General features: G+C 29.5%; 52 protein-coding genes (2 of these 52 cut by a window edge). 9 read left to right on the forward strand and 43 right to left on the reverse strand.

Features of this window, described 5'->3' with window-relative positions; all coding sequences use genetic code 11:
* The 17 genes in view from ABDX67_RS01345 to ABDX67_RS01425 are tightly spaced (at most 48 nt apart) and all read right to left on the reverse strand, a layout consistent with a single transcriptional unit that may run on beyond the window.
* Nucleotides 1-1,188, reverse strand: partial view of an O-antigen ligase family protein gene (locus tag ABDX67_RS01345; RefSeq protein ID WP_347172980.1) — the 5' portion only. The gene continues 162 nt to the left of window position 1, outside the view; the window shows 1,188 of its 1,350 coding nt (coding positions 1-1,188); the start codon lies at nucleotides 1,186-1,188; its stop codon lies beyond the left edge, outside the window.
* Nucleotides 1,163-2,248, reverse strand: coding sequence for a glycosyltransferase family 4 protein (locus ABDX67_RS01350; protein ID WP_347172982.1), 1,086 nt, complete (start codon nucleotides 2,246-2,248; stop codon nucleotides 1,163-1,165). Before ABDX67_RS01350 ends, ABDX67_RS01345 begins: the two co-directional genes overlap by 26 nt.
* Complete coding sequence (locus tag ABDX67_RS01355) at nucleotides 2,245-3,480, reverse strand: O-antigen ligase family protein (protein WP_347172984.1); 1,236 nt, start codon at nucleotides 3,478-3,480, stop codon at nucleotides 2,245-2,247. Before ABDX67_RS01355 ends, ABDX67_RS01350 begins: the two co-directional genes overlap by 4 nt.
* Before the next feature lie 6 nt (nucleotides 3,481-3,486).
* Entirely contained in the window at nucleotides 3,487-4,266 is a 780-nt protein-coding gene (locus ABDX67_RS01360) for a glycosyltransferase family 2 protein (RefSeq protein ID WP_347172986.1), read from the reverse strand.
* A gap of 1 nt (nucleotide 4,267) precedes the next feature.
* Nucleotides 4,268-4,981: an FkbM family methyltransferase gene (locus tag ABDX67_RS01365; protein ID WP_347172987.1), complete on the reverse strand. Its 714-nt coding sequence runs from the start codon at nucleotides 4,979-4,981 to the stop codon at nucleotides 4,268-4,270.
* Nucleotides 4,968-6,269: a lipopolysaccharide biosynthesis protein gene (locus ABDX67_RS01370; RefSeq protein ID WP_347172989.1), complete on the reverse strand. Its 1,302-nt coding sequence runs from the start codon at nucleotides 6,267-6,269 to the stop codon at nucleotides 4,968-4,970. The genes ABDX67_RS01365 and ABDX67_RS01370 overlap by 14 nt, the downstream gene beginning before the upstream one ends.
* Nucleotides 6,262-7,317, reverse strand: coding sequence for a GDP-L-fucose synthase family protein (locus tag ABDX67_RS01375; protein WP_347172990.1), 1,056 nt, complete (start codon nucleotides 7,315-7,317; stop codon nucleotides 6,262-6,264). Before ABDX67_RS01375 ends, ABDX67_RS01370 begins: the two co-directional genes overlap by 8 nt.
* The gene (gene gmd, locus ABDX67_RS01380; RefSeq protein ID WP_347172991.1) at nucleotides 7,310-8,425 is read right to left on the reverse strand and encodes a GDP-mannose 4,6-dehydratase; all 1,116 of its coding nucleotides are present in this window, start codon (nucleotides 8,423-8,425) and stop codon (nucleotides 7,310-7,312) included. The genes ABDX67_RS01375 and gmd overlap by 8 nt, the downstream gene beginning before the upstream one ends.
* Nucleotides 8,426-8,428: 3 nt before the next feature.
* Nucleotides 8,429-8,974 carry a dTDP-4-dehydrorhamnose 3,5-epimerase gene (gene rfbC / locus ABDX67_RS01385; RefSeq protein ID WP_347172992.1) on the reverse strand — a complete coding sequence of 182 codons (546 nt, stop codon included), beginning with the start codon at nucleotides 8,972-8,974 and terminating at the stop codon, nucleotides 8,429-8,431.
* Nucleotides 8,974-9,828: a glucose-1-phosphate thymidylyltransferase RfbA gene (gene rfbA, locus ABDX67_RS01390; protein WP_347172994.1), complete on the reverse strand. Its 855-nt coding sequence runs from the start codon at nucleotides 9,826-9,828 to the stop codon at nucleotides 8,974-8,976. The genes rfbC and rfbA overlap by 1 nt, the downstream gene beginning before the upstream one ends.
* Nucleotides 9,828-10,838: a dTDP-glucose 4,6-dehydratase gene (gene rfbB / locus ABDX67_RS01395; RefSeq protein ID WP_347172995.1), complete on the reverse strand. Its 1,011-nt coding sequence runs from the start codon at nucleotides 10,836-10,838 to the stop codon at nucleotides 9,828-9,830. Before rfbB ends, rfbA begins: the two co-directional genes overlap by 1 nt.
* 3 nt (nucleotides 10,839-10,841) lie before the next feature.
* Nucleotides 10,842-11,876, reverse strand: coding sequence for a hypothetical protein (locus tag ABDX67_RS01400; protein ID WP_347172996.1), 1,035 nt, complete (start codon nucleotides 11,874-11,876; stop codon nucleotides 10,842-10,844).
* 27 nt (nucleotides 11,877-11,903) lie between these two features.
* Nucleotides 11,904-13,568 carry a DUF6909 family protein gene (locus tag ABDX67_RS01405; RefSeq protein ID WP_347172998.1) on the reverse strand — a complete coding sequence of 555 codons (1,665 nt, stop codon included), beginning with the start codon at nucleotides 13,566-13,568 and terminating at the stop codon, nucleotides 11,904-11,906.
* 48 nt (nucleotides 13,569-13,616) lie between these two features.
* Nucleotides 13,617-15,260 carry a S41 family peptidase gene (locus ABDX67_RS01410; RefSeq protein ID WP_347173000.1) on the reverse strand — a complete coding sequence of 548 codons (1,644 nt, stop codon included), beginning with the start codon at nucleotides 15,258-15,260 and terminating at the stop codon, nucleotides 13,617-13,619.
* Between the two features lie 2 nt (nucleotides 15,261-15,262).
* Entirely contained in the window at nucleotides 15,263-15,640 is a 378-nt protein-coding gene (rnpA, locus tag ABDX67_RS01415) for a ribonuclease P protein component (protein WP_347173001.1), read from the reverse strand.
* A 43-nt stretch (nucleotides 15,641-15,683) separates the two neighbouring features.
* A complete protein-coding gene (locus ABDX67_RS01420; RefSeq protein WP_347173003.1) occupies nucleotides 15,684-16,562 on the reverse strand; it encodes a dimethylarginine dimethylaminohydrolase family protein in 879 nt (292 codons plus the stop codon).
* Nucleotides 16,559-17,869: an amino acid permease gene (locus tag ABDX67_RS01425; protein ID WP_347173004.1), complete on the reverse strand. Its 1,311-nt coding sequence runs from the start codon at nucleotides 17,867-17,869 to the stop codon at nucleotides 16,559-16,561. Before ABDX67_RS01425 ends, ABDX67_RS01420 begins: the two co-directional genes overlap by 4 nt.
* Before the next feature lie 56 nt (nucleotides 17,870-17,925).
* Between ABDX67_RS01425 and ABDX67_RS01430 the strand changes: the two genes are divergently transcribed.
* Both ABDX67_RS01430 and ABDX67_RS01435 read left to right on the forward strand, forming a co-directional pair.
* Entirely contained in the window at nucleotides 17,926-19,008 is a 1,083-nt protein-coding gene (locus ABDX67_RS01430) for an SRPBCC family protein (protein ID WP_347173005.1), read from the forward strand.
* 71 nt (nucleotides 19,009-19,079) lie between these two features.
* Nucleotides 19,080-20,258: an acyl-CoA dehydrogenase family protein gene (locus ABDX67_RS01435; protein WP_347173006.1), complete on the forward strand. Its 1,179-nt coding sequence runs from the start codon at nucleotides 19,080-19,082 to the stop codon at nucleotides 20,256-20,258.
* A gap of 117 nt (nucleotides 20,259-20,375) precedes the next feature.
* Here the strand turns inward: ABDX67_RS01435 and ABDX67_RS01440 are convergent, their stop codons facing one another.
* The 14 genes from ABDX67_RS01440 to ABDX67_RS01505 all read right to left on the reverse strand — a co-directional run bounded on the left by ABDX67_RS01440 (nucleotide 20,376) and on the right by ABDX67_RS01505 (nucleotide 38,496).
* Complete coding sequence (locus ABDX67_RS01440; protein ID WP_347173008.1) at nucleotides 20,376-20,672, reverse strand: hypothetical protein; 297 nt, start codon at nucleotides 20,670-20,672, stop codon at nucleotides 20,376-20,378.
* A gap of 168 nt (nucleotides 20,673-20,840) precedes the next feature.
* Nucleotides 20,841-22,361, reverse strand: a complete 1,521-nt coding sequence (locus ABDX67_RS01445; RefSeq protein WP_347173009.1) for an ankyrin repeat domain-containing protein — start codon at nucleotides 22,359-22,361, stop codon at nucleotides 20,841-20,843.
* A 29-nt stretch (nucleotides 22,362-22,390) separates the two neighbouring features.
* Complete coding sequence (locus ABDX67_RS01450; RefSeq protein WP_347173011.1) at nucleotides 22,391-23,716, reverse strand: serine hydrolase domain-containing protein; 1,326 nt, start codon at nucleotides 23,714-23,716, stop codon at nucleotides 22,391-22,393.
* A gap of 102 nt (nucleotides 23,717-23,818) precedes the next feature.
* Nucleotides 23,819-24,430 carry a M23 family metallopeptidase gene (locus tag ABDX67_RS01455; RefSeq protein ID WP_347173012.1) on the reverse strand — a complete coding sequence of 204 codons (612 nt, stop codon included), beginning with the start codon at nucleotides 24,428-24,430 and terminating at the stop codon, nucleotides 23,819-23,821.
* A gap of 91 nt (nucleotides 24,431-24,521) precedes the next feature.
* Nucleotides 24,522-25,574, reverse strand: a complete 1,053-nt coding sequence (locus ABDX67_RS01460; protein ID WP_347173014.1) for a helix-turn-helix domain-containing protein — start codon at nucleotides 25,572-25,574, stop codon at nucleotides 24,522-24,524.
* 55 nt (nucleotides 25,575-25,629) lie between these two features.
* Nucleotides 25,630-26,946 carry a TolC family protein gene (locus ABDX67_RS01465; protein ID WP_347173016.1) on the reverse strand — a complete coding sequence of 439 codons (1,317 nt, stop codon included), beginning with the start codon at nucleotides 26,944-26,946 and terminating at the stop codon, nucleotides 25,630-25,632.
* Nucleotides 26,936-30,154, reverse strand: coding sequence for an efflux RND transporter permease subunit (locus ABDX67_RS01470; protein WP_347173017.1), 3,219 nt, complete (start codon nucleotides 30,152-30,154; stop codon nucleotides 26,936-26,938). Before ABDX67_RS01470 ends, ABDX67_RS01465 begins: the two co-directional genes overlap by 11 nt.
* A gap of 3 nt (nucleotides 30,155-30,157) precedes the next feature.
* Nucleotides 30,158-31,270 (reverse strand): efflux RND transporter periplasmic adaptor subunit, encoded by a 1,113-nt coding sequence (locus tag ABDX67_RS01475; protein ID WP_347173018.1) that lies wholly within the window; start codon nucleotides 31,268-31,270, stop codon nucleotides 30,158-30,160.
* 176 nt (nucleotides 31,271-31,446) lie between these two features.
* Complete coding sequence (locus ABDX67_RS01480; RefSeq protein ID WP_347173019.1) at nucleotides 31,447-31,656, reverse strand: YgaP family membrane protein; 210 nt, start codon at nucleotides 31,654-31,656, stop codon at nucleotides 31,447-31,449.
* 18 nt (nucleotides 31,657-31,674) lie between these two features.
* Nucleotides 31,675-31,980, reverse strand: a complete 306-nt coding sequence (locus ABDX67_RS01485) for a hypothetical protein (protein WP_347173021.1) — start codon at nucleotides 31,978-31,980, stop codon at nucleotides 31,675-31,677.
* A gap of 54 nt (nucleotides 31,981-32,034) precedes the next feature.
* Nucleotides 32,035-35,229 carry an efflux RND transporter permease subunit gene (locus ABDX67_RS01490; RefSeq protein ID WP_347173022.1) on the reverse strand — a complete coding sequence of 1,065 codons (3,195 nt, stop codon included), beginning with the start codon at nucleotides 35,227-35,229 and terminating at the stop codon, nucleotides 32,035-32,037.
* A 130-nt stretch (nucleotides 35,230-35,359) separates the two neighbouring features.
* Nucleotides 35,360-36,439: an efflux RND transporter periplasmic adaptor subunit gene (locus ABDX67_RS01495; protein ID WP_347173023.1), complete on the reverse strand. Its 1,080-nt coding sequence runs from the start codon at nucleotides 36,437-36,439 to the stop codon at nucleotides 35,360-35,362.
* A 51-nt stretch (nucleotides 36,440-36,490) separates the two neighbouring features.
* Nucleotides 36,491-37,801, reverse strand: coding sequence for a TolC family protein (locus ABDX67_RS01500; protein WP_347173716.1), 1,311 nt, complete (start codon nucleotides 37,799-37,801; stop codon nucleotides 36,491-36,493).
* 113 nt (nucleotides 37,802-37,914) lie between these two features.
* Nucleotides 37,915-38,496, reverse strand: a complete 582-nt coding sequence (locus ABDX67_RS01505; RefSeq protein ID WP_347173025.1) for a methyltransferase domain-containing protein — start codon at nucleotides 38,494-38,496, stop codon at nucleotides 37,915-37,917.
* A gap of 82 nt (nucleotides 38,497-38,578) precedes the next feature.
* Between ABDX67_RS01505 and ABDX67_RS01510 the strand changes: the two genes are divergently transcribed.
* The gene (locus tag ABDX67_RS01510; RefSeq protein WP_347173026.1) at nucleotides 38,579-39,577 is read left to right on the forward strand and encodes a metal-dependent hydrolase; all 999 of its coding nucleotides are present in this window, start codon (nucleotides 38,579-38,581) and stop codon (nucleotides 39,575-39,577) included.
* A gap of 17 nt (nucleotides 39,578-39,594) precedes the next feature.
* Here the strand turns inward: ABDX67_RS01510 and ABDX67_RS01515 are convergent, their stop codons facing one another.
* The 4 genes from ABDX67_RS01515 to ABDX67_RS01530 all read right to left on the reverse strand — a co-directional run bounded on the left by ABDX67_RS01515 (nucleotide 39,595) and on the right by ABDX67_RS01530 (nucleotide 41,758).
* On the reverse strand, nucleotides 39,595-39,732 hold the full coding sequence (locus tag ABDX67_RS01515) for a hypothetical protein (RefSeq protein WP_347173027.1): 138 nt from the start codon (nucleotides 39,730-39,732) through the stop codon (nucleotides 39,595-39,597).
* Between the two features lie 68 nt (nucleotides 39,733-39,800).
* Entirely contained in the window at nucleotides 39,801-40,100 is a 300-nt protein-coding gene (gene trxA / locus ABDX67_RS01520; protein WP_347173028.1) for a thioredoxin, read from the reverse strand.
* Between the two features lie 9 nt (nucleotides 40,101-40,109).
* Nucleotides 40,110-41,066: a Tll0287-like domain-containing protein gene (locus ABDX67_RS01525; RefSeq protein WP_347173029.1), complete on the reverse strand. Its 957-nt coding sequence runs from the start codon at nucleotides 41,064-41,066 to the stop codon at nucleotides 40,110-40,112.
* Nucleotides 41,067-41,125: 59 nt separating this feature from the next.
* Nucleotides 41,126-41,758, reverse strand: coding sequence for a Crp/Fnr family transcriptional regulator (locus tag ABDX67_RS01530; protein WP_347173030.1), 633 nt, complete (start codon nucleotides 41,756-41,758; stop codon nucleotides 41,126-41,128).
* Nucleotides 41,759-41,887: 129 nt separating this feature from the next.
* Between ABDX67_RS01530 and ABDX67_RS01535 the strand changes: the two genes are divergently transcribed.
* Genes ABDX67_RS01535 through ABDX67_RS01545 form a run of 3 tightly spaced genes read left to right on the forward strand, consistent with a single transcriptional unit; the run spans nucleotide 41,888 to nucleotide 44,330 of the window.
* The gene (locus ABDX67_RS01535; RefSeq protein WP_347173032.1) at nucleotides 41,888-43,066 is read left to right on the forward strand and encodes a peptidogalycan biosysnthesis protein; all 1,179 of its coding nucleotides are present in this window, start codon (nucleotides 41,888-41,890) and stop codon (nucleotides 43,064-43,066) included.
* Nucleotides 43,067-43,101: 35 nt separating this feature from the next.
* Nucleotides 43,102-43,971, forward strand: coding sequence for an acyl-CoA thioesterase (locus ABDX67_RS01540; RefSeq protein WP_347173033.1), 870 nt, complete (start codon nucleotides 43,102-43,104; stop codon nucleotides 43,969-43,971).
* Nucleotides 43,972-43,973: 2 nt separating this feature from the next.
* On the forward strand, nucleotides 43,974-44,330 hold the full coding sequence (locus ABDX67_RS01545; RefSeq protein ID WP_347173035.1) for an SdpI family protein: 357 nt from the start codon (nucleotides 43,974-43,976) through the stop codon (nucleotides 44,328-44,330).
* Here the strand turns inward: ABDX67_RS01545 and ABDX67_RS01550 are convergent.
* The 3 genes from ABDX67_RS01550 to porZ are packed head-to-tail and all read right to left on the reverse strand — an operon-like array spanning nucleotide 44,320 to nucleotide 49,825.
* On the reverse strand, nucleotides 44,320-46,779 hold the full coding sequence (locus ABDX67_RS01550; RefSeq protein ID WP_347173036.1) for a TonB-dependent receptor: 2,460 nt from the start codon (nucleotides 46,777-46,779) through the stop codon (nucleotides 44,320-44,322). The two genes, ABDX67_RS01545 and ABDX67_RS01550, sit on opposite strands and share 11 nt — an antisense overlap.
* Entirely contained in the window at nucleotides 46,779-47,501 is a 723-nt protein-coding gene (gene recO, locus ABDX67_RS01555; protein ID WP_347173038.1) for a DNA repair protein RecO, read from the reverse strand. The genes ABDX67_RS01550 and recO overlap by 1 nt, the downstream gene beginning before the upstream one ends.
* Nucleotides 47,501-49,825, reverse strand: a complete 2,325-nt coding sequence (gene porZ / locus ABDX67_RS01560) for a type IX secretion system anionic LPS delivery protein PorZ (RefSeq protein ID WP_347173040.1) — start codon at nucleotides 49,823-49,825, stop codon at nucleotides 47,501-47,503. Before porZ ends, recO begins: the two co-directional genes overlap by 1 nt.
* 91 nt (nucleotides 49,826-49,916) lie before the next feature.
* On the opposite strand from porZ, the gene ABDX67_RS01565 reads away from it, so the two are divergent.
* Nucleotides 49,917-50,390 carry a CYTH domain-containing protein gene (locus ABDX67_RS01565; protein ID WP_347173041.1) on the forward strand — a complete coding sequence of 158 codons (474 nt, stop codon included), beginning with the start codon at nucleotides 49,917-49,919 and terminating at the stop codon, nucleotides 50,388-50,390.
* 243 nt (nucleotides 50,391-50,633) lie between these two features.
* Here ABDX67_RS01565 and trhA read toward each other — a convergent pair whose 3' ends face one another.
* Together trhA and ABDX67_RS01575 are read right to left on the reverse strand one after the other, a co-directional pair.
* Nucleotides 50,634-51,272 carry a PAQR family membrane homeostasis protein TrhA gene (trhA, locus tag ABDX67_RS01570; RefSeq protein WP_347173043.1) on the reverse strand — a complete coding sequence of 213 codons (639 nt, stop codon included), beginning with the start codon at nucleotides 51,270-51,272 and terminating at the stop codon, nucleotides 50,634-50,636.
* On the reverse strand, nucleotides 51,272-52,039 hold the full coding sequence (locus ABDX67_RS01575; protein ID WP_347173044.1) for a lysophospholipid acyltransferase family protein: 768 nt from the start codon (nucleotides 52,037-52,039) through the stop codon (nucleotides 51,272-51,274). The genes trhA and ABDX67_RS01575 overlap by 1 nt, the downstream gene beginning before the upstream one ends.
* Nucleotides 52,040-52,133: 94 nt before the next feature.
* Between ABDX67_RS01575 and trpS the strand changes: the two genes are divergently transcribed.
* Nucleotides 52,134-53,102, forward strand: a complete 969-nt coding sequence (trpS, locus tag ABDX67_RS01580; RefSeq protein ID WP_347173045.1) for a tryptophan--tRNA ligase — start codon at nucleotides 52,134-52,136, stop codon at nucleotides 53,100-53,102.
* Nucleotides 53,103-53,135: 33 nt separating this feature from the next.
* On the opposite strand, the gene ABDX67_RS01585 is transcribed toward trpS, so the two are convergent.
* Nucleotides 53,136-54,173, reverse strand: a complete 1,038-nt coding sequence (locus tag ABDX67_RS01585) for an NADP(H)-dependent aldo-keto reductase (protein ID WP_347173047.1) — start codon at nucleotides 54,171-54,173, stop codon at nucleotides 53,136-53,138.
* 72 nt (nucleotides 54,174-54,245) lie between these two features.
* Nucleotides 54,246-55,433, reverse strand: a complete 1,188-nt coding sequence (locus ABDX67_RS01590; RefSeq protein ID WP_347173048.1) for a phosphoglycerate kinase — start codon at nucleotides 55,431-55,433, stop codon at nucleotides 54,246-54,248.
* A gap of 107 nt (nucleotides 55,434-55,540) precedes the next feature.
* On the opposite strand from ABDX67_RS01590, the gene ABDX67_RS01595 reads away from it, so the two are divergent.
* Nucleotides 55,541-56,689, forward strand: a complete 1,149-nt coding sequence (locus ABDX67_RS01595) for a DNA polymerase III subunit (protein ID WP_347173049.1) — start codon at nucleotides 55,541-55,543, stop codon at nucleotides 56,687-56,689.
* Here ABDX67_RS01595 and ABDX67_RS01600 read toward each other — a convergent pair whose 3' ends face one another.
* Nucleotides 56,690-57,671 carry the end of a TonB-dependent receptor gene (locus tag ABDX67_RS01600; RefSeq protein WP_347173051.1) on the reverse strand. 1,625 nt of this gene lie beyond the right edge of the window, so only the last 982 of its 2,607 coding nucleotides appear in the window; the start codon falls outside the window, past its right edge; its stop codon occupies nucleotides 56,690-56,692.

The raw sequence follows: 57,671 nt of genomic DNA on the forward strand, positions 1-57,671 counted from the left end.
CATTACTAAAAAGTATAAAAAAGATAAAAGTCCCATTCCTAATAAAACATGAAGATATTGATTATGTGGGTTTATAGCCTCGAAATATACATAGCCATCTTTATGAATTTTTTCTCCTAATATTTTTTTTATGTTATGGTTTCCAACGCCTAAAAATAGGTTTTCTTTGATTTCATTAACTGTGTATTTGGTAACTAAAAAACGTTGATAAATATTTCTCCATGAGTTTTGAATTAAATCTTCTGTGTCATTTGTTGTAACTGAGACATATACCTTTTTAATAAAAAATAAATCTTGTTTTACCCTAGGTATTGTTTTAAAACTTATTGTAAAAAACATAAAAAACAATACTGATAGAAGGGTAATTTTTTTATAAAAAACTAACGGAATCTTCTTAAATAAAAAAACACCAAAAATCATAAATGTTGCAATAAGCGAGGTTCTTGCGCCATTATAAATTAACACTATTATAAAAATTGATAATAAAAAATAAGTACTAATCTTATTAATAAAATACGCTTCCTTTTCTAACAAAATTAAAACAAAGCTGAAGGCAGCACCTAAAAATAGCCCAAAATAAACATGTGTTAAATCAAGAGGTTCTGCAAAAAAAGTATTGGTTTTAAGTGTTAAGGTGCCCTGAAATAAATTAATAAAAATCAAATATAATGTTGCAACCAAAACACTAATAATAAATGCTTTTAAAGTATTTTCAATGGTAAAGTGAATTTTATTTTTTTTTATTAAGAAAAATAATAAAGGATAAAATAATAAATATAAATAAGTATCAATGGTTTTTAAATACGGTTGAAAAATTAGCTGATTTACTATTATTAAGCAGAAAAAAAAGAATATTAAAAATTCATTCTTTAGAGCGCTAACCTTAAGCTTCTCTTTAGATTTCAACGTATAATAAAAGTAAAAAATTAAATTAAATACTAAAATAAGTGTGTGAATACTTCTAAAAAAAATAAGAGAATATACAAGAAGATAAAAATATGTTTCTAATAAATAATCTATAGTAATCTTGTTTTTTAACACTTGATAAAACTGAAAAAAAGTAACCACAATAAACAACGGAACCACAATTTTAACAGCTGTTGGAAAACCAAATGAAACCAACAAAAAAAGAAGTATAGTAACCTTGTTATAAGGACTATTTTTAAGAATCCTTTTGATTGTAAACATCTATATATAAATTATTTAGTTTTTCTACATAAGTATCAATATGATAATCTTTTGTAAAAGTTTTATAACCATTATCAATAAGCTCTTTTCTTTTTGCTTTATTAATAATTAACAGTTCTATTTTATTTGCAAGAGCATTTTCATTTTTTACCGGAAATAAAAGTCCGTTCTTATCATTCTCAATTAGCTCTGCTGGCCCTTCAATATTTGAAGCAATTACCGCCAATTTAGCTCTAAATGCTTCAATAATTACAATTCCAAAACCCTCAAAAATAGATGGCAGGATAAAAATATCTGATGTGCTATAATAAGCATCCACATTCTTTTGTTCTCCTTTAAAAGTTACAAGATGATCTATTTTTAATTTTCTAGATAATACTTCTAACTCTTTTTTTAAACTTCCATCACCAACAATTGTTAATTCAAACTCTTTTTTAAGTTGTTTATTATTTAAAGTTGCTATTGCTTTTAGTAAGGTTTCTACCGATTTTTGTTTTTCCAAACGACCAACAAAGAGTAATCTTATTGTATCTTTTAATTCGTTTTTTTTCTCTATTACTTTTGGTGAAATTGCGTTTTTTAATATATAAGATCTTTCTTTGGGTACTTTTAACTTATTGATAACGTGATTTTCAACAGCTTTTGAAATTGAAATAACATGAGTGTTTTTTGCTGCACTTAAAAACAAAAATGTATACAGTTTAAAAAAGAAAAAATCTAAATAATTTTTCTTAAAATAAATATTATGCATAGTACAAAATAGTGCTGCTTTTGTTTTTCTTGCGCTCCAAATTCCTAATAAATCTGCATGACCTAAATGCGTATGAATAATATCTGGTTGTACTTGTTCATAAAAACTTTTAAGGTTTCTAGTTATGTGTCTCGAAAAAGGAATTTGTTTTATATGAACCTTTTTATCAAGCTCAGCAACTAAATCATTTTTATCCTTAAAGTACACCAAATAAACATCGTGCTCTTTAACTTGTTTGTTAACAATGTTTTTAAGTAGTTTTTCTGCTCCACCTATTCCAAATGCCGTAATTACATGTATTATTCTCATAACTGTAATTCTTTTTGCTCTTTATAAACTAATTGAATAAAACCAAATAAAATCCATAAAGGCGCATGATAAAAATCAGCAACAATAATAAGATGTAAAAAAGATGTAATTACAGAAAACAACAAAAAGCTTCGTATTGGAGCATTTAATTTTAGCGTTTTTTTAATCATTGTTTCTTGAAAAGATAAGAAAAATAAGAGCGCTAAAATACCCAAATCTGATAATATTGTTAAATAGACACTTAAGTATCCTTCGGCATCTTGATCAACACCAAAACCTGGTCCGTTTCCAAAAATTGGACTTTCAATAAAATTAGACAATGCTCTTTTCCATTGTAATAATCGTTGTCCACTTGATGAATATTCAGCTGTTTCACTAAAGAAAATTTTATCAAAAAATTGTTTTAAAAACTGAGTTGTATTACCAATATCAAATAATAAAATAACTACTGTGGAGATAAGTAATGTTGTAGCAATACCTAAAATTAATAAGAGTTGTTTTTGAGAAATTTTTAATTGCTTTAATCTATTAATCACAAAAATTAAAACTGCAGCTATAATAGGTAATACAATACCTGCATTTGAAAGCATGGCAAAATGTGATGCTATAAAAAGAACAGCTATAAAAATATAATGTTTAGCCTTCTTTTTTACGTAAAGATAATAGAGTGATATACCAAAGTAAATATTATAAAAAACAGACATTGTTCCTGGTTCTTCTGCTACGCCACCAACTCTTTCAAAACCAGACCTAATAAAGTAATCCATATTACTAATAATGCCATCTGCTTCAGAAAAAAGGGTTCTAATACTTACATTAAAGTAATTTTTACCTATAAAATCTGTGATAATAATTATAGAACTTAAACAAAAAGACCAATAAGCAATTCTTGCTATTTGAAGTGATGATATTTTAAGAAGTTGAACCACATATTTTATCATAAAAAAATAAAATAAAATACTATTGGTGTAAGCTAATGAATGGTTTAAACTTCGTTTTTCTCGAAAGCCAAGCATAAAGCTAATCCAAACCAGAACTAAAAAAGCAAGTAAAAACAAATCTTCTTTTACAATCCATTTTGTCTTTATTCTATCAGTTTTAAAAACACTAATTAACAATACAATAAACAATAATTGATTTATTACCACAGGAACTCTTAACCAAGCAGACAGCGCAAAAAAACTAGTAAATGGCGCAAAAAAAACAAAAAGGTAAAAAAGCTTCTTTATCATTTTATATTAACGGTTTTTAAAAAGGAAATCTCTAATAATTACTAAATAATTAAATCCTATTCTTTTTAAATAGTAAAAAAAAGCAAGTGTAACTTTATTTTTTTTTCTAATATGATAATCTTCTTTTGCTGTAATAAACAAATTTTTTGATTGATGTGTTGCTCCAGTATTTCGCATATTTACTAAGACCTCATCGACAAATAAAAATGATGTATTTGCATTAAAAGCTCGATAAATTAAATCGTAATCTGCAGATAATTTATATTGCGTATCAAACAAACCTATTTTGTTATAAACTGTTTTGTGTACAAAAGTAGCTGGATGATTAATTGGCATTGTTTTATGAATGTAAGCGGTAATTTCCTTTTTATTTTGAATGGTTTTTAAAACCTCTTTTTTAGAATTTACTTTATTTTTTTTACCTGATATTATTGTATTTGTATTGTTTTGATTCTTTTCTACTACTGTTGAAATAGCCGTTTTTGTATACCAATCATCGCTATTTAAAATACCTATAATTTCTCCAGAAGCTAACTTTAACCCTTTGTTCATGGCATCATAAATTCCGGCATCTTTTTCTGAAATCCATCGATAAGAAATCTCTTTTTCTTTAAATTGATTTTCGAAACTCTTAATTATTTCTACAGTTTTGTCGGTTGATTTTCCATCAATAATAATGTACTCAAAGTTTGAATAGTTTTGATTTAAAACAGATTCAATTGTGTCTCTGATAGTTTTTTCGCTATTAAAGCAAACAGTAATAATGGAAACTATTGATCTTCTCATGTTAATCTCTAAAAAATAATCCATCTACTTGTAAAAGTTTCCCTGACTCTTCATCATAAAAACCATTTTCTAAACTATGTAAATTAAAACCAAAAGATTTTAACAAGTTAATAATATCTATGTATAACATTTCATCCTTGTAAAGTTCTTGTATTGACATTTCTATTTGAATTCCTTTAATTTTATTTAATGATTCTTTTGCTCCTTCTAACACATTCTTTTCAAAACCTTGCACATCTACTTTTAATAAAACTATATCATTTTCATTTACTAAGCTATTGTAAATTGCATCTAATGACTTTATGGAAACTTTTTCACTTCCTATAATTTTAGATTCTGGGGCGCTTTTTACATGATTTGGTAAAATATCTAGTAGAGAACTACTATAAGTGTTTTTTGATAAATGAATTTCTAAATCTTCATTTTGACTACCCAGTCCATAGTTAAAAGCTTTCCATTTTTTATTTTTAATCGCTTTTTTTTCTAATGTAGAAAAAGTTGAACTCACAGGCTCAAAAGAGATTATTTGCCCTTTAAAACCTAAGTTAAAAGCCTGCAAGGCATATTGTCCACTATTTGCTCCAACATCTAAAATTTTGTTTATTTTATAATAATGAAATAGTTTTTTTCTTCTTCTTAAGTCTAAATCTGGATATATCTTTAAATCTAATTTAACAGGATTGATGAGTTTTCTTATGATGTTAATTAATTTCATTCTTTTTTAAAATTTGAAAGGTTTGTAAAGGTAAAATTAATGATAGACTTAAAATACTAAAAACAGTTCCTAAAATAACACCACTGCTTCCTAAATCAAACGTTTTTACAAAATAAATGGATAACGGAATATTAATAATAGCACCAAAAATATACAACCACAATTGTAATTTCACTTTACCAATACTGTTTAAAAATGTCATATAAATAATTCCGTAAACACGAATCAACACAAAAATCGACATGAATAAAATTAAGGTAGTCGGAATCAATAAGTCTCTTTGAATCCATATTTTAATAAGTGGCTTTGAAATAAAAAACAATCCAGTAATTAAGAAAATTAAAGCTATAAATAACTTATTTAACCGGATAATCGTTTTCTTAATCCACTTAAAATCTTTCTTTTGAAAAGCATCTGTGTATAATGCCCAAAAAGGATCTTGTGCAATTACAGAAATAGTAATTACTACTTGAAAAAGTTTATAAACAACATCATAATTGGTTACCTCACTTGGTCCTAATAATTTACTGATAATTAAATTGTCTGTTGTAAAAATAACAATCATACACAATTGAATTCCAAAGAAAGCCAAACTCAACCCCATTAAATCTTTTACCTTATCTCTATTAAAAGAAGCAATAGAGGGTTGTATTTTTTTGTTTTTTTTAAAAAATAAAATGGTAAAAATAAGTCCAACTAAAATATTCGAAACACCATAAAATACTGCAACAAACAATAGTTTTCTTGGAAAAAAATGTAATAAAAGCATCGTAGAAAGCAATACTACTAACTGATAAATTAACATTGCCAATTCTACTTTTGACGCTTGTTGATTTGCGTAAAAAAAAGATTTATATAAGTTTAAAACAAAGCTTGTGATTACTAAAAATAAGGTTACCAATAATACCGTTTTTAACTCACTTTCTGAAATTGTGGTATTGAATAGTTCTTGTAAATTTATTAAAAAAATACCTCCAATACCGATGCATAAAACCAATACTGAAATTAAAAAAATAGCAATATAAGCGGTAGAAATATACGTTTTAGCCAGTGTGAAATTTTTTAAGCTTAACGCTTCAGAAAGTTTGGTTTTTAACCCATTTCCAATTCCGGCATCCACAAAAAACACAATATTTACCAACGAAAAAATAGTTACCCAAATTCCGTACTGCTCCTTTTCTAAATAGTTTAATAAAAGTGGAATTGTTGTAAAAACAATTGCCATGTTTAAGATTTTATAAAAAACTCCTAAAGAAACATTTTTAAATATGATATTTTTTCTATTCATTTATTTTTTGCAGGTACCAATCATACATTTTTTCAATTCCTTTATCTAACTCAATAGCATGTGTCCAACCTAAATTGTGAATTTTAGAAACATCAGTAACTTTTCGCATGGTTCCGTCTGGTTTTTCTGTATTAAAGATAAATTCGCCTTTAAAACCAACAATGTTTTTAATCTTTTCTGCCAATGCTGCAATCGAAATATCAATACCAGTTCCAATATTTATATGGGTATTTCTGATTTCTTTCTCCTGCGAATGAAAGGTGTTTTTAAAATCGCTACTTTCCATTAAAAAAACACAAGCATCAGCCATATCTTCGCTCCATAAAAACTCTCTTTTTGGTTTTCCAGAACCCCAAATTTCTACACTTTTTGATGTGACTCCATATTTTGATAAAATAGATTTTGCTTCAACTAAAGTATCAACTTGTAAATCTTTTAAAACGCTTTTTTCATCATTATTTTCTAATAATTTTGCCAAATGAATTTTACGAATTAACGCTGGTAACACATGTGATTTTTCTAAGTCAAAATTATCATTTGGCCCATACAAATTGGTTGGCATTACCGATAAAAAATTAGTGTCATATTGTAAATTATAACTTTCACACATCTTAATTCCTGCAATTTTTGCAATGGCATAAGGTTCGTTTGTGTATTCTAATTCGTTGGTTAAAAGTTCCGTTTCTTTGATTGGTTGATTGGCATTTTTTGGATAAATACATGTGCTTCCTAAAAACAATAATTTTTTTATGTTATTCACATAACTTTGATGAATCACATTGTTTTGAATCATCAAATTTTTATAAATAAAATCTGCTCTATATTTATTATTTGCTACAATTCCGCCAACTTTTGCAGCAGCTAAAAACACGTATTCAGGTTTTTCTTTTGCAAAAAAATCAGCCGTTTCTTGCTGATTTGTTAGGTCGAGTTCTTGATGCGTTTTGGTGATGATATTCCTATGTCCTTTTTGCTGTAAATTTTTTACAATAGCGCTACCAACCAAACCTCTATGACCAGCAACATATATTTTTGCGTCTTTATTCATAATTGTTGTTTATATGATGTCCGCCTTTTTTTAAAAACAATTCTTTTTGCATGATTTGTATATCATTTTCCATCATTTCTTTAATCAATTCTTCTAAAGAACATTCTGGTGTCCAACCTAATTTTTCTTTTGCTTTGGTTGCATCACCAATTAACAAATCTACTTCTGTAGGTCTGTAATAATGCGGATCAATAGAAATTACTTCTTTTCCAATGTCTACTTTAAAATCAGGATTTTTACATGCTTTGATAATTCCTTTTTCTTCTTTTCCTTTTCCTACAAATTCTAGCTCAATTCCTACTTCCGAAAAAGCCATTTTAACCATGTCTCTAACCGAGGTTGTTTTTCCTGTGGCAATTACCCAATCTTCTGGTTTATCTGCTTGTAAAATCATCCACATCATCCGTACATAATCTTTTGCGTGACCCCAATCTCTTTTTGCATCTAAATTTCCTAAAAACAATTTGTCTTGTAATCCTAACGCTATTTTAGAAACTGCTCTTGTAATTTTTCTGGTTACAAACGTTTCTCCTCTAACTGGTGATTCATGATTAAATAAAATTCCGTTACACGCAAAAATGTTGTAAGCTTCTCTATAATTTACAGTAATCCAATAGGCATAAATTTTTGCAACTCCATAAGGGCTTCTCGGGTAGAAAGATGTTGTTTCTGTTTGTGGAACTTCTTGTACTTTTCCGTATAATTCTGATGTTGAAGCTTGATAAATTTTAGTCTTTTTTTCTAAGTTTAAAATCCGAATTGCTTCCAACAATCTTAAGGTTCCAAGTCCATCTACATTTGCAGTATATTCTGGTGTATCAAACGAAACATGAACGTGACTCATTGCTGCTAAATTATAAATTTCATCTGGTTGAACTTCTTGAATTATACGAATCAAATTTGTACTATCTGTCATGTCTCCATAATGCAAAAATAAATTTCTTTTTTCTGCATGAGGATCTTGATATAAATGATCTATTCGTTGGGTATTAAAGCTAGATGAACGTCTTTTTATACCATGAACTTCATATCCTTTATCTAATAAAAGTTCTGTTAAATACGAACCATCTTGTCCTGTAATTCCTGTAATTAAAGCAATTTTTTTCACTTGTTAAATTTCTAATTCATTAAACTTTTTTAGCACTTTATCTTTTTCTGAAACCGATATTTCATGTTCTAAAAGCATCCAATCTATATTTAGTGTTTCATCGTTAAATATAATTCCTCCCTCAGATTTTGGTTGATAAAAATTATCACATTTATATACAAAAACGGTATTGTCTTCTAAAACAGAATAGCCGTGCGCAAAACCTCTTGGAACAAATAATTGTTTCTTATTATCTTCTGATAAAACACAAGAAAATACTTCGCCATAAGTTTTAGAACTTGGTCTGATGTCCACAACTACATCCAACACTTTCCCTTTTACAACACGCACCAATTTTGCTTGTGCAAATGCTCCTTTTTGAAAATGTAATCCTCTTAAAACTCCTCGGTTTGAAAACGCTTCGTTATCTTGAACAAACTCAATTTCTTTGCCTGTTAGTTCATTAAACTTTTGTTTATTAAAAGTTTCAAAAAAATAACCTCTTTCGTCTCCAAAAATTGTTGGTTCTATAATAAAACAGTCTTTTAAGTTTGTTTCTGTAACTTGCATTAAATTCCTTCTAAATGTTTACCATAACCGCTTTTTAATAATGGTTCAGCTAATTTGTGTAGCTGTTCTTTAGTGATAAAACCACTTCTATAAGCAGCTTCTTCAATAGCACCAACTTTTAATCCTTGTCTTTCTTCTATTACTTGCACAAATTGAGATGCTTGCATTAAAGAATCAAAAGTTCCAGTATCTAACCAAGCAGTTCCTCTATCTAAAATACTCACATTTAACTTTCCTTTTTCTAAATATGATTTATTTATATCTGTAATTTCTAATTCTCCTCTATGACTTGGTTTAATGTTTTTTGCGATTTCTACAACGTCATTATCGTAAAAATAAATTCCAGGAACTGCATAATTTGATTTTGGTTTTTCTGGTTTTTCTTCAATTGAAATTGCGTTTCCGTTTTCATCAAATTCAACAACACCGTATCTTTCTGGATCATGAACATGATATGCATATACAATTCCACCATCTGGATTGTTGTTGGCTTTTAATAATGTTGCCAATCCTGTTCCGTAAAAAATATTATCTCCTAAAATCAATGCAACTTTATCATCTCCAATAAAATCTGCACCTAAAATAAATGCTTCAGCTAATCCGTTTGGATTCTCTTGAACTGTATATACAAAAGTACATCCGTATTTTTTTCCATCTCCTAACAATCTTTTAAATAGTGGTAAATCTTGAGGTGTAGAAATAATTAAAATCTCATTAATTCCTGCCGACATTAATGTTGATAATGGATAATAAATCATTGGTTTATCAAAAACAGGCATTAATTGCTTGCTAATTGCAAGTGTTATTGGATGCAATCTTGTTCCAGATCCGCCAGCTAAAATAATTCCTTTCATTATTTATTATATTTATTTAAATACCATTCAATGGTTTTTTTTATTCCCGTTTCAAAATTTTCTTCAGCAAGCCAACCCAATTCATTTTCAATTTTTGATGCATCAATTGCATATCTAAAATCGTGTCCTGGTCTGTCTTTTACAAAAGAAATTTGTTCTTTATAGGAAACTTTTTTTGGAGAAATTACATCTAATATTTCACATATTTTATCTGCGATATATAAATTATTTCGTTCGTTTTTTCCACCAATATTATAGGTTTCTCCTGCTTTTCCTTTTTGATATGTCAACTCAATTCCTTTACAGTGATCTAGCACAAACAACCAATCTCTTATGTTTTTTCCATCACCATAAATAGGAATATTTTCTCCAGAAATTGCTTTTCTGATAATTGTTGGGATCAACTTTTCGTCGTGTTGTTTTGGTCCGTAATTATTAGAACAATTTGTTGTAACAACATTCATTCCGTAAGTATGAAAATAACTTCTTACAATAAAATCGGACGCTGCTTTTGATGCGCTGTAAGGGCTATTTGGTGCGTATGGAGTTTCTTCTGTAAACAAACCTGTTGCTCCTAAAGTACCAAAAACTTCGTCTGTAGAAATATGATGAAAACGAGCGTTTTCAAACTCTTTTTTATACAAATTTGGTGCATCCATCCAGTAATCTTTTGCAACATCTAACAAATTAAATGTTCCGTTTATATTCGTCTGAATAAACGCATCTGGATTTTTAATTGAATTATCTACATGAGATTCTGCGGCAAAATGTATTACACCAGAAATAGTATATTTTTTAAATATTTTCTCAATAAAAATTCTATCACAAATATTTCCTTTTTCAAAAATATATCTTGAATGTGTTTTTAACTCTTTTAAGTTTTCTAAATCTCCCGCATACGTTAATGCATCTAAATTTACAACCTTAATATTTTTGTTTTTGTCTAAAAAATAAGGAATAAAATTAGCCCCAATAAAACCAGCTCCGCCTGTTATCAATATCGCTTTCATTAACTATTTTTTATAGTTGTTTAAATAAACATTTAACTGTTTTAATAGTAAAAATAACACCATTAAAACAACTCCTAAAAGTGCTATTTGAACTCCATAATTTTTATCAATCCCTTTTATTTCATAACCAATTGGCTGAAAATTAGAAATAACATTTAAAACTTCAGATTTTTCTGATTTATCTTCACTAATATCTTTTAAATCTTTATTTATTCTTCTATTAGTTTCAAATAATTCTAGTTCTTTGGTTGTGGTTTTTGTACCACCTAAATCGATACTTGTTCCTGTGTTTTCTTTTTTAGATTCTTCTACTAAAACGGTCATATAAACTCTTCTTAAAGAATCTATCTGAGTTAAATTTTGTCTTAAAAGCGAATCTGTTCTGTTAAGGTTTTCGTTTGTTAATCTTTTTACTTTATTGTAGAATTTATTGTTTACAACGGATGAAATAATAACTTCATCTAACTTAGAAAAAACGTTATTTTGTGTTGCAATAACATGAATATTATGAATTCTATAATCGTAATCTGTAAACGTGTTTTTAAACACATCAAACGAATAACTTTTTGCCGTAAGTGTATCAACAGATAAAATTAAATCATCATAAGATGTTAAAAGATCGTTTCCGTTTTTTATAGGATAAATTTCAAATTTTTTAAGTTTTGCTGCTATTTCAGCTGAAAGATTAAACGTTTTTGCTAAAGTAATTGTGTCTTTTTGCTTTACTAAATCGTTGTAATAATTTACATTATTATACAATTGTCTTGTGCTTTTAAAATTGGGCTGAACTTGCATGTCTGCACCAAAAGTTGGTGCTTTTTTTAACTGAAAAAAAGTTCCAATTACTCCACCAATTACTGCTGCTAATACAAGCTTTATTAGATTTGTTTTAACAAATAATAACAATAAAATTACTAGATGATAAATTCCTTTAAAAACTGTTGCAATAAAATTAAATAGATTAGAAAATCCTTTTCCAATAATAATAAATAACGATCCTAACTCTATTTCTTCTTTAGGTTGTGATTCTTTAGCCATTTTTTCTTGTTTAGTTAGTTGTATTTTTTAAAATATTTGTTCTAATATTTTTTGTGTAATTGCATAAGTTGGTGTTACACCAGACATTCCTAATCCGCCAGAAGCCAATGTTGCTCCAGTTTCTAAAGGATTATCAGACGCATAATATGCATAACGTACTTTTACGTTTTCTGATATATTTCCTCTAATTTTAGATGCAGCTTGAATTGCTTTTTGATAATGTGCTCCTTCCATTTCTAGTCCAATTACGTTCCAAGTAGAATCATGGAAGAATTTTAAAATGTCTTTATTTTGAAGCGATGTTCCTAAAACAGAAATCATTGCTCCGTCAAATGAACGCACTCCAAAACCTTCTAAATCTTCTTTAGTTAACTCATTTTTAAACGGATAATTGTCTGCTGTTCCTTCAAAAACGTGTGAAGACGGAATCATAATATCGCCTTTTCCTCCTTCTAAAATTCCTGCTTTTCCCATAATTGAAACAGATTCAACATCTAAATGTATTGTTGTGTTTTCTGTAATATATGGTTTTAACAACTCATCCATGGTTTCATATGCTTGTTCTCCAAAAGCATAATCCATTACAATTAATACAGGTTTTTTATTTTGTGAATTCTGTTTGATATAACTTGTTGTTGCAAAATCGATTTTTTCTGTATCAATTATTTGAACATTTATGTTTGTACCCGAAGTATCTTTTACATAAATCAACCCATTTTTAGAAGCGTAATTTTTAACTTTTACTTGAAATTCTTTACTGTTTTCGTTACTTAATAATCCAAATAGTTTAAAACCAACATTGTTTTTAGCTTCTGTAGGAATTGCACCTTGAGCATAAATCGAGTTCATAACACTGTGCATATTTGCACTAATAATATGAATTGGTCTTTCTAATAAATTATTTTCTTTAAGAATTTTTTTAATGTTATCTGCCCAAATTTCACCATAAATATGTTGTCCTATTTGTTCATTTAAAACCGAACTAAATGTTACAACTCTTTTTTTGTCTTCTACCGTTTCATTAATTGCTAATTGACCTAACCAATATATTAATTGAAAAAACCGATCTGGATTTTTCTCTGTAGAAAATGTGTTGTAAATTTTAGAAACTTCTTCATAAGTTCTTCCTAAAATAGTTCCTAAATGTGCAATGGTAACTTCTCTTTCATCTTTTGTAATTGATTTATCATACAGTACAATTTCTTTCAATGTTTTCCATTCCCTAATACAATCTGAACCTTCGTTTATTAAAACTTTTTCTTTAATCTTGTGAGATTCTATAAACAAAAAAGTTAAATGGGTTAAAATATCATAGATTTCTGATCTACCTCGAGTAATCTCAATATTCATTTGATCCTTGTCTATTCTATAACAATTTCTTCTTCTTTTTGCAGGAATAATTGCTTTAAAGTGCGAGTTTTTATATCCTTCGTCAGCTGTTAAATTGATAAATTGACACTCCTCAATTCCTTCTGGTAAGCGTTCAATAATATATATTAATCCATTTAATTCTACTTTTTCTTCTGCAATAGAACCATAAATTTCTGGTCTTAATTGCAATAACGATTTTCTTAATGTTTCACCAGAAACACCCATCGGTTTGTAAAAACCTCTACTAAATAAATGACGCATAGAAATGTATAATCTTTCTATAGCTCCTGTAGATTCTTGCGCTCTTGTTCTTTCTTTCATTCTAATTTTTTACTTTTTTCGTAATTCAAAGATACTAATTTAAATAGCTTACTTTTCGCCTGATAATATCTGATTATACTTTATTTTGTTCTTTAGTAATTTAACCGCTTCTAAAACCGTTTTATCTGATGCTATCTTACTTTGATAAACACCTTCTTGATAATAATATTGGTCTAAAATAATGTCTTTTAACTCGTTCTTTAAAAACTCTTTATTACTTGCTAAAGCATTTATTTTCTCTGTTTTTAATGTACTTAAGATTTGAGAATATTCTTTGCTTATTTTTTTATTTTGAGTAGCGGTTAACATCTCATATGATTTTTTAAACGAAGCTTCTTCTTTTGTTAAAAACGTGGTGTCTGTTTTTAAAAACGTTTGAAATTGTTTAAAGTTTTTATCTGTAAACTTAAAGTCTTTTGCTGCAGAAATTTTATTGTTTTTATTTCTAAAATTGATTGCAAAATCAAATAATGCTCTAGAACCTAGCAAAATTTTTGTTTCTTCTGATAAGGTTTCATTTTCTGTTGTAATATCTGGTATAATTCCGCCACCATCAAAAACTTTTCTTCCGTTTTCTGTTCTAAATTCATTGATTCCGGCATCAGAAAACTTCGGCACTTTTCCTGTTTTAAAATCTCTGTTTGCATAATCTAATTCTTGAATACATCGTCCGCTTGGCGTATAATATTTAGAAATAGTTACTTTTAATTGCGTTCCGTAACTCAATGTTCTGTAACGTTGCACTAATCCTTTTCCAAACGATCGTTTTCCCATTACAACTGCTCTGTCATAATCTTGCAAAGCGCCCGTTACAATTTCTGATGCTGATGCAGAACTTCCGTTTATTAAAACAACCATCGGAATTTCTAAATCTAACGGATTGTTTCTAGATAAATACGTATTGCTCCATTTTTTTACTTTCGCTTTTGTAGTGGTAATTACTTTTCCTTTTGGTAAAAAAAAGTTAGAAATGTTTACGGCTTCACCAAGCAATCCTCCAGGGTTTGAACGTAAATCTAAAATCAAACTTTTTATGCCTTCTTTTTTTAAACTTTCAAAGGCTTTTTTTATTTCTGAAGCAGCCTTTTCATTAAATCTTGTTAAAACAATATAACCTGTTTCATTGTCTATTTTTTTGTAAAACGGAACCGGATTTATTTCTATTTTTTCTCTTTTTAAATCAAATTTTAGTTTTTTTCCATTTCTTAAAACTTCAATAGAAATTTGACTATCAGGTATTCCAAGTAACAAACTAGAAGTATCTTCTTTTTCTAACTCTGCTAAAACCTGATTATCAATTTTTAAAATTATATCTCCAGATTTTAAACCTGCTTTGTCAGCTGCATATCCTTTATAAACACTAATTATTAAAGGGTTTTTACTCGCATAATGTATTGATGCTCCGATTCCGCCATATTCTCCTTCTCGTCTTATTTTAGCAGCTTCAACATCTTGTTCGTTAAAGTAATTTGTGTACGGATCTAAATCTTTTAACGTGTTTTTTAGAGCGCGAGTTGTTAATTCTGCCGGATTTATTTCATTCACATAATACATATTCAATTCTTTGAATAATGTGGTATAAATTTCTATCTGTTTTGCAACCTCAAAAAATTTTGATTGAAATGAAAACGAAACAAAAACAACTGCAATTAGTAAACCTGCAATCGTTTTATTTTTGATGCTTTTTTTCATCTTTAGTTCTTTTTAATTTGTTCTGTAAACAACTTTAAAAGCTGTTCCATTTTGATATCGATTTCTGCGTATGTGCTTTTTTCTTTACCAATATAAGAAATCATATACACATACGGTTGGTCAATTGTATTGTAAACAAGTTGTTTTTGCTTGCGATAGGTTTCTCTTAACAGTCTTTTTAAGTGATTTCTATCAACCGCTTTTTTAAAGTTTCTCTTAGGAACAGAAACGCCAACTTGAGCCGGATATTTTGAAGTATGTTCTGTTTGAATATAAACAAGCCTTAAAGGAAAACTCTTTACAGATTTTCCTTCTTTATATAATTTTCCAATGAGTGTTTTGCTTTTTAAGCGCTCTTGTTTTCCTAAAGTTTGCTTCATTACTACAAACTTACACAAAAGAGTTGCTTTTTTAAGTAAAAATTTAGACGATTCTTACCAAAGGTCTCGTTAAACACGTTGGTCCGCCGCCGCCTTTTACACTAATTTCGTTTCCTAAATACGTGGTAACTTTACATCCAGCTTTTTCGAGTAAGTTTTTAGTCTTCGGATTTCCATTAACCATTATACAATTTCTTGGCGAAATTGCCAACACATTACATCCCATAGAATCAAATTCTTCTTCCGGAACTTCAATCAATTCAAAACCTCTTTTTAACAATTCGTCTCTAAATCTTATTGGCATTAATGGAGAATATACAACTGCTAAATTTGCATCAATTGGACTTAAAATCGACATTAAATGAAACACGTCTTCTTTGCCTTTGTAATGTGGTAAATCTGCAACAATAACTTGAATTCCGTTTGGTTCTAATAAATTTTTTAGTTGCTTAATTCCTTCATCATTTGTTCTGTAAGTATGTCCAACTGCCAATGTATTTTTATCCAGCCAAGCAATATCGCCACCTTCTAAAGTTCCTGGTGATTTAATTTGCCCTAAAATCGTAATATTTTTTTGTTGATATTCTTGTAATTGAGCTTTTGGTTCATTAATTCTACCCTCTTTTCCCATATTACAAATAATAATTCCAAAATCTGTAGCAATTGATGCATCCCGGCAATAAATAGAATCCATTTTTACATTTTCGTTTGAAGGAAAATGACAAACCTCAACATTATTTTCTTTAAAAATAGCTTCAAATTTATCATATTCTTTCAATGCTAAACTAAAATCTGGTTGCGATAAATAATTCAATTCGTTCCATTGATTTTCTAACAATTCTTCTGATTGAAAAGCATCTTTTGCTGATTTTATATAAACTTTCTCTAATTTTAAATATTCTGAGTGATGTGTTTTGCTCATTTTTCTTTTGTTTTATTCCATTGCATTAGTGCGTAAAATGGTATTCCAAGCAATAATAGTAAAAATCCGTAAAAAACAACATCTGCGCCAGAACCATAAATTGCCCAAACCGAATATGAAAATCCTAATAAGCCGAGTACAAAGGTTTTAATGATGCTATTTAAATGAATTTTCCTTTCGATTAAAATAATAATATATGCTGCTGAAACAAACAAATACGGCACCAAACATGTTAAAACAGTTAGGTTTACCATAAATGTAAATTGATCTACCAAACTTTCGGAAAAGTTCATTAGCATAACAATTGAACTTAAAACACTTCCAATTATTAAACCCAAAACTGGTGCGCCATTTTTGTTTTCTTTTTTAAATATTCTTGGAAACATTTTGTCTTTTGCGGCAGCCATCGGAATTTGAGCAACAATTAAAATCCAACCATTTAATGCGCCAATTCCAGATATTGCTGCTCCGGCTGCAACAAAATAACCAGCATATTCTCCGCCAATTATTTTTCCTGCTTCAGCAAAAGGTGCAGCAGAATCTTTTAAAACATCTGTCGGTAAAATTCCAAATAAAACAATCGTTCCAAAAATATAAATGCATGTGGTAATTATAGTTCCTAACATGGTTGCTTTTGAAACATTTTTCGCTGGATCTTTAACGTTTTCTGCAGGAATACTGGCACATTCAATTCCTAAAAAAGCATATAAGGTTAATGCCGCCACAACAGGGAAAGTGGCAAAATTACTTTCGCCTGTTAAATTAAAATCTGGAAAATTATCTAAGCTAAAAAAGAATCCTCCAATTATAATTATAAAAACCAACGGCAATAATTTTAAAATTGTGGTTACTACTTGAACTTTACCAGAAGTTTTTACACCTTTTGAATTGACCCAAGTAAAAAACCAAATCATGCTTAAACCAATGATAACAGCCAACATAGAATTGGTTTCTAAAATTGGGAAGAAAAAACTCAACGCACCAATAATTGCAATAGCAATTGCTGCGTTGCTTATCCAACAAGAAATCCAATAACCCCAAGCAACTAAAAACCCAATAAAATCTCCAAAACCTTCTTTAGAATACGTGTATGGTCCGCCACTTTTATTGACAATTATTTTGCTAAGATTGCTGAATATTTTTGCTAAAATGATGGCTCCAGTTGCCGTAAATAGCCAACCTAACAAACTAATACCTCCGTATTCTGCAAGTGAAGCTGGTAATAAAAAAATTCCTGCTCCAATCATATTTCCAACTACTAATGAAGTTGTGGTTATTAATCCAATTTTTTTCTGATTAGAACTCATATTTTGTGTATTTTTAGAAGCAATTCTCGAAGATACAATTATTTAATAAACAAAAAATGAAGTTCAACATCGACTCAGATATTAAAAAAGCAGAAACATTACCTGCATCATTTTATAAAGATACTGCTGTTTTTGAAGCGTTAAAAGAACGTGTTTTTTTAAAATCTTGGCAATGGGTTGGAGATGAAAATTTAGTTCCTTTTGCACAATCTGTGCATCCATTTGTGTTATTAGATGGTTATTTAACGGAACCTTTAGTGTTGACAAAAAACAAAAATGAAGAAATAAATTGTTTGACAAATGTCTGTACACACAGAGGAAATTTAGTGGCGTTAAATTCTGGTAAATCAAGAAAATTAACGTGTTTTTATCACGGAAGAAGATTTAATTTAAATGGAGAATTTGAACATATGCCAGAATTTGAACAAACAGAAAATTTTCCTAGACCTTGTGATAATTTGCACAAGTTTCCATTAAAAAAATGGAATCAATTTTTATTTGCTGGTTTAAATCCTGTTTTTGATTTTCAGCAAGTCATTGACATCATGAACAAACGTGTTGGTTTTTTACCTTTAGATGATTTTTCTCTAGATAATTCGCTTTCTAAAGAATATTTAGTTCACGCTAATTGGGCGTTGTATTGCGATAATTATTTAGAAGGTTTTCATGTTCCTTTTGTACATCCAGATTTGAATGATGTGTTAGATTATGGAAGTTATCAAACAGAAATTTATGACTATTGCAATTTGCAAATAGGTTATACAGACGATGCAACCGAAGTTTTTGATTTACCAAAAGATCACATCGATTATGGTAAAAATGTAGCCGCTTATTATTATTGGGTTTTCCCAAATATGATGTTTAATTTTTATCCTTGGGGTTTATCAATAAACATTGTAAAACCGTTAGATTTAAACAGAACAAAAGTCTCTTTTATTTCTTATGTTTTAGATCCATCAAAATTAAATAAGGGCGCAAGTGGAGATATTGATAAAGTACAACGAGAAGATGAATTCGTTGTAGAACATGTTCAAAAAGGGTTAAAATCTTCATTTTATAAAGCAGGTCGATTTTCTCCAACAAGAGAACAAGGTGTTCATCATTTTCATAGATTGTTAGCACAATTTCTAAATGACTAAAAAATTAAGTTAATCCATTTCTATATCAGAAGTAATATTTACTTTTGATACTTCAAATCAATAAAATTATAATGAAACCAGATTTATTTCAAGCTCCAGATTATTATCAATTAGATGATTTATTAACCGAAGAGCACAAATTAGTAAGAGACGCAGCAAGAGAATGGGTAAAAAGAGAAGTTTCTCCAATTATTGAAGATTATGCTCAAAAAGCAGAATTTCCAAAACAAATCATCAATGGTTTGGCAGAAATTGGCGCTTTTGGTCCGTATATTCCTTCAGCATATGGCGGAGCAGGATTGGATCAAATTTCTTACGGATTAATTATGCAAGAAATTGAGCGTGGAGATTCTGGGGTTCGTTCTACCGCATCTGTACAATCATCATTAGTGATGTATCCAATTTGGAAATATGGTAACGAAGAACAGCGTCAAAAATATTTACCAAAATTAGCTTCTGGTGAATGGATTGGTTGTTTTGGATTGACAGAACCAAATCACGGGTCTAATCCAAGCGGAATGGAAACAAAGTTTAAAGATATGGGAGATCATTATCTATTAAACGGAGCAAAAATGTGGATTTCGAATGCGCCTTTTGCACAAGTTGCTGTGGTTTGGGCAAAAAATGAAGAAGGAAGAATTCATGGATTAATTGTTGAGCGCGGAATGGAAGGTTTTTCTACGCCCGAAACACATAATAAATGGTCATTAAGAGCATCATCAACTGGAGAATTAATTTTTGATAATGTAAAAGTTCCGAAAGAAAATTTATTGCCAAATAAATCAGGATTAGGTGCACCGTTAGGTTGTTTAGATTCTGCTCGATACGGAATCGCTTGGGGAGCAATTGGAGCAGCAATGGATTGTTATGATACAGCTTTACGCTATTCTAAAGAACGTATTCAGTTTGGAAAACCAATTGGACAGTTTCAATTACAACAAAAAAAATTAGCCGAAATGATTACAGAAATTACCAAAGCACAATTGTTAACTTGGCGTTTGGGAGTTTTACGTAACGAAGACAAAGCAACTTCTGCACAAATTTCTATGGCAAAACGAAATAATGTAGATATGGCAATAAATATTGCTAGAGAAGCAAGACAAATGTTAGGCGGAATGGGAATTACTGGCGAGTATTCAATTATGCGTCATTCTATGAATTTAGAAAGTGTAATTACCTATGAAGGAACACACGATATTCACTTGCTAATTACTGGTTTAGATATTACTGGATTAAATGCTTTTAAATAAGAGTCTCAGACTCTTTTGTCAGCTTACTCTTGAGTAGAATAATAAATAAAGAAGAGCGGATTTAAATCCGCTCTTCTTTATTTATCTTGTTATAGATTGTTTATTAATTTTTTAAAATTACCTCTCTTTATCTTCTCCGCTTTCAATTATATTTCCCGAATTTATAATTGAAGTAAAAAGGAAAATTTCTGAATTATCTACATTTAGGCATTCAACAAAATGATTAATTAAACTTCTTTGTGTTTTTTTAATGTCTTTTTTCCACTTTGAGGGTAAAAATAAATTAATCATAATTTCGTATTGTTTACCAACTTGCATTTTACTCTGTTGTACCGACAAACAAATTTCTTTTTCATCAACCTGTATGTCATTAGACCAAAGTTTTATTACTTTTTGAAGCTTGGTATAAGACATTTGTTTTTTCTTTATTAAACAGTTTATAATAAGCATAGAAACAAGTTTTTAAGTCTCAAAAAAGTCTTTCCATTACCAATTAAAGTTTTAAATACATGAAGACAAATTTTTTGCAAAAAACACCTTTGTAGATAACAGAAAGATTTAGATAAATACTTAATTAGTATTTTATTCTTTTTTGAGTATAAATTTTAATTTTATTTTTCCAAACCACTCTGGTTTTTTACCATTTGGGTAAGTTTCATCAAACATTACCAACTCTAAAATCTCATTAGAATAATCTAGAGTATAAAATTGTTTTCCATTTTCAAAACCTGGTACTTTGGCAATATCTGCTGTTGTGGTAATAATGTTATCTTTTAAAATATAGTTTCCTGTATTAAAAACTATACTTTTAAATGCATATTCTATTTCCTTTAAATCAGGTTTTGAAAGATTTATAAATGGTTTTCGTTTTTGCATTCTTGGACTATACATAACAGCGTAATTATTTTCTGAAAATAAAAACCTACCGTGGTCTTCATCTTTCGCTACATATGTTGTGTCTGAATATTGATATTGGATTTCTAGAACTTTCCAAGAACCAACTAACTTTCGTTTTTGCTTAACAACATCTATAGAGTCCATAAATTTTATGAGAGTGTCTTTTTTATAATTTTTAGCCATATCATAAGCAGAATATAGGTTGTTTTCTAGTGCTTTTAGATGATGATCTACTCCGTTTTTAATAAGTAATTTAAAAAAATCATCATTATTGTAAAATATTGCCCAATGAATTGCTGCTGCATTATTAATTATGTCTTTGTGATTTATTTTTGCTCCACTATTAATAAGTTTTTTACCTATTGATATGTTTCCTCCAACAGCTGCACCTATTAAAGGAGTTAACTGATATTTTTTATCTGTTTTATTGGCGTCAGCACCAAATTGTAGAAGCAAATTAACAACTTCTATATGACCGAATCTAGAAGCCCAGGTTAGAGGTGTTTGCCCAACTCTATTTGTGTAATTAACATCGGCACCTTTACTAACTAAAAAATCAACCATACTTTTGTTTCCTGTTTGAGACACGAGTTGTAATACAGGAGTTCCTATCTCATCTTTCAAGTTGGGCGAAACACCTTTCTTTAGTAGCTTATTTAGGTCTTTTAAATTTTTTTCCTTTAATGCTTTAATAAATTTTACTTCATTTTTGGAAAGTGTTCTTGCTATTTTTGAGGATCTAAATACATTAGCAACAGAATCTTTGTGCCATAATCTTAATGCAACATCTACAGCTGTTCCATGTTTGCTTTTAAGACTAAGATCCGTGCCTTTTTTGATTAATAAATTCATAATATCAACATAACCATAAAAAGTTGCCCAATTTAAAGCATGATCTTTATTAATATCTAATTGATTTATATTTGCTTTGTTTTCTATTAAGAGTTTACATAAGTCTAAATTTCCTGTAGAAGCTGCGTACATTAAAGGTGTTCCTCTAAGTCCATTTTTTTCTTGTAAGTTAATTTTAGCTCCTTTTTTTAGTAAAGTTTTTACTAATTCTATTTTTTTATTTGAAATAGCTCTTATTAGTGCTGTTTTTCCATTTTCATCAAATACATCTATATTATTAGATGGTTGTTGTGCCAATAAATATCCAGTATTGATAAAGCAAAGAAAAATTAATATATAGTTCGTTAATTTCATTATTTGTTTTTTTATTGATTGCTTTATTTCTAATTCTTCTTAAAAAGACTGTAGTCCTTGCCACCTTGATTTACAACCATCTTTTTATCTTTTAATATAAACGTAAAATAAATTTCTGCTTGTTCAAATCTAAATTTATGTGGTTCATAAGCTTCAACAACAAATTCTGGTTGACCTTCTGCTTTAATAACTAACTCATTGTTTTTTTTAGTAACACTAACCTTAAGTGGAAATTCTGTACCAGAGTAAATACCTAGATAAGCATCTAAATCCTTACTCTTTACTTCAATTGCTTTTTTAAACTCAGGAATTGAAAACTCTTTCTCAAAATACAAACCAGCCGCATTAACAAGTATTTTACTAATTGGGTAAATATTGCCATTTGTAGATAAAGCAATACTAATTTTTTCCTTTGGAAAAAATATAACTACAGATTGAAAAGCATCTATACTGCCTTCGTGTCCGTAAACTACATAATTATGATAAGGAAATTGAAACAACCCCATTCCAATGCCATTAATAATTGTTGTCATTTTTTGCAAAGATGATTTTGAAACCAAACTCTTCTCGAATAAGTGATAATAAAAATTATTTAAATCTGTTGGTGTAGATGCAATAGAACCGGCTCCAAGAGGAATGCTATAATGCGTTTCTTTGTCTGCAATCCATTTTCCTGATAAATTATTATAAGACTGCGCTTCATTTGCTGTTTCTTTAATTAAACTCCCAAAAGAAGTATTCTTTAAATTACATTTTTTTATTATTCTTTTTTCTAATATTGATTTAAAATCTATTCCGTCAATTTTTTCTGAAATTATAGAAAGTAAAATATAATTTGTATTTGAGTATTCTGTTTTTTCATTTGGTTGAAATATATTTTTTTGCTTTTTAATTTTTTCTAATAGCTCTTCTCTTGTGTGAGGTTTATCTCGCCATGTATCAAAATTGTCAATTCTTGTAAAGTTTAACAACCCGCTTCTGTGTTGAAGTAAATTTTCTATTGTAATTATTTTAGCATTAGGTATTTTTGGAAAAAATTTTGAAAGTTTTGTATTTAAAGTTAGTTTTCCTTCATCAACCATTTGCATAATAATAGCAGCAGTAAATGTTTTGGAAATTGAACCAATTCTAAATTTTGTCTTCTTATTATTCTCGCTTTGATGTTTTAAATTACTAAACCCATAAGGTTTTTGATAAATTTCTTTACCATTTTTAAAGACAGAAATGCTTCCCATTCCCTTATCATTAGATTCGATAACATCTAAAAAAACATCCATCTTTTTAGAATCAAATGTTTGGGAACAAAAAGGAAGCATTGGTAATAATAATAAAGACACTAATAGTTTAAGTCTCATAACTTTTAAAAATTTGAATGACACAAAGGTTCTTTTTTTTATCAATAAATTATCTGAAATAACACGGTAAAGTGTTAATAAAAATAATTCTTAACTTTTTATTTAATAAGGTTTTGCTATGTACGTTTTTCCAGATTCTAAACTTTTGGGGTTTGCATCTGTATTCTTAAATGTTACAGGAACAGAACCATACACATACTCAATTCCTGTTGAAGTTGTTACTACAAAATGTAAATGAGGATAACCTGCCAAACCTGTAGCGCCACTCATCCCTAATATTTGTCCTTTATATACACTATCACCAACTTTAACTAAAGCTCCGTTTTTTGTTAAGTGCATATATTGAACAAAAACATCACCGTATTTTACAATAATTAAATTATTTGGAAACTGATAATCAATACCACTTTCTTCTACATAAACAACTTCGCCATTTGTACTTGAGGTAATTATTGAACCTATAGGCATATTAAAATCTATTGCAAACTGATCTGGTTTTCCAGAATGATGATAAGAACCTGTACATGGTCCCAAACCAATTTGATAAGATTTGCCTATTGGATAAGGCAATACATAATTAGAAGTTGACCATTCTGGGAAAGTTGCACTTGAACATTCGTACGTTTCTATTACCTCACTTGTATCGTTGGGTAAATTATCTGTTTTTGAACACGAAACAACTGCGATAACTAAAAGAAAGAATAGTTTTTTCATAAAACACTATTTTAATTTTAGTGCAAATATTTACTATTGTCATAAAAAAAACTACATATTAAAAACCTTTTAAGTAAGTAATAATTATTGCTTACTTTTTATTGTTTTTTCTGTACTGTGAAGGTGTTGTGTTCGTAAACTTTGAAAAGGCCTTATAAAATGTCACTTTATTGTTAAACCCAGAATCTTGTGCAATTGCCTCTATCTTATAATTAACATGTGAAGGTGCAGTTAATAATTTTTTTGAATATTCAACTCTATGTCTATTAACAAAATCGTTAAAGTTTTCTTTTACTAACTCAGACAACGTTTGTGAAATATGTTGAGGTTTTATATCTAGTTTTGAAGATAAAATATCTAAACTCAATTTGTTGTTTAAAAATATTTCTCCTGTTAAGAGTTCATTCTCTATCTGAGAATAAATAATCTTCATACTCTTCTCGTCTAAATAAGATCCTTGGTATTTTTCTTTAATTGTTCTAAAGAATTTTGGATCTACAAATAAAATAACTCCAATAATAAAGACAAAAATGATTGAAATAACATAATACAATGAAAAATCTCTCCAAGAATTAGCAAATAAGATTAATAATGTAATAACAATAGTTGTAATAACATAAATAATTGTGATTCCTCCTAAATAAAACTTCTGATTAATACTAATTTGGCTCTTAGAACTCCATAAAATTTTAAACAACAAAAATGCATATGTAATTTGATGTATTGCTTTATAAAAGTTGATAAATAAAATGCGGTTATAAAAAACTTCAGGGATATTAAAATAAGCAATCCTTTCCTCATCTGGCATTATAATAATGTCAAACATATAAATATTAAGAACCAACAATGGTAAAAAATGCCAAAAATCTTTTAATTCTATTCGTTTTTTATTATCAGTAATAGATTTAAAATGAAACCATAATAGCGGACCATATAAAACACCTATTGAAAAATAAAACCGTCCATGAAATTCAGGATAAAAGTTAAAAATAATAGTTGTTCCGTAAATAAAATTGAGTATCTCATAAGTAAATAACAAAAAATAAAGTGCTAGCGCTTTATTCTTTAGTTTATTCTCTTTAAAAAATAATCCTCCAGAAATAAATAGCGTTAATAATGCTTGGAAAAATAAAAAAAGCTTCACTTAAAATTTGTTTTTATTGATTCAAAAATTATTTTCTATATAATAATAAGGTTTTCTAAATTTCTGTGTTTAGCAAATCTCCTGTTAATTGTAACAATTCTAATTCAATTAGTTTTGCATCGTATTTTGTGTTGTTATAAGACGTTTTACTGTTAATTAAATTAATTTGTGCTTGTCTAAATTCAATCGAAGTAACTTGTCCTAAATTGTAACGTTCTTTTGTTCTATCAAAGTTATTTTGACTCGAAACTACATTTTGTTCTTGCGCTTTTAAAACAAACAATTTGTTGTTATATAAAGACCAAGTATTTTTTAAATTGTTCTCTAAAGTTTCATTTTGTTGTTGCAATAAAATCTGTTGATTTTCTAATGCAATTTTAGAGTTTTCAACTCTTGTTTTTGTGCTTCCTCCGTCAAAAATATTCCAGGTTAGATTTAATCCTGCATTTAATCCGTTAGAATTTGATGCAGCAGAAAAAGAGGTAGATGGATTTTCACTTTTATTCCATCCATAAGAAGTTGATAAACCAACTTTAGGCAAAAAACTTGCTTTGTTTATTTTGATATTAAACTCGCTAATTGCAAGGTTTTTTTCTGTCTTTTTTAATAAAACATTATTTGCTTTTGCTTTGTTTAACAATTCATCAAAATTTAAAATTGGATTAAAAGTAACATCAGTTTCTACATCGTAATTAATTTCTTTTTGTTTACCTAACACAATATTTAAACTTCGTTTTGCATTCAAATATTGTTGCTTAGAATTGATGAGCGCAATGCTATCGTTATTAACATCAACCTCGGCGTTTAACAATTCTAATTTTGTAGATTGCCCAAATTCATGTTTGTATTTTGCTCTTTCTAATCGACGTTTAGAAATGTTTAAAGCTTCTTTTAAATTGTTGTTATTTTCTGACAATCTAGCAATTTGAAAATACAACGTAAATAACTGTAAATACGTGTTTTCTATCGTTTCTTTTGCTTGTAATTCTGATAAATTGTACGTTTCTTTTAATACTTCGTAATTGTATTTTCTTCCTAAACCATCAAAGATTGTATAGTTTACATTTAAAGATGCGTTGTACGATTTAGTAACTGCTCCATCAACCGTTGTAACGGTATTGTCTTGTCTTGTAATTTCTTGATTATCTCTTCTATAATTTGCTCCAGAAGAAGCCGAAACAGTTGGTAAAAATTTAGAGTTTAAAACGTTTTTATTGTTGTTGGCAATTGCAATATTATTGTTGGCAATTTTAATTCCGTAGTTATTTTCTAAAGTTATTTTTAACGCTTCTTTTTTGGTTAAAATCTCTTGTGCTGTTGCTTGAAATGAAAGCGAAACAATTAAAATGATTGTATATATATTATTCTTCATCATGTCCAAATTTAGATTCAATAATAGCTCTTTCTACTTCTTCTTGCGTTACATCTTCTCCTGTATTTAACCACTTAATGCCTACTTTTATCTTATTAGAAACAGACAACAATAATGGTAATAAAACTAGGGTTAAAATAGTTGCAACTGCAATTCCGTAAGAAATTGAAATTGCCATTGGTTTTAAAAATTGCGCTTGTCTACTTTTTTCTAGTAATAACGGAGCTAAACCTGCAACCGTTGTTAAAGAAGTTAATACAATGGCTCTAAAACGAGATTTTCCTGCTTGAATTAACGCTTCATCGTATTTCATTCCTTCTTTTAAATACGTATTAAATTTTCCAATTAAAACCAGTCCGTCGTTAACCATAATACCAATCAAAGCAATAATTCCTAACCAAGATAAAATACCAATGGCAAAATTGTGGAAATAATGTCCCCAAACAACTCCAATCATACTAAAAGGAATTAATAAAATCAATAAAATTGGTTGGCTATACGATCTAAATGTAAACGCAATTACAATATAAATTAAGATTAAAATAATTGGCCCAACAATTTTTACAGAATCTGTTGTCTTTTTTGCTTCTCTATTTTGTCCTTCATACAATGGCGTTACAGTAGTGTATTTAGAAATAATTTCTGGCATAACCCGTGTTTTGATATCTTCTAAAATATCTGTTGCGCTTTCTCCAGGCAATTTTGTATCTGCTGTAATCTGAATTTCTCTTTTTCCACTTAAATGATTGATGGCAATATCTCCTCGTTCTATTTCATACGTTGCAATTTCTGAAAAAGGAACTCTTTCGTTTGTTGGAGTTACAATACGCATATCGTCTAAATTCTTGATAGAAGATCTGTCTTTTTTGTTGTAACGAACCCAAACTTTTATTTCGTCTTGTCCTCTTTGAAAACGTTGTGCTTGAGAACCAAAAAATGCAAAACGCACTTGACTCATAACCGATTGTAGGTTTAATCCTAAAAGATATGCATCGTCTTTTAATTTGATACGAACTTCTTTTATTCCTGCCGGATCATTATCAGAAATATCTTTTAATAATGTATTTTTTTCTAACTCTGCTTTCAGCAATTCTTTTGCTGCTTTTAATTCAGAAATATTGTTTCCAAGTAAAGAAACGGCAATTGGACTTCCTCCAAAATTTCCTCCAGAACCAAAAGTTAGACTTTCTGCGCTGTATATTTTTCCAACTTTTTCTCTTATTGCATTTGTAATTTCTGGTGATGAAAATTCTCTAGATTCACCAGGTAACAAATTTATTGTTAAAGTTGCGTTTGCAGTTCCTGGACCAACTCTTTTAATTACGTTTTCTATAACTCTAATATTGCCGGTTTGTTTTTCTGTAAACTCATCACTTACTAACCAAACCTTATCTTCGATTACAGAAATAATAGAATCTGTAATTTTATCATTTGTTCCTTGTGGCATTTTTAAGGTAACCTGAATTCGATCACTTGCAATAGATGGGAAAAACGAAGTTCTTACTGTTCCACCACCAATAGCTCCAAAACTTAGTGTTAATAATGCAATTGGAATTGCAAATGAAAACATTTTGTTTTTTAAGGAAAAGCGTAAAAAAGGTACAAAGAGTGTATCTCTAACAAAAACTAATAATGCATCTGCTTTTTTATTAATTTTAGTAAAACCTGCTTCAATTTTCTTAAAAAGCTTTTCTAAAAAAGTTTGTTCTTTTAACTCTCCTTGTTCTTCTTTTTTTCTAGAAAGCGCTTTTGAATGTGCAATATGCGCTGGTAATATTATTAAAGCTTCTATTAACGACACACTTAATGTTAGTATCACAACTGTAGAAACTTCTCCAAAAAAACTACCAATTCTACCATCAACAAAAAAGAAGGTAGAAAAAGCAATAATTGTAGTTAAAATTGCTGAAACAATTGGAGGAATAACTTCCATAGTTCCGTCTATTGCAGCATTAATTTTAGATTTTCCTAAATCGTAATAATGATGGTAAATGTTTTCTCCAATTACAATGGCATCGTCCACCAAAATACCAATAACGATAATCATCCCAAAAAGCGATAAAACATTGATGGTAACGCCTAATTGAGCGGCAAAAATAAACATTCCTAAGAAAGAAATTGGCAATCCAAATGCAACCCAAAAAGCCAATCTGGCATTTAAAAATAATGCTAAGAAAAACAGTACAAGCAGTATTCCCATTAGACCATTTTCAAACAATAACTGCGTTCTTTGGTTTAATGTTATAGATGCATCACTAGAAATATTTAGCGTAACATTACTGTTTTCTTGATTAAATTTATAGATGTATTCTTTAATTTTTTCTGCCGAAGAAATTAAATCTTCATTATTTGTATTGCTAACAGTTACATTAATTGCAACGTCTCCGTTATAATAAAGTCTATCTGGATTTTCTGACCAAGAATCTCTTACTTCTGCAACATCTTTTAGTCTGATAATATTACCAGCTGTTGTAGTTCTAACAATTAAATTTTGTAATTCTACACCGTAATAAGATCTATTTCTAGCTCTAATTAAATAATCTTCTTCATCGGTTTTTATGTTTCCTCCTGTAATTAAAAGATTGGTGTTTCTAACAGCCGCTGTTACTTCTGCAATAGATAGTTTATACGCTCTTAAATCGTTTTCTCGAACAGAAATTTCTATTTCTTCATCCGGAAAACCAGATAATGCAACTTGAGAAATTCCTTCAAAACTTCTTAAATCGTTTTCAATTTTTCTTGCATAATCTTTTAAGGATTTTAAAGACAAACCTTCACCACTTATAGAAAAACTTATCGTTGGTCTTGTACTTTCTACTTTTGCAATTACTGGTGGCTCCATTCCAGATGGGAAAGACGGAACTCTATCAACAGCATTTTTAACATCCGATAAAACAATATCAATATTTTTACCTTTTACAACCTCTACATTTACCGAAGCAGAATTTTCTCTAGAAACAGAAGTTACTCTTTCTACACCAACAATTCCTTTTAAATTATCTTCAATTTTTAAAACAACTCCTTCTTCAATTTCTTCTGGAGAAGCTCCTGGATAGGTAAGGTTGATGCTAATTAATTGTGAATCTACTAAAGGAAAGAATGAAGATTTCATTCCTGAAATACCAATAATTCCAAAAGCTACAAATGCAATAATAAAGACATTTACAGCTACAGGGTATTTGATGAAATATGTAATTATTTTTTTCATCCTTTAGTTCTTTTTTTGAATTTTAACAACCATTCCGTCAAAAGCTCCAGGAACAGATTGTGTTAAAACCGAAGTGTTATTTTCTATACCTTTAACAACTACAGTTTCTGCGTTAAAATACACTGGGTTTACTTTTATAAGTTTTAAAATAGTGTCTTTTACAGTATAAACACTATTGTTATTTATCAATAATTTTCTAGAAATTTCAAAAGCTTTTTTTTCTGATTTTGCTACCACATTTGCTTCTAAATACATTCCGTCTTTTAAGTCTTTATGAGCAACTTCTATAAATACTTTAATAGTTTGAGAAGCTAAATCGACTTTACCGTTAACACGAATTACTTTTCCGGTATATGTTTTTGTTCTTTCTAAGTTTGTTAGAGAAACACTATTGCCAATTTTAAGTAAATCTGCAAAACCAGCATTGATAGAAACTTCCATTTCAAAAATGGATGGATCTATAAATTCACCTAATTTTTGACCTGCTCTAACCAACGATCCATCTGTAACAAAAGCTTCTGTTAAAATTCCGTTGTACGGTGCTTTTATTGTGTATTTATTTAATTTAACTTCTGAGTTTTTTACATTAAAATAACTGGTTGTTATTCCTTTACCAGACACAAAATACTTTTCTTTATCAGTAGAAAAATTTGGCAGCTCTGGAGTTGATTTATGAATATCAAAATTATTTAAATAGGTTTGCCATTTATTAAATTCTTTTGGAAAATCCAATCTAATATCTGGCATTATTGCTGTGATAAGATTAATTAAGTTACTTTTTTGAGATTGTAAACTTGCATAAAACTCATCGCTATTTATACTTAAGAGTGTTTCATTTTCAGAAAATTTTACTCCTGCTTTAAATTCTTTTTTTGTTGTGTGTAATACACCTTGAACTTCAGAAAACAATTCAATTTTATGTTTAGCAACTAAATTACCGCTTGCTTTAATTACAATAGGAATTTCTTTATTTGTTACTTTTTCTACAAAAACAGTTTTAACCGTTTTGCTATATTTTGGTTTTGGTTTTTGCTTGGTATCAACCATGTATTTTGCTATAAATAGTGCTGAAACAATTAATAATACACCAAATACTGAAAGTATAATTTTTCTCATGCTAAATAGTTATAAAGTCTGCAAAGTTAATCTAAAATTATTTTTTCCCTTTTTAGATTTCTTTTTACAAAAATACAGTTAGTTGCAACGGCAACTTTTTAGTGTTTAGTTAAAGATTCGTTAAAACAAATAAGCCGCTTTTAGAGCGGCTTACTTTGGTTTTAAAAGGTAATTATTTAATTAACTGAACAACCATCACTTTCTTTTTTGATGCCTAATTTTACAAGAATCGTTTCTAATAAACACCATTTTGTAAAAGCAGATTGAATTAAATTAAATCCAATAAATACGGTGAACCACATCCAATTTTGGTTTACGTATACAGTAAGCACAACGCTTAATAATACCATAACACCAACAATAACTCTAAAATATTTGTTTAACATTTTGTTTAATTTTTACGTTTATATACTTTTTTCGATAGGCACAACAATCGCTTTTATAGGATTGTTGGTTTCTAAATTTATATTGAACTCTTTTATCAATTCAAAAAGTGTATCAATTTTTTCTTCGTTTGTAAATGAAAAAAACATCGTAGATTCATTACTGGATTTTGCGCCAGAAAACCAATTAGAAGCCACTAAAACAGAGGCACTATTTTTATGTCCATCGATATCAGATTCACTAAAATTTTCAATCTCTGCTTTCTTAAAAAGTTGAATCACTTCTTTATGAAATGCTTCTACAACTGTTACAATTACTAATTTCATTTTTTATCGTTTTAATGTTTGTTCGAGGCTTTAAACTGCGTTTAATCAAACAAATTATTTATAATTTTTCTTCTCAATCATATAATACACCAATGGCACAACCAATAAAGTAAGTACTGTAGAAACAATTGTTCCGCCCATTAATGAAATGGCTAATCCTTGAAAAATTGGATCAAATAAAATAACAAATGCTCCAATTACAACAGTTCCTGCTGTTAATAAAATTGGTGTGGTTCTAACAGCACCTGCTTCAATTGCCGCTTGTTTTAACGGAACTCCTTCTGCTGTTCTTAGGTTGATAAAATCAATTAATAAAACTGAGTTTCGAACCATAATTCCGGCTAAAGCAATCATTCCAATAAAAGATGTAGCGGTAAAAAACGCACCCATCAACCAGTGTCCTAAAATAATTCCGATTAACGATAAAGGGATTGCAACCATCATTACAATTGGTGCTTTAAAGTTTTGAAACCAGCCAACAATTAATATATATATCAAAATAATAGCTCCTAAAAAAGCGATTCCTAAATCTCTAAAAACTTCTAAAGTTATTTGCCATTCTCCGTCCCATTTCACGGTGTAATTATCTTCAAAATCTGGCTGACCTAAATACATTTCGTTTAGTTCGTATCCTTTAGGCAACGGAATTTCTTTCAATTTCTTTTCCATTCCTAAAATTGCGTACGCCGGACTTTCTAATTCTCCTGCCATATCTGCCAACACATACACAACTCGTTTTTGATTTTTACGATAAATACTTTTTGCTGTTATGGTTTCTTTAATTTCTACCATATCTGCAATCGGAACCATGGTTCCTAATTTTGATTTAATTTTTAGTTGAGAAATATCACTAATCGTAGATTTTTCTTTTTCATCTAAAGCCAATACCAAACCAACTTGATTTACAGCATTTTCATCATACAACGTAGTAATTGCATTGTTTGATAGTGCCATATTCATTGTATAAGCAATTTGTTGTGGCGCAACTCCATACAACATTGCTTTTTCTTTGTTGATGTTAAATTGATACTCTTTTTGATCAGCTTCTACCATCCAATCTACATCTACAACATCATCTGTATTTCTTAAAATAGTTTGCAATTGATCTGCGATTGCAATTTGTTGATTGTAATCTGGCCCGTACACTTCTGCAACAATGGTTGATAAAACTGGTGGTCCAGGTGGCACTTCAACCAATTTTACATTGGCATTGTATTTTGCTGCTATTTTTTGAATTTCTGGTCGTAATAATTTTGCAATTCCGTGACTTTGAATTGATCGTTCACCTTTATCAATTAAATTTACTTGAATATCTGCTGTATTGCTTCCTCCACGTAAATCATAATGACGTACCAAACCGTTAAAAGTAATTGGTGCAGATGTTCCTATATAATTCTGATAATTTACTATTTCTGGTCTCGTAGCTAAATATTGAGCAATTTCTTGTGTTACAACCGCAGTTCTTTCTAAAGTTGTTCCTTCTGGCATATCTATAACCACTTGAAACTCGTTTTTGTTATCAAAAGGCAACATTTTTACAGCTACAGAATTGGTAAAAAACAGCATCATTGTTCCTAACAATACAACAAAAGTACCTCCTAAAAACAACCATCTTTTTTTGCTGTTTTCTAATAACGGACGTTCAAATTTGTTGTAAACTTTATAAATAAACGTTTCTTCTAAAGGTTTTTCTACCTTTTCAGCGTGTCCTTTCTTGTCTTTTTCTCTTAAGAAAATATATCCTAAATACGGAGTTATCGTTAAGGCAACAAACAATGATAATATCATCGCAATGGATGCTCCAATTGGCATTGGCGCCATATAAGGACCCATTAATCCTGATACAAAAGCCATTGGCAATACAGAAGCAATTACCGTAAATGTTGCTAAAATAGTTGGATTACCAACTTCATTGATTGCATATAAGGCAGCTTGTTTAAACGGCAAGCGTTTCATTTTAAAATGCCTGTGCATATTTTCGGCAATAATAATAGAATCATCAACCACAATTCCTGTTACAAACACCAACGCAAATAATGTAATTCGGTTTAGTGTATAATCTAACATGTAATAACTTAACAATGTTAAAGCAAAGGTAATTGGCACCGATAAAAACACCACCAATCCACCACGCCAACCCATTGCCAACATTACTACTAAAGTTACTGCAATGATAGATCCAATTAAGTGTAATAATAATTCTGAAACTTTGTGCGAAGCTGTTTCTCCATAATTTCTTGTCACTTCTACATGAACATCATCAGGAATTAACGTAGTTTTTAAATGAGCTACTTTATCAATAATAACTTCTGCAATTTTCATTGCATCTGCACCTTTTCTTTTTGCTACAGAAATAGTTACTGCTGGATATTCCGATTTATAATCATTAGCTTTTACACTTCCTTTTCCAAATCCTAAACTCACGTAATTTTGCGGAATTTCGGGTCCGTCAAAAATCTTAGCAATTTGTTTTAAATAAATAGGTCTGTTTTGTAGCACACCAACCACCAAATTTTCTACATCTTTTGCTGTTTGTAAAAATTTGCCGGTATTCACTAAAAATTCTGTATCGTTTTTATCAAAACTTCCTGAGCTTATTTCAGTATTATTGGCTTTGATCATTTCAGAAACTGATAAAAAATCTAGGCCACTTTCTGCCATTTTATCTTTGTCTAAAACAACGCGTAATTGTCTGTTTCTTCCTCCAATTTTATGCGTAATAGAAACATCGTTTACTTTTTTAATTTCGTTTTCTAATTCTTCTGCAATTTGGCTTAGCTGATAATCATCATAATTCTCGCTCCATAAAGTTAAACCTAACATCGGTACATCGTCAATAGCACGTGTTTTTACCAAAGGAAACGTAACGCCTTTTGGCATTTGATCCATGTGTTTGTTAATTTCGTTGTATAATTTTACAAACGAACGCTCAATATCTTCGCCTACATAAAACTGAACGATAACCATAGCTTTTTCATTCATAGAAGTAGAATATACATACTCAACTCCTTTGATATTTGAAATCAGTTTTTCTAAAGGTTTTACAACTCTAGACTCAACTTCTGTCGGACTCGCGCCTGGATAACCAACAAAAATGTCTGCCATTGGCACATCAATTTGTGGTTCCTCTTCACGCGGAATTAAAAACGAACTATATACTCCAACAACCATAAACACAATCATTAACAACACGGTTAACTTTGACTGCATAAAGACTTTGGCAATTTTTCCTGCGATTCCTTCTTTCATTTTCCTATCCCTAACCCTTTCCAAAGAAAAGGGAATTATTACGGGTTATTTTTTAGTTAATATTATTTTTTATATATCTGCTAGATTTTAAAAACCTTGCAGGATACTGAAAACTGTGACTACTTACTGCTTACTGAACACTAATTTTAACTCCATTATAAAGTTTCCCTTCTGCAGAAACAATGTAAGATTCACCAGAACGTAATCCAGATAAAACCTCAACTTCATCTCCAAAAGTTCTTCCTAAGCGCAACCAACGTAAAATTGCAGTATTACTTTGACTCACAGAATACACACCCGATAATTGTCCGTTTGTAATAATTGCTTCTTTGGGCAGCAACACCATGTTAGATGTTGTTTTTCTTTCTATCGGAAATTGCACATTGGCAAACATTCCAGACAAAATTGCTGAGTTTGTTTCTTCTAATTTAATTTTCACTAAATATTGACCGCCTGTATTTTTTGCTGATGAACTTACTGCTGTAACTTTACCTGTTACGGTTGCATTGATAGATTTTACCAAAACACGCACTTCACTTCCTTTTTTTATTTCAGAAATTTCAGTTTCAGGAACCATAGCAATTACTTCAAAATCATTCGGGTTTTCTATACTGATTAATGGCATTCCTGGAGTTGTCATATCACCATTTTCAATATTTTTACTGGTAATAATTCCGCTAAAAGGAGCAGTAATATTACTATAAGTAAACTGCGCTTTAATCTCATTTTTCATTTGATTTGCTGCTTCTAATCCTGCTTTTGCCATTTGATAATTAGCAGTCATATCATCCATCTCTTTTTGACTAATACTTTTGCTTTGATATAAGTTCTGAAAACGTTTGTAGTTTTTTTCTGCATTTAAAAAAGCCACATTTGCTTGTGTGATATTGGCGTTTACCTGCGCTTTTTTAGCTTCTAAATCTGCATTGTTTATAGAAATTAATAATTGCCCTTTTGTAACTTTATCACCCACATTTACATGTACTTTATCAACAGAGCTCATCATTCTTGTGCTAAGATCTGCGCTTTTTACTGCTTGAATTTTTCCACTTACAATTAAAAAAGGATTGTTAGCATTGGCAGATACTTTAGCAACTTTTACAGAGATGCTTGGCGAATTATCTACCAACTCATTTTTGTCATTATTACCACAACTTGTTAACAATAATGCTGCTGTGATAAATGCTAATGGATATAAATATTTTTTCATTTTATTTGGTTTAATTTTTTATTTCTAAATGCTAAAACTGCTTACTAAAAACTAGTTTTTAGTTAAAAATTCTATATATGCTTGTGTATAATTGTATTGAAATATGGTTTGATAATACGCTAATTGTTTTTGTGCATACAGCGTTTCTGCTTGCAATAAATCGGTAGTTTTTTCTAACCCTTCTTTAAATCGGTTTTTTCTAATTCTCAAAGATTCTTTTGATTGTTTTACAGATAAACCTGTTAGCTCTAATTGATTTTTTGCATCTAATAATTGACGCCTAGCTTTGTTTAATTCTAAATTACTTTTAGAAACATATTGAGCATATTCTAATCTAGATTGCTCAAAAGCAGCTTTGCTTTTTTGGGTTTTTCCAATGCGTTTAGAACCTTCAAAAAGAGTCCAACTTAATTGCGCACCTATTACATAGCCATTTGCACTTCCTTGGAATAATTTATTGTCATACAACTCATAGCTTCCAAATGCATTTAAGCGAGGTAAAAAAGTCATTTTATCAGCTTTATTCATCGCCATATAAGCATCCGAAGCCAATTGCATCGCTTTAATATCTGCTCTATTTTCCGATACAATTATATTGGTATTATTTGTAGCAGTTATTGTTAAATCATCTGTTGATTTATAAATAACATCAGCGTCATCATTCATTAAAAAAGACAAATAATTAGAAGCATTTAAAACATTGCTTTTTGCAGTTTGTAACTGACCTTTTATTTCAGTTACTCGTACTTTTATGGTTAATATATCTGCTTGTTGTAAATAACCTTGTTTAAAGTTATTTTCTGCTATCTTTTGATTCTCTTTGGCTGTTTCTAATGCTTTTTCTAAAACCTCAACTGCTTTATATGCCAATTGTAATTGCATATATGCTTTTTCTGCATCTAGTTGTAAATAAGCTGCAGTTCTTTCGGTTTGTAAGAAAGTCGCTTCCATTTTAGATTTTGCTGCTTTTCGCTGATAAAATCCGTCAAGATTAATTAAGGGTTGTTGAATTTCAATCTTTGTCCCAAAATTCTGAGTTTGAGAAGGATTGTTTAACAAAGCAGGATTAAAATCTGCCGCCGTTAAAACTTCTTGATTTAATTTAGACCCAAAAGCCATTAAAGGATTTGTTGTAGAAATCCCTGTATAACTTGCTGTTATTGTTGGTAAAAAAATAGCATTTGTTTGAAGATAATCTGCTTTTGATTTGTGAAACTCTTGTTCAGAAATCTTTAATGTTAAATTTTTATTGGAAATGCTATTGAGCACCTCTTCTTTTGTAATGGCAACTGTTTCTTGTCCGTTTATATGAAACTGAACCGAAACAAAAATAATTAGTAGTATAAAAACTCTTTTACGCATCGTTATTTCTATTTGATGACGCAAAAATAAGCCCTCTTTAAAGATATGTTGGTAACATAGGTTACCTTCAAAAAAAGGTGTTTTTTAATAAAAACTTAAATAGGAATTAAGAATTATTTTTTTTGAACGATAAAAAAAAGTTCCATGCCAACTCTACTCTGAATTGAATTATAACAATTTTCCATCGTAAGAATATTGAAATGAGGCGTAAAGTAGTTTAAATATTCTGTTTTTGAACCTCCAAAAGGCGGATGATCTTCGTTTAATGTTGCATCAAAAAGTAAGCCTACTAATTTTCCGTTTTCATGAAGTAATTGGCTCATTTTTATAGCGTAGTTTGATCTTAATTTCGGGTCAATCGCACAAAAAAAAGTTTGTTCTAAAATTAAATCAAAATGAATGTCTAAGTCAAAAAAATTACCGTGAATTAATTGATTAGAAGGAAAATTAGGAACTGCTTTTTGTAAATTTTGCAACGGAATTTCTGAAATATCAACCACATAAACATTTGTAAATCCTTTTTTAAAAAGATATGCTGCTTCATACGAATTTCCGCCACCTGGAATCAATATTTTCAAATCCTTATTTGTTAATTGATCTATATAGGCTTTTAAAGGCGGAGAAATTTCACCTAAATCCCAACCAGTTTTGTTTGTTTTGTATTTATTTTCCCAAAAACTTTCGTTTAAATTCATGCTTTTCTGTACTTAAAATAAAAAGATAGTATATTTCGATTTGAAACAAATATCGTTAAAAAAAGAGACTACTTTTGCTAATATGGATTCATTAACACAAATTGTTTTAGGTGCCGCAGTTGGAGAAGCTGTTCTCGGAAAAAAAATTGGTAATAAAGCAATGCTTTATGGAGCAATTGCAGGAACAATTCCAGATTTAGACATCTTTTCTTCTCATTTTACAGATACCGTTTCTGCCTTAGAGATTCATAGAGGTTTTACACATTCTATCTTTTTTTCTGTGATTTTTGCTCCCATTTTTGGTTGGCTTGTTTCTAAATATGAAAAACACAAAAACGTTAAAGATTGGTCTTGGTTATTTTTTTGGGCTTTGATAACACATCCTATTTTAGATGCGCACACAACTTGGGGAACACAGCTGTTTTGGCCACTAGATTACAGACTTGCATTTAAAACCATTTTTGTAATAGATCCTCTTTATACGTTGCCGTTTTTAGTCTTTTTAATTTTAGCCTTTTTTCAAAAACGCAATGCACCAAAAAGACAGTTTTACAATAATTTAGGTTTAATAATTAGCAGCAGTTATTTAGTACTAACCTTTGCTTTAAAAGGAGTCGCATACAATCAATTTGAAAAAGCGTTGAAAAATCAACAGATTGATTACAGTGATTTTGAAACAAAACCATCGCCATTAAACACCATATTATGGTCTGCAAATGTGTCTACAAAAGAGCAGTATTTAATTGGTTATTATTCCTTTTTTGATAAAAAACCAATTCGTTTTGAAGCCTATCCAAAAAATCATGAACTTTTGGGTGATTTAGTGCATCAGGAAAATGTGCAACGTATGATTCGTGTTTCAAAAGGTTGGTATAGCATTACTAAAAAAGAAGACCGTTTATTTTACAACGATTTGCGCTTTGGTTTATTAAGTTTACAACCCAATGCTCAAAATTTCGCATTTCAATATGAAATTAAAGTGGATACTTTTGGTAAAGTAACCTTTGTTGAAACGGTTAAGAATCGAGAAGATGCAAAACAGCTTTTAAATGATCTTTGGAACCGTATAAAAGGGAATTAATAGCAAAATAATTGATGCTATTTTTCTTCTTTTTTCTTATCGGTTGTCATCAACAACATAACTGCTGCAACAAGACCAACACAGACAACTGCAAAAACTCCAATTAAGATGGTTCCGTTTGTCCAAGAAACTAAAGGTAATAATGTATTAAACATGGTTAATTATTTTAGAGTTCAAAATTCTTATAAATATATAATATAAAATATGATTTGTATCATATTTTTTAATTTTGGTGTCTATTTATAATTTGTATAAGTTCGTTTTTTTGTAGAACTCCAGATTGTCTCCAAAGTTGTTTTCCGTTCTTAAACAACATAAATGTTGGTACGCCTTTTACTTGATATTGTGCTGCTAATTGTTGATTTGTATCAACATTAATTTTAATGATAGAAACAGCATCGCCTAAAGCATCTTTTACTTCTTTTAAAATTGGACTCATCATTTTACATGGTCCGCACCAATCAGCAAAAAAATCTACTAAAACAGGTTTATCTTTATTTATTATTTCTGAAAATTTACTCATATCTGTTGTTTATTCTTTAAACGAAATACTCCAAATTCCTCTAACATCATTAACATCATACCCAATTGCTTTATCTTTTGGATATAGTTTTTTAATTTCAGCTAAGGTATTTTTTTTAATGTTAACGTTGGGTTTACCGTGACATTGTAAACACACTCCGTTTGTTTTTATAGGATAATAAAAATTTACAGTGCCGTTATTATCTACAATAATTGGTTCTGATTCTTTGTTTTCTAAAATATCCTTTTTAAAAATTTCTATATATTCTTTTTCTTTAAAATTTGCCAAGTTAGCAAGATTACGTGGCTTATTTGATACACGTTTTATAGTTGCACTATGATAAACAGCCATACTATCTGTTAATGGAAATGCTTTTTCATTACAAAATTTTAATGCTGCAATGGTTCCTTCTTTTTGAATTGTACCCATTAAGTTTTTTCCTAAAATAGCTTTTGTACTTAATGCATATTTTAAACCTATTTCTTTTTTTGAAAGCGTTGGTGTATTTGTGTTTTCTGCTTTTTTATGTTGTTTATCAAAACCTTTTGGTTTGTCAATTTCATTATCAAAAAGATAATCAGCAATTAAATCAATTGTTTTTGTTGGATAAGGTGTTTTTGGCATTACGCCAAATTTTCTAACAGCTCCACGCATTTTTGAATTCTCTTCAGTCGGATTTTCTATCCATTTTTGAAAAGCTGCTTTAAATTCTTCTTTTGTTGTTTTAGAAGAAATATAATGTCTTTTTACAGCTATCATTGGCGGCGCAATTCTATCTTGGTGAGTTGCACTTGGACTATGACATACATAACAATTGATTTCCATCAATTTTTTACCAGGATGTTCTTCTGAGTTGGATTTCTTTTGCACTATTAAATCTTCAGATACTTTAGAATAATTTGGTTTTTCTGAAGTTTGACAACTAACAAAAATAGATACTACAAATACTAGAATAATTGTTCTCATTTTTATTGTAAAGATAATCAGAACAAGGAGTATTGACTGTAACATAAGTTACAGATGCATTATAAATTTAATACCGTAATTTGATTTCTATTTAATTGTATTTCTCCTTTTATTTCTAAAGCTTTTAAGAGTCGAGAAATTACAACTCGAGAAGTATATAAATCGCTAGCAATTTCTTTATGAGTAATTTGAATGACCTCATCTCTATTAACCATTGCTTTATTTTTTAAGTATTTTAACAAGCGTTCATCCATGTTTAAAAAAGCAATTGTATCAATTGCTTCTAACAATTCTTGCATTCTCTCATGATAACTTTGTAGAATAAAATTCTGCCAAGTTGGATATTTATTCATCCATTCGCTAATTTTCTGAACAGGAATCATAATCAACTCTGTTTCTACTTCTGCAACTGCTCTAATTTTACTTTTCGTTTGTCCTAAACAGCAAGTAATTGTCATGGCACAAGTATCTCCTTGTTCAATATAATACAACACTAATTCATCACCTTTTTCATCTTCTCTTAAAATTTTAATTGCTCCATTTAAGATAAGTGGCATAAATTGAATTTGGCTACCAATATCAATTAATTCTGTTGCTGCTTTCACTTTTTTATACTCACCAATTTCTAGAATTTCTTTGAGTAAATCTTCTTCAAAAAGGTGTCCGTAATTAAAATTAAAATCTGCCTGCATTATTCTTTTTTAGGTTGATAAAAATACAATTAAATCTTTGTTTTTTATGAATTAACAAAAGATTGTTCTGTAGTTTTATGTGGTTGCTTTTCTTTTCGTATTTTTCGAATGTTAAATTACCTAAGCAATTTGAATTTACACAAAAAACCAAATACCACTCTTTTTTTCTCTTCAGTAACAGAAATTACTCAAGATATTTGGCACGAATTACAATGTACAGATAATGCGTATTTTCATCCAGACTATTTAATTTCATTAGAAAAAAACAATCCTCAAATTACGTTTTCTTATTTGGTGTTGTTAAATAAAAAGCAACAGCCAATTGCTTTTGCAAGTATTCAAATTGTTGATTTTCCGCTAGACGGTTTAGAAAGTTCTTTCAATAAAAGTTTTGATCAAATAAAATGTTTTGGAAGACGATTAGGTATTTTTCCGAAGTTAAAACCAATAAAATTATTAGTCTGTGGAAATGTTTTCGTAAGTGGCGAACACGGAATCTTTATCAAAGAAAATCAGGATAAACAAACAATTATAAAAGATTTAGCAAAAGCCATTACTTCACAAATAACAACAAAAGATATTTCTATTTATCTTATAAAAGATTTTATAAAAGAATCTTTAGCTATTACTGATGAATTGCACGATTTAAACTATTATTCGTTTAATGTAGAACCAAATATGGTACTCTATTTAAATGAAAATTGGAGCAATTTTGATGCGTATTTAAACGCAATGAAAACCAAGTTTAGAGTAAAAGCAAAACGAGCTTTAATGTTAAGTTGCGATTTGGTTGTAAAAGACAGTTCTATTGAAAACATTAAGGAACTATTGCCAGAAATTACCAAATTGTACAAAACTGTTTCAGACAAAGCCGATTTTAATTTAGGTGAATTTAATCTAGAAACTTACTTATCATTAAAAAAGAATTTAGGCGAAAATTACATTCTAAAAACGTATTGGTATCGTCATAAAATTGTTGGTTTTATGTCTGGTTTAATTAATAAAGATTCTTTGGATGCGCATTTTGTTGGCATCGATTATGCTGTAAATAAGGAGTTGGCTATTTATCAAAGAATGTTATATGATTATATTCAAATTGCTATAAATCAGCAATTAAAAGTGATTAATTTTGGAAGAACAGCAAGCGAAATTAAAACGTCAATTGGTGCGGTTCCGCAAGATTTAACTTGTTATATCCGTCATAAAAAAACCTTAACCAATAAGTTTGTAAAACATTTTTTGAGCTATATAGAAACCAAACCTTTTAAGCAGCAAAATCCTTTTAAATCTAAAACTTTAACCCAGTAAATCTCTTTATATTTGTAAAAAATATAACTCATTTTATGAACTCTATAGAGGATTTAATTGCAGTACTTACATTAGAAAAAAAATCGAAAAAAAAATATATTGGCGTTAGTAAAACTATTGGTAGCCCTAATGTTTTTGGCGGACAAGTATTAGCGCAAGCGCTTAGCGCAGCAAATAATAGCGTTTCTAATCACAGAATTTTACATTCGTTACACGCATATTTTTTAGAAGCAGGAAATTTAGAGCTTCCTATTACATATTCTGTTAAAGAAATGAGAGATGGTGGCAGTTTTTCAACAAGAAGAGTTACTGCAAAGCAAAACGGTAAAAGAATCTTTATTTTATCTGCATCTTTTCATAAAAAAGAAGAAGGACACGAACATCAACAAGATTGCAAAAGCGACATAAAACAACCCGAAGAGTTGTTAAGTTGGAGCGATATGTTAGATCAAATGGGAGATTTTTTACCAAAACAATTAAAGTATTTTTTAGAAATAGAACGTCCTATAGAATTTAAACCAACTTTTATTGTAAACCCGTTAGATTTAAAAGATTTACCTCCGTTTTCTGATGTTTGGTTTAAAGTAAAAGGAAATGCAACAAACGCAAACCTTGCTTTAAAACAACAAATTCTTACTTATATTTCTGATTATAATATTTTAAATTCAACATTATACCCAAACGCTAGTAAAGCAAATTTTGGAAATACACAAATGGCAAGTTTAGATCATTCTATGTGGTTTTTTAGAGATTTTGATTTAGATGATTGGATGTTGTACAAAACAGAATCTCCAAATGCTTTTGGCGCAAGAGGTTTTGCAAGAGGAAATATTTATTCTAGAAAAGGAGATTTAATTGCTTCTGTTGCACAAGAAGGCTTAATAAGACCATTAAAAAAAGACTAATTATGAATCCATATATTTATGTTATTTCGGTAAACGGTGTGCTTTTTTTCTTTAGCATATTGTTTTATTTTTTTCCACCTAAAAAGATAAATGCTATCTATGGTTATAGAACAAATAAATCAATGTTAAATGAAGAAATTTGGCATTTTGCCAATACTTTTTTTATTAAAACACTGCTTAAATATGCTGCAATTTCTTTTGTTGCTGCATTGTTTTTAGTATTTGTTTCTGGTGCAGAAATGACTTGGCAACCAATGGCAATTATGTTGCTTTCTTTAGCGGTTTCTGTGATTAAAACCGAACAAGTTTTGTCGCAAAATTTTGATGCAGAAGGAAAAAAAATAAAGTCTAAAAAGTAGCGTGAATTGCTACTGAAAAATTTCTTCCAGGAGCAGAAACTCCTGATGCAAATTCTTTATAATGTTCATCAAAAAGATTCGTTATTTTTCCTTGAACCCAAAAATTCTGATTTACATTATATTTTCCGTTTAAACCAACTGTTTTCCAACTTGGTGTTCCGTAATATTTATCAACATCATTTATAGCATTTGCATCTATAATTGGCGTTTGAACATGATTGTCAATTCCTTCAGAAATATTATAATCTTTAATGTCTTTTTTAGCATTAAATCTATAATCTGCCGATACTTCTATTTTGTTTTTTCTATAACTAATTTCAAACCTACCAAACAATGGCGGAATTGAAGACATTGGTTCTTTTGTGTCAAATGTTCTTCCTTTGGTGTACGTTATTGTGCCAGAAGTTTTCCAATTATGGTTTATTCTTCCAAAATAATTGGCAGTATAACCTGTAATATAAGCTCTTCCTTTATTAACATTTTGCACAACATTTCCTTGATCACCGTCGTAAACAATTGTATTTCCGTTTGCTTCTCTTGTAATATAATTATTTAAAATTGTGTAATAGGTGTTAAATCCAAAGCTAAATCTTCTTTGATTAAAGTATTTTAAAACTCCAATTTCTGCATTGTAAGCAAACTCTGGTTTTAATGCAATATTTGGAATGGTTACATTTCCACTTTTTTCTCTTATTTTACCAACATCATCTATATTTGGAGAACGAAATCCAGAAGAAATTACGCTGTTAATTTTCCAGTTTTTAGTTGGTTTATAAACATAACCTAGCGTTGCTGTTAACGCCGTATTATTGAGTTCAATTTCTGTTTTTGGTAACACAATAAATGTTTGGTCGATCCATTTTGCATTTAGCTTTGTGTTGGTTAACCTAATTCCTGTATTTAAGGTCGATTTTGAGTTTAAATCTTGTCTATAATCTGTATAAATTGCTGAACTAGAATAACTACTTCCGCCATCTGGAAAACGAGATTGCACTTTAAAATCTCCTGTAAAACCAACTACTTTATTGCTTGATACAGCAATTTTTTTGCCTTCAGGAATTGAAGTTACATCATTATAAGAAACTTCGAAACCATAAGATAAATTTCTGTTTTTATCATTTGTTAAAGGAACAGAAAAATCTCCATTTAACGTATACACATCAACTTCCTCATTTCTGTAAAGTCGTTTTAAATCGTTAAATTTTCTTTGAACTCTAGATTCTTTTATGTTTTGATAAGCCAACGTAATGGTTCCTTGATCTAACCATTTTTTTTCTGGGTTGATAGCTAATTGTGTTGAAACTAAAAATCGTTCTTGTGGTCCATAATACCATTCTGCAAACTTTAATGAGCCCGATTTTAATTCCATTAACTTATCAAATCTTGGAATGTTAGAAGAAGTTGAATACTGAAAATTAACTGTTACATCTGTTTTTTCAGACAATGGAATATAAAATTTTTGTAAAAAATCTTTTTGCTCATATCCGGTATTTCTTTGAATATTTGAATCTGAATTTACAGTTGGATTTGCAAAATAATTAGCATCAAGATTTTCAGAAAAATAAGGAACTAATCCCCAATTTTTAAAACCGTGATTTCTATTTTTTCCCATTTTTAAATCTCCAAAAGAGCTTTGCGTATAACTGGTAAAAGATGCCCATTTTTGGAAACTTAATTCTGCTGAAATATTGGTAGTTATTTCTTGATTTACGGTTCCGAATCTAGAAAAGAAATTGCTTTTCATTTTTGGTACTTCCGATATTTTTGGTGTTTTTGTGTAATAATGAATTACGCCTCCTAAAGCATCAGAACCATAAATAACAGAAGATGGTCCAAATACAATTTCTGTTCGTTCTAATAAAGACGGAGAAATGGTTATTGAATTTTGTAAATGACCTTTTCTATAAATTGCATTGTTCAACCTAACGCCATCTACAACTAATAAAACTCTGTTAGATTCCATTCCTCTTAAAACTGGACTTCCACCACCAAATTGCGATTTCTGAACTTTAATTCCAGGTATTGAAGCCAATAAATCTGCCGAAGTTTGAGGCGATTCTTTTAAAATATCTTCTCTTGTAATTGCAAATGTTTGTTCTGCAATTCTAGTAGATTTTTCGCGAGTTTTAAAAACCGACAAAACAACCTCGTCTAACTGAGCAGTTTTTTTAAGTAATTTTATGACAAATTTGTCTCTTTTTAAGTTTGCAAACGAAGTAGTAATCGTTGTATAAGAAACGTGAGAAATAAGTAGTATATCTGTGGTATTAAAATCAGAAATATCTGCAGTTCCGTTATCATCTGTAATAGTAGAAATTGTTAAGTTTTTAGTATAAATAGCAACTTCACTTATAGGAAAACCGCTTTCTACATCTAAAACTTTTATTGTTTGTCCAAAACTTGTTACGCTGCAAAAAACGATTAATAAGGTAAAAAATCTCTTCATCATCAGTTAAATACTGTTTCTAATACTTTTAAAGACTTTGGGCGTCTAAAACCGTCCAAATGTAATTCAAAATAACGAATTATTATTTGTAATACTTGTTGTCTTTCTTGTTGGTTAAATTTGATTGACTCTATACTATCAAAATTTGTGCCTAACAGCTTTTTAAATTGAACTAAATTTTCTCCAAAAACAACTTCTTTTTCTGTTGTTGATTTCATAAAATTTCCATCAATTAAATTAAAATAGTTAGAGTTTATATTGGTTGTATCTGGGTAAAACCCTAAAAACTTAGTTAAGTTTAATAAAAAAAGTAAATGAAAGTTAGAGGTTTTGTCATTTATATCTAACCAAATAAAAGAGGTTTCTAAAAAAGAAAACAATCCTTCGTTGGCTTCTTCTTCTTGTATAGTACTGCTTAAAATTTCTGATAAAAATAATACAATTGTTTGCTTAAAAATATTGGTGTAAATGTTCTTATACGGATTTACAATATGAACTTCTCTAATGCTATTTAAATTTCCTTTGTTATTGTGATTGGCTTCAATATTTAATTGCGTTAATGGCTGAAAATAAGCAGCTTTTATTTTTCCTTTTTTTGAGTTTAAAATTCCTCTTAATAAGTAAGATCTTAAACCGTCTTCTAAAGTAAAGCAACGAACAATTAAACTTGTGTCTCCGTATTTTAAAGAACTTAACACAATTGCTTTTGTTTTTATGAATGCCATTAATTTATGATTGCAATTTTAGTAGAAGTTGTTTCTGAAGCATCATCATTAGAAAGCAGGACGATATAAATACCAGAAGCCACTTTTTTACCAGCTAAATTAGTTTTGTTCCAAACTACTTTTCCTCCTTGAATTTCTTGTCCTTCAACTACATTGGTTTCATACACCAAATTACCAGCAACATCTAAAATCTTAACATTTGTTCCTTTTGGTAAATGATTTCCATTCATTCCATCAATGGTAATTGTTTGATGGTTTTTTAACGCCGGATTTGGATACGCATACACTTGCTCTAACGTTTCTCCAAAACTTGCAACATTGCTATTGTAAGCAACAACGCCTTTATCTGTAGCAAAATATACTTTTCCATTTGTAACATCTACGCTGATATTTAAAATCTTATTTGATGGCAACGGAGAATTGTCTTTGTTAAAACTAGCCAAAGTTTTTTGTCCACTCGGATTTGTGTATAAAACACCGCCATTATCGGTTCCAAACCATTTGTTATCTGCGCCATCAACAGCAATTGTATTAATAGTTTGATTTCCTAATAGTTTTTTCGGAATACCGTCGTCTAAAATAATAATGGGTTCTGCATCGTAAATTGATGCTTCAAAAACACCGTTTGCATTGTAAAAAACTACCAAACCAGATTGTGTTCCTATCCAAATTCTATTATTTCTATCAACAGCAATTGTTCTCACATTTGCGTGCGGTAAACTTCCTTTTGTAGCTTCAGTTGTTAACGCTCTTTTTCTATTTCCTGTTTCGTTAAAAACATAAGCACCGTTTCTTCTAGTTCCCATCCATAAACTATTCGACTTATCAACTTTAATCGTGTTTAACTCTTGAGCGCTATTTGTTTGTATACTTCTTAAATCAAAAGACTGCCAAGTTCCGCTAGAAGTAAGTTTTTTAAGCTTGTTTGTAGCAAGAACATCGGTAACCCAAAGATTTCCTTGAGTGTCAAAAACAGTTCCGCTAACTCTAGTTGTAATGTTATTGGGGTCGTTTGGTAAAAAATCTTCTAATGGGCTATTTTGTGAATTGTAAAAATTAACAATTTGATCATCAACAACTTCAAACAATCCGCCGCCAGATAAAATATTTCCTGATGATGTTTGCGCAAAAGAACTTAAAAATGCTCTATTATCATGATTTGGATCTATTGTTACACTTACTAAATCATAAACAGGAAAAGCAGTTGTAAACGCCGTGTTTTTCCATTCTGATCCGTTATAATGACTAAACCCTTTTAAGTTTCCGATAGGAACATACGCCGAAGTATAACCGCCGTACACAAACCAAATATTGTTTTTTAATGCATCCATCGAAAAAATACCGTTAGAAAGGGGTCCTTCTGGATGAATCTCTATAAAAGTTTGATTTCCTGAAATCGGAACTTGTAAAATTCCATATTCGTTAGTTGCTAATAATAAATTATTGCCAAAAGATGATGCGCTGTTTAGCGTAAAATTATACCTTATTGTTGGTGTACTTTTATAAACTTCATTTAAATTAGAATTTAAAACTGATGCTTCTTGATTAGAAGTAACAATTAAAAATTGTCCGTTGCTTTTAAGTTGTTTTATAGTGTTTGAAAATGTTTTTTCTACGGTTGAATTTGAACCAGTAATTTTAATTAAATCTGATCCTGTTGAAGCATAAATTGATGTGTTAAACCTGATAATATTTGAATAATTACCTGCAAATAAAAGTTGCCAATTATTAAAATCTATCAAATTTGGATTTGATAAGTTTGCAACGTAAATTCCGTTTTCTGTTGCTGCATAAATTTGATTATTTGCAATTAATGTTTGATTGATTTTTACCGAAGTAGAGTTAGCACCAATAAAATACGTGTCTCCAAATTCTAATTTATCAATATTATAAACTACTACTGCAAAAGGAGTAGAAATGTATAATTTGTTATTCAATTCAGAAATGTGGTTAATTCGTTTTTCTCCAGATTGATTAAAGTTAACAATATCCGCAGAAATTGTAATTGTTCCGTCTTCATTTACAACCTCAATTAATCCTGTTTCATAACCAATAACAAGTCTACCGTTAGCTGTATTAAAGTGAATTGCAGAAGTTGTTTCTCCAGAAAGACCATTTATAGATGACAGTTTTTCGGTTTCTTTAGAATTGGTGTCATAAGTAAAAACAGCATTGTCTGTTAGTGCATAAATTTTATCATTTATGGTAAGAAAATCTTTTACAGTATTGTACGAAAAGAAATCTTCCCAACGATTGCTAAAATCTGTTTGAGAAAATGAAAAAAAAGGAATTAATAGTAAAAAAAACAATACAGTTTTCTTCATAAAGAAGCATTTTTATCTTTCAAAGATATTTAATAATTGTAACAATAACGATAAAAAACAATACATTAGTACAAATATTAACTGCAAATAAATGAATCTAGAAATAGAAAGGAAATTTTTAGTAAAAAACGATTCTTTTAAATTAAAAGCTTTTCAAAAAAGATATATAAAGCAAGGTTTTTTAAACTCTGATAAAGAAAGAACTGTTAGAGTTAGAATTATAGATGATAAAGCATTTTTAACTGTTAAAGGAAAATCAAATAATGCTGGTACCATACGTTTTGAGTGGGAAAAAGAAATTCCGGTTTTAGAAGCAGAAAAATTAATGCTTTTAATAGAAAAAACAGCAATAGAAAAATATAGGTATTATATCAAAGAAGGCAATCATACTTTTGAAGTTGATGAGTTTTTTGGCGCAAATTCTGGTTTAATAATTGCAGAAGTTGAATTAATTACAGAAGATGAAAATTTCTCAAAACCAAGTTGGTTAGGCAAGGAGGTTACGGGAGAAATAAAATATTATAATTCTTCTCTAAGCAAATCTCCATATCGCTTTTGGGCATAAAAAAACCTCGAACAAAAGTTCGAGGAAATTTAATAAACCTACCCCCTAAATAAGATTTATTTACCTTAAACGCAACAACAATAAAAATATTGTTTTGTCATTTAAGACGACAAATATAACTTCTTTTTTACTGAATAACAAACAATTACATTTATTTTAAAAAGAACCTATTTTTTTTGAATTTATTTATCGTTTTTGTAGTTTTTTCTAACTTATTGATAAAATAATATCCTGAAAAATAAATTAAATATAAAAGTATATTGAAATAAAGTGAGACAAACTTCCTGCAAGTACAAAAAAATGGAAAATTGCGTGATTGTAAGGAATCTTTTTGATAGAATATAGTAGTGCACCAATTGTATAAAATACACCGCCAGCAAACAGCCAAATCAAACCTTCTGAGGATAATTTTTCTAGTAAAGGAGAAATTGCAAAAACAATTTGCCAACCCATTAATACATACATTATTGTAGATAATTTATCGAATCTTCCCGTAAAAAAGAGTTTTAAAATAATTCCTGTTAAGGCAAATAACCATGTTAATCCAAAAATAATCCAACCAGTATCTCCTTCTAAAGTAATCATTGTATAAGGCGTGTAAGTTCCTGCAATTAAAACATAGATTGCTGCATGATCAAAAATATTTAATCGATTTCTTAGTTTTTGCTTTTTTGCTGAATGATATAATGTAGATGCTGCATATAAAATAATTAAACTCATGCCAAAAACTAGCAAGCTAAAAGGTTTCCAAAAACCATCAAAATACAATGATTTTAAAACTAAAAAAGGAAATGCAATAATGCTTAAAATTAACCCAAATGCATGTGTTGCTATGTTAATTTTTTCTTCTTTATCGCTGTATCTACTTGCTTCTTTTATCATTATTTTAAAATTCTTTTTGTGTCTTTCATATATTCCTCGTCATTAGATAATTCGTTAAACAAAACAGCAAATGTTTGTTGTTTAATATCATTTAAGCTTTTTTTATCTAAGCCTTTGGTATAAATCGGTTTATGTTGTTTAATTCTTATTGTTCCTGGTCTTCCTTTAAAGTAGGTCCAAGAAAAGAAACGTTTACAATCGTAATATGTTGCAGGCACAATCGGAATTTGATGTTCAATTGCCAAAGAAAATGCTCCGTTTTTAAACGGACTCAAAATTACATCTTCTTCTGGCACTAATCCTTCAGGAAAAATAGCAACACTAGTTCCGTTTTTCAGTCTTCTTTTTGCACTAAAATAAACTTCTTTTCTGCTTTTTTGACTACTTCTATCAACCAAAATACAAATACGTTTATAAAAAAATCCAAAAACAGGAATTTTCTTAAGCTCAGATTTCCCTACAAAAACAATCGGGTTTTTATTCATACTTACCAAGATAAACGGATCTAACATTGAAGTATGATTTGGACAAAACATATAGCTTTTTGTATTATCTAAAGGTTCTTCTATTTCCTTTTTTAATCGAAAACCCATCACAAAAATTAAGCTTTTAGAAAATCCTCTTATAATTTTATATAAAGCAGCATATTGGTTATCATTAAAACTTAGAATAAACAAAAACGGCATCATTAAAAGTAACGATACTCCAAAGAATACGTAAAACCAAACGCGCCAAATTACACGAAAAATATTTTTAAAGAATTCCATAGTCGCCAAATGTAGTAATTAATATTCTTATTGGGTTTTCTTTATTAAAACTGTATTTTTGCTTTAGATTTAAAAATTATTTAAACACAAATTAATGTCGAGAGTTTTAACTGGCGTACAAAGTACAGGAACACCACATTTGGGAAATTTATTAGGTGCAATTTTACCTGCAATACAAATGGCTAAAGAAGCCAAAGAAGAAACCTTTTTATTTATTGCAGACATGCATTCTTTAACGCAAATAAAAGATGCTAAAACCTTAAAAGAAAATACATATAGTGTTGCCGCAACGTGGCTTGCTTGTGGATTGGATGTAAATTCTACTGTTTTTTATAGACAAAGCGATGTGCCAGAAGTAACCGAATTATCTTGGTATTTAAGTTGTTATTTTCCATATCAACGTTTAACATTAGCGCATAGTTTTAAAGATAAATCTGATAGATTAGCCGATGTAAACGCGGGACTGTTTACATATCCAATGTTAATGGCTGCAGACATTTTATTGTATGATGCAGAAATTGTTCCTGTAGGGAAAGATCAGTTACAACATTTAGAAATGACACGTGATGTTGCAAGTAGGTTTAATAATATTGTTGGTGAAACCTTAATTTTACCTAACGCCAAAATTAGTGAAGACACAAAACTAATTCCTGGTACAGACGGTGAAAAAATGAGCAAATCGCGTAATAATTTTATCAATATTTTTCTAAATGACAAAAAATTACGCAAACAAATTATGGCAATTCAAACCGATAGTACTCCGCTTGAAGAACCTAAAAACCCAGATATAGATAATGTTTTTTCTTTATATAAATTACTAGCTTCTGATGAAGAGATTACTACAATGAGAGCAAATTATGAAAGAGGAAATTATGGTTATGGACATGCAAAACAGGCTTTATTTGAGTTAATTGTCACAAAGTTTGCTGATGAAAGAGCCAAATACAATCATTATATGAACAACTTACATGAACTTGATGAAGCTCTTGCTGTTGGTGCAGAAAAAGCACGAAAAGTTGCTGCTGGAGTTTTAAAAAGAGTTCGAACTAAAATTGGGTATTAAAAAAAGAGGTTGCTTTTGCAATCTCTTTTTTTGTTATGGTGCCGGATTTGGCATTATTTTATGAACCTCATTTATCTCATTTATTACTTCTTCTGACAAATCAATATTAATGCTATTGATGTTTTCTTTTAACTGACTCATTTTTGTAGCGCCAATAATATTACTTGTAACAAAAGGCAATTGATTTACAAAGGCCAACGACAATTCTACCAACGATAATCCGTGTTTTTCAGCAATATTCTGATATTCTATTACTGCTTTTTCAGATTGCGGTGAAGAGTATCTATTGTAATTTGGAAATAGAATTGCACGAGCGTCCGCAGGTTTTTTTCCGTTTAAATATTTTCCAGATAAAACTCCAAAAGCAAGTGGAGAATAGACTAATAAACCAATGTTTTCTCTCAAAGAAACTTCAGACATTCCGTATTCATAAGCTCTGTGAATTAAAGAATATGAATTTTGAATGGTAGACATTCTTGGTAGATTATGATCTTTTGCAGTTTGCAAATATTGCATTGTTCCCCAAGGAGTTTCGTTTGATAATCCTATTTTAAGAATTTTTCCTTCTTGGATAAGACCTTGTAATGTTTCTAAAATTTCTAAATGATTTTCGTGTCGCTCAGTATGACTTTTATACGGATAATCTCGAACACCAAAACAGTTTGCAGCTCTTTCTGGCCAATGCAATTGATACAAATCAATATAATCTGTTTGCAACCTTTTTAAACTATTTTCTACCGCTTCTTTAATGCCTCTTTTACTAAAACCATCTTTTCTAATATGAGCTGTATAAGCGCCCCAACCAGCAATTTTTGATGCCAACACAACTTTGTCTCTATTTCCTGTTTTTTGAAACCAAGAACCAATAATTTTTTCAGTTGACCCGTAGGTTTCTGCTCTTGCCGGAATTGGATATAATTCTGCAACATCAAAGAAATTAATTCCTTTTTCTAAAGCATAATCCATTTGTTCGTGCCCTTCTGCTTCTGTGTTTTGTTGACCCCAAGTCATGGTTCCTAAACAAATTTTAGAAACTCTTATATCTGAATTTGGTAATGTTGTGTATTTCATTGTAATAATGTAAAAATGAATTTATGTAGCAATGAAACAATAAATTGATACATTGTTACATTGAAAAATTGTTTAATTAAGAATCGCTTCAATTCCTGGCAATGTTTTTCCTTCTAACATTTCTAACATTGCGCCTCCACCAGTTGAAACATAACTTACTTTATCTTCAAAACCAAATTGTTTAACTGCGGCAACAGAATCGCCACCACCAACTAAAGAAAATGCTCCATTTTGGGTTGCTATTGCAATTGCTTTTCCTAATTCAATAGTTCCTTTTGCAAATTTTTCCATTTCAAAAACGCCTAAAGGACCATTCCATAATATAGTTTTTGATTTTGCAATTACATCTGCAAATTTCTGAGTTGTTTTTGAACCAGCGTCTAATCCCATCCAACCATCAGGAATCTCATTTGTATCAACTTCTTGTGTATTTGCATCATTAGAAAAACTATCTGCAATAATGGCATCAACAGGTAAATGAATTACTACATTTTTTGCTTTTGCTTTTTCTAAAATAGCCAACGCCAATTCTTGTTTGTCATCTTCTACTAAAGAGTTTCCTATTTTACCGCCAAGCGCTTTAACGAAAGTAAAAGTCATTCCGCCACCAATAATAATATGATCTACTTTTTCTAAAATATTTTCTATAACTCCAATTTTTGAAGACACTTTTGCGCCACCTAGAATTGCAGTAACAGGTTTTTCATTATCATTTAAAACCTTGTTTATGCTTTCTATTTCTCTAGCCAATAAGTTTCCAAAACATTTATTTTCTGGAAAAAAATCAGCAATAATTGCTGTTGATGCGTGTGCTCTGTGCGCAGTACCAAAAGCATCATTTATATAAATATCTCCTAATTGAGAAAGTTGTTCTGCAAACTTCTTATCGCCAGCTTTTTCTTCATTATAAAAACGTAAATTTTCTAATAATAAAATTTCTCCTGGCTCTATATCTAAAACTTCTTGTGTTACTTTATCGCCAACACAATCATCAACAAACTTAACTTGAACACCTAAAATTTCGGTTACTTTTTCTACAATATGACGCAAAGAAAATTGATCTTCTTTTCCTTTTGGTCTTCCTAAATGCGACATTAATATTGCCGATCCGCCATCTTCTAAAACTTTAATAATGGTTGATTTTGCTGCAAAAATTCTTGTTGCATCAGTTACCATAAATTCATCGTTTAATGGCACATTAAAATCAACTCTTATCAGCGCTTTTTTGTTTTTGAAATTAAAATCGTTTAGTGTAGGCATTGCTTTTTTATTTTTTACAAATGTACTTATTTAAGAAGGTTCCAAAAAATAAGTCATCAAAAAAGACGAATGCTATTTTCGACACTTTAAATTTATATATTTGTGCTATGTTTTTCAAAGATGTAATTGGTCAAGATCATATTAAAAATCACTTAAAATTTACTACAGAAAATGGTAGAATACCGCATGCCCAATTATTTGTTGGAAAAGAAGGTTTTGGCACGTTACCAATGGCAATTGCTTACGCACAATACTTACTTTGTACAACTAGCAATAACGAAGATTCTTGTAGAATAAAATGCGAAAAATTAACACATCCTGATTTGCATTTTGCATTTCCTGTAACTTCAAATGAAAAAGTAAAAAAACATCCTGTTAGTGATTTGTTTTTAGAAGATTGGAGAATTTTTGTTAAAGAACAACCGTACGGAAGTTTATACAATTGGTTGCAATTTATTGGTGTAGAAAACAAGCAAGGTTTAATTGGTGTTGATGAAGCAGAAAACATTGTAAAATCCTTAAAACTAAAATCTTACGAAGGTGGCTTTAAAGTGATGATTATTTGGATGGCAGAAAAAATGAATATGTCTGCAGCAAATAAATTATTAAAACTAATTGAAGAGCCACCAGAAAAAACACTTTTTATTTTGTGTACAGAAGATGAGGAACAAATTATAAATACCATAAAATCTCGTTGTCAAACCATTCATTTTCCTGCTTTATCTGAAGAAGAAATTGCGCAATCTTTAATTACAAATGAAAATATTTCTGAAAGTGCTGCTTATAAAATTGCACATCAAACAGAAGGAAATTACAACAAAGCTTTACATTTATTAGTACATGATTCTAGCGATACCATTTTTGAACAATGGTTTATTACTTGGGTTAGAACGGCTTTTAGAGCCAAAGGAAATGCAACTGTTATACAACAATTAATTTCTTGGAGCGACGAAATTGCAAAAAGCGGAAGAGAAACGCAGAAGCGTTTTTTACATTATTGTTTACAGTTTTTTAGACAAGCAATGTTGTTAAATTACAACTCTGAAGCAATCGTATTTTTAGAAACAGAAACTGTTGGATTTGACTTAAAAAAGTTTGCGCCATTTGTACACAGCGGTAATATTTTAGAAATTAGTGAGGAAATTAGCTCAGCAATATATCATATTGAGAGAAATGGAAATGCAAAAATAATCTTGTTAGATTTATCTATAAAACTAACTCGTTTATTGCATACAAAAGAAGCGGTTATCAACTAATTAAAAAGTAAGTCTAAACACCAGATTTGGCGTAAAACCTAACGAAACTCTATCCGTTTTTACCAATTTTTGCTCTTCTACATTTCCTTGAGAATTCACAAATTTAAGTTCGTAGGTTCTGTCTAAAATATTCTTTTCATTAAAAATGTTTGTAAGCGATAATCCTATTTTTCCTTTTACTTTTTTCTTTTTAGAAAAGTTGAATTTATAGGTTGATGAAAAATCGAATTTCTGATAATTTGGTAATCTTTTTTCATTCACACTTCCGTAAGAAACTCGCAAGTTATTGTTTTGGTCTTTATACGTTCCTGTTGCTTCTGTATATGGAATTCCAGAACGTAATTTCCATCCTAAAGAAAACTCAAATTGGTTTAATTTATACGTGTGAGACCACGTAAAAGAATGTGGTATTCCGTTAATTCCATCAAAACTATTTCCGTTGTTTAACTCTTTAAATTGCTGCATTGTAGTTGCATACGAATAGCTAATCCAAGAACGATAATTACCAAATCTCTTTTTTAATAATACATCAATTCCTGTAATTTCACTTTCTCCAGAAATATAAAAAGGAACTTGATTTGTTTGAGTGCTATTTGCAAGATTATCGGTCATTAAAGTTGTTCCAATGACCTTTTTCTTATAGAAGTCTACATCTAAATTCCAACCATTGTTTTGATATAAAAATCCAACAGCAAATTGTTTGCTATTTAAAACTGGAATGGATTTATTTGCCACGGCCCAAATGTCATTATTTAAACCAATTCCGTTGTTTCTATATTCAATAATTTGACTTACCGCTTGGTTTTTTATTTCACCTGAAGTTTTAAGAGTAAACGAATCAGAAAGTTTTGTTGATGCAAAAAGTCTTGGTTCTAAAAACCAATCTTTTGCAGCAGAAAAATGATTTGCTCTAACACCAAAACTAATAAAAGAGTTAGCGTTGTTATACTTTATTTCAGAAAATAAAGCGTTAGTGGTATTC

Source organism: Polaribacter uvawellassae (genome assembly GCF_039748955.1).
GTDB classification, from domain to species: Bacteria; Bacteroidota; Bacteroidia; order Flavobacteriales; family Flavobacteriaceae; genus Polaribacter; species Polaribacter uvawellassae.

Excerpts from the sequence above, each read along its gene's own strand:
- ABDX67_RS01565 (WP_347173041.1), top strand. The coding sequence starts at position 49,917 with ATGAATCTAGAAATAGAAAGGAAATTTTTAGTAAAAAACGATTCTTTT.
- ABDX67_RS01575 (WP_347173044.1), bottom strand. The coding sequence starts at position 52,039 with ATGGAATTCTTTAAAAATATTTTTCGTGTAATTTGGCGCGTTTGGTTT.
- ABDX67_RS01510 (WP_347173026.1), top strand. The coding sequence starts at position 38,579 with ATGGATTCATTAACACAAATTGTTTTAGGTGCCGCAGTTGGAGAAGCT.
- ABDX67_RS01405 (WP_347172998.1), bottom strand. The coding sequence starts at position 13,568 with ATGAAAGAAAGAACAAGAGCGCAAGAATCTACAGGAGCTATAGAAAGA.
- rfbA (WP_347172994.1), bottom strand. The coding sequence starts at position 9,828 with ATGAAAGGAATTATTTTAGCTGGCGGATCTGGAACAAGATTGCATCCA.
- ABDX67_RS01490 (WP_347173022.1), bottom strand. The coding sequence starts at position 35,229 with ATGAAAGAAGGAATCGCAGGAAAAATTGCCAAAGTCTTTATGCAGTCA.
- ABDX67_RS01410 (WP_347173000.1), bottom strand. The coding sequence starts at position 15,260 with ATGAAAAAAAGCATCAAAAATAAAACGATTGCAGGTTTACTAATTGCA.
- rnpA (WP_347173001.1), bottom strand. The coding sequence starts at position 15,640 with ATGAAGCAAACTTTAGGAAAACAAGAGCGCTTAAAAAGCAAAACACTC.
- ABDX67_RS01550 (WP_347173036.1), bottom strand. The coding sequence starts at position 46,779 with ATGATGAAGAGATTTTTTACCTTATTAATCGTTTTTTGCAGCGTAACA.
- ABDX67_RS01590 (WP_347173048.1), bottom strand. The coding sequence starts at position 55,433 with ATGCCTACACTAAACGATTTTAATTTCAAAAACAAAAAAGCGCTGATA.
- ABDX67_RS01515 (WP_347173027.1), bottom strand. The coding sequence starts at position 39,732 with ATGTTTAATACATTATTACCTTTAGTTTCTTGGACAAACGGAACCATC.
- ABDX67_RS01375 (WP_347172990.1), bottom strand. The coding sequence starts at position 7,317 with ATGAATAAAGACGCAAAAATATATGTTGCTGGTCATAGAGGTTTGGTT.
- ABDX67_RS01365 (WP_347172987.1), bottom strand. The coding sequence starts at position 4,981 with ATGAAATTAATTAACATCATAAGAAAACTCATCAATCCTGTTAAATTA.
- ABDX67_RS01545 (WP_347173035.1), top strand. The coding sequence starts at position 43,974 with ATGAATCCATATATTTATGTTATTTCGGTAAACGGTGTGCTTTTTTTC.
- porZ (WP_347173040.1), bottom strand. The coding sequence starts at position 49,825 with ATGAAGAAAACTGTATTGTTTTTTTTACTATTAATTCCTTTTTTTTCA.
- ABDX67_RS01465 (WP_347173016.1), bottom strand. The coding sequence starts at position 26,946 with ATGAAGAATAATATATATACAATCATTTTAATTGTTTCGCTTTCATTT.
- trpS (WP_347173045.1), top strand. The coding sequence starts at position 52,134 with ATGTCGAGAGTTTTAACTGGCGTACAAAGTACAGGAACACCACATTTG.
- ABDX67_RS01455 (WP_347173012.1), bottom strand. The coding sequence starts at position 24,430 with ATGAAAAAACTATTCTTTCTTTTAGTTATCGCAGTTGTTTCGTGTTCA.
- ABDX67_RS01360 (WP_347172986.1), bottom strand. The coding sequence starts at position 4,266 with ATGAGAAGATCAATAGTTTCCATTATTACTGTTTGCTTTAATAGCGAA.
- ABDX67_RS01540 (WP_347173033.1), top strand. The coding sequence starts at position 43,102 with ATGAACTCTATAGAGGATTTAATTGCAGTACTTACATTAGAAAAAAAA.
- rfbB (WP_347172995.1), bottom strand. The coding sequence starts at position 10,838 with ATGAAAGCGATATTGATAACAGGCGGAGCTGGTTTTATTGGGGCTAAT.
- ABDX67_RS01530 (WP_347173030.1), bottom strand. The coding sequence starts at position 41,758 with ATGCAGGCAGATTTTAATTTTAATTACGGACACCTTTTTGAAGAAGAT.
- ABDX67_RS01350 (WP_347172982.1), bottom strand. The coding sequence starts at position 2,248 with ATGAGAATAATACATGTAATTACGGCATTTGGAATAGGTGGAGCAGAA.
- ABDX67_RS01470 (WP_347173017.1), bottom strand. The coding sequence starts at position 30,154 with ATGAAAAAAATAATTACATATTTCATCAAATACCCTGTAGCTGTAAAT.
- ABDX67_RS01500 (WP_347173716.1), bottom strand. The coding sequence starts at position 37,801 with ATGCGTAAAAGAGTTTTTATACTACTAATTATTTTTGTTTCGGTTCAG.
- ABDX67_RS01445 (WP_347173009.1), bottom strand. The coding sequence starts at position 22,361 with ATGAAATTAACGAACTATATATTAATTTTTCTTTGCTTTATCAATACT.
- ABDX67_RS01595 (WP_347173049.1), top strand. The coding sequence starts at position 55,541 with ATGTTTTTCAAAGATGTAATTGGTCAAGATCATATTAAAAATCACTTA.
- ABDX67_RS01585 (WP_347173047.1), bottom strand. The coding sequence starts at position 54,173 with ATGAAATACACAACATTACCAAATTCAGATATAAGAGTTTCTAAAATT.
- rfbC (WP_347172992.1), bottom strand. The coding sequence starts at position 8,974 with ATGCAAGTTACAGAAACAAACTTAAAAGACTGTTTTATTATAGAACCA.
- ABDX67_RS01480 (WP_347173019.1), bottom strand. The coding sequence starts at position 31,656 with ATGTTAAACAAATATTTTAGAGTTATTGTTGGTGTTATGGTATTATTA.
- ABDX67_RS01505 (WP_347173025.1), bottom strand. The coding sequence starts at position 38,496 with ATGAATTTAAACGAAAGTTTTTGGGAAAATAAATACAAAACAAACAAA.
- ABDX67_RS01495 (WP_347173023.1), bottom strand. The coding sequence starts at position 36,439 with ATGAAAAAATATTTATATCCATTAGCATTTATCACAGCAGCATTATTG.
- ABDX67_RS01430 (WP_347173005.1), top strand. The coding sequence starts at position 17,926 with ATGAAGTTCAACATCGACTCAGATATTAAAAAAGCAGAAACATTACCT.
- ABDX67_RS01355 (WP_347172984.1), bottom strand. The coding sequence starts at position 3,480 with ATGATAAAGAAGCTTTTTTACCTTTTTGTTTTTTTTGCGCCATTTACT.
- ABDX67_RS01475 (WP_347173018.1), bottom strand. The coding sequence starts at position 31,270 with ATGAGAAAAATTATACTTTCAGTATTTGGTGTATTATTAATTGTTTCA.
- ABDX67_RS01370 (WP_347172989.1), bottom strand. The coding sequence starts at position 6,269 with ATGAATAGAAAAAATATCATATTTAAAAATGTTTCTTTAGGAGTTTTT.
- ABDX67_RS01425 (WP_347173004.1), bottom strand. The coding sequence starts at position 17,869 with ATGAGTTCTAATCAGAAAAAAATTGGATTAATAACCACAACTTCATTA.
- recO (WP_347173038.1), bottom strand. The coding sequence starts at position 47,501 with ATGGCATTCATAAAAACAAAAGCAATTGTGTTAAGTTCTTTAAAATAC.
- ABDX67_RS01485 (WP_347173021.1), bottom strand. The coding sequence starts at position 31,980 with ATGAAATTAGTAATTGTAACAGTTGTAGAAGCATTTCATAAAGAAGTG.
- trhA (WP_347173043.1), bottom strand. The coding sequence starts at position 51,272 with ATGATAAAAGAAGCAAGTAGATACAGCGATAAAGAAGAAAAAATTAAC.
- ABDX67_RS01400 (WP_347172996.1), bottom strand. The coding sequence starts at position 11,876 with ATGGCTAAAGAATCACAACCTAAAGAAGAAATAGAGTTAGGATCGTTA.
- ABDX67_RS01420 (WP_347173003.1), bottom strand. The coding sequence starts at position 16,562 with ATGAGCAAAACACATCACTCAGAATATTTAAAATTAGAGAAAGTTTAT.
- ABDX67_RS01525 (WP_347173029.1), bottom strand. The coding sequence starts at position 41,066 with ATGAGAACAATTATTCTAGTATTTGTAGTATCTATTTTTGTTAGTTGT.
- ABDX67_RS01435 (WP_347173006.1), top strand. The coding sequence starts at position 19,080 with ATGAAACCAGATTTATTTCAAGCTCCAGATTATTATCAATTAGATGAT.
- ABDX67_RS01440 (WP_347173008.1), bottom strand. The coding sequence starts at position 20,672 with ATGTCTTATACCAAGCTTCAAAAAGTAATAAAACTTTGGTCTAATGAC.
- ABDX67_RS01450 (WP_347173011.1), bottom strand. The coding sequence starts at position 23,716 with ATGAGACTTAAACTATTAGTGTCTTTATTATTATTACCAATGCTTCCT.
- trxA (WP_347173028.1), bottom strand. The coding sequence starts at position 40,100 with ATGAGTAAATTTTCAGAAATAATAAATAAAGATAAACCTGTTTTAGTA.